Source organism: Tepidimonas alkaliphilus, assembly GCF_007556595.1.
Lineage (GTDB): Bacteria > Pseudomonadota > Gammaproteobacteria > Burkholderiales > Burkholderiaceae_C > Tepidimonas > Tepidimonas alkaliphila.
Genome location: NZ_VJNB01000006.1, coordinates 1 through 55,536, shown reverse-complemented (window position 1 = coordinate 55,536; position 55,536 = coordinate 1). Strand labels below are relative to the sequence as shown.

The 55,536-nt window shown below is 70.0% G+C and carries 53 protein-coding genes (1 of these 53 only partly in view); 39 read left to right on the top strand and 14 right to left on the bottom strand.

Features of this window, described 5'->3' with window-relative positions; all coding sequences use genetic code 11:
- The 14 genes from Talka_RS06895 to Talka_RS06830 all read left to right on the top strand — a co-directional run.
- Positions 1-1,049: the 3' portion of a glutamine synthetase family protein gene (locus Talka_RS06895; protein ID WP_143890386.1), read on the top strand. 322 nt of this gene lie to the left of the window's left edge; 1,049 of the gene's 1,371 nt are visible here — the last part of the coding sequence; the start codon falls outside the window, past its left edge; it ends in the stop codon at positions 1,047-1,049.
- Between the two features lie 53 nt (positions 1,050-1,102).
- Positions 1,103-2,503, top strand: coding sequence for an aspartate aminotransferase family protein (locus Talka_RS06890; RefSeq protein ID WP_143890385.1), 1,401 nt, complete (start codon positions 1,103-1,105; stop codon positions 2,501-2,503).
- A 131-nt stretch (positions 2,504-2,634) separates the two neighbouring features.
- Positions 2,635-3,801: an extracellular solute-binding protein gene (locus tag Talka_RS06885; RefSeq protein WP_143890384.1), complete on the top strand. Its 1,167-nt coding sequence runs from the start codon at positions 2,635-2,637 to the stop codon at positions 3,799-3,801.
- 149 nt (positions 3,802-3,950) lie between these two features.
- Positions 3,951-5,066 (top strand): ABC transporter ATP-binding protein, encoded by a 1,116-nt coding sequence (locus Talka_RS06880; protein WP_143890383.1) that lies wholly within the window; start codon positions 3,951-3,953, stop codon positions 5,064-5,066.
- Between the two features lie 26 nt (positions 5,067-5,092).
- A complete protein-coding gene (locus tag Talka_RS06875; protein WP_143890382.1) occupies positions 5,093-6,031 on the top strand; it encodes an ABC transporter permease in 939 nt (312 codons plus the stop codon).
- A 16-nt stretch (positions 6,032-6,047) separates the two neighbouring features.
- Positions 6,048-6,884 carry an ABC transporter permease gene (locus tag Talka_RS06870; protein WP_143890381.1) on the top strand — a complete coding sequence of 279 codons (837 nt, stop codon included), beginning with the start codon at positions 6,048-6,050 and terminating at the stop codon, positions 6,882-6,884.
- Between the two features lie 49 nt (positions 6,885-6,933).
- Complete coding sequence (locus Talka_RS06865) at positions 6,934-8,613, top strand: protein adenylyltransferase SelO (protein ID WP_143890380.1); 1,680 nt, start codon at positions 6,934-6,936, stop codon at positions 8,611-8,613.
- 98 nt (positions 8,614-8,711) lie between these two features.
- Positions 8,712-9,002 (top strand): nucleotidyltransferase family protein, encoded by a 291-nt coding sequence (locus Talka_RS06860; RefSeq protein ID WP_143890379.1) that lies wholly within the window; start codon positions 8,712-8,714, stop codon positions 9,000-9,002.
- Positions 8,999-9,394 carry a HepT-like ribonuclease domain-containing protein gene (locus Talka_RS06855; RefSeq protein ID WP_143890378.1) on the top strand — a complete coding sequence of 132 codons (396 nt, stop codon included), beginning with the start codon at positions 8,999-9,001 and terminating at the stop codon, positions 9,392-9,394. The genes Talka_RS06860 and Talka_RS06855 overlap by 4 nt, the downstream gene beginning before the upstream one ends.
- Before the next feature lie 206 nt (positions 9,395-9,600).
- Positions 9,601-11,088 (top strand): aldehyde dehydrogenase, encoded by a 1,488-nt coding sequence (locus Talka_RS06850; protein WP_143890377.1) that lies wholly within the window; start codon positions 9,601-9,603, stop codon positions 11,086-11,088.
- A 90-nt stretch (positions 11,089-11,178) separates the two neighbouring features.
- Positions 11,179-12,066 (top strand): lysophospholipid acyltransferase family protein, encoded by an 888-nt coding sequence (locus tag Talka_RS06845; protein WP_143890376.1) that lies wholly within the window; start codon positions 11,179-11,181, stop codon positions 12,064-12,066.
- 36 nt (positions 12,067-12,102) lie between these two features.
- On the top strand, positions 12,103-12,777 hold the full coding sequence (locus Talka_RS06840; RefSeq protein WP_143890375.1) for a Crp/Fnr family transcriptional regulator: 675 nt from the start codon (positions 12,103-12,105) through the stop codon (positions 12,775-12,777).
- A 143-nt stretch (positions 12,778-12,920) separates the two neighbouring features.
- A complete protein-coding gene (locus Talka_RS06835; RefSeq protein WP_143890374.1) occupies positions 12,921-14,588 on the top strand; it encodes a methyl-accepting chemotaxis protein in 1,668 nt (555 codons plus the stop codon).
- 32 nt (positions 14,589-14,620) lie between these two features.
- Positions 14,621-16,438, top strand: coding sequence for a putative bifunctional diguanylate cyclase/phosphodiesterase (locus Talka_RS06830; protein WP_246100616.1), 1,818 nt, complete (start codon positions 14,621-14,623; stop codon positions 16,436-16,438).
- Positions 16,439-16,444: 6 nt separating this feature from the next.
- Here Talka_RS06830 and Talka_RS06825 read toward each other — a convergent pair whose 3' ends face one another.
- On the bottom strand, positions 16,445-16,648 hold the full coding sequence (locus Talka_RS06825) for a YgaP family membrane protein (protein ID WP_143890372.1): 204 nt from the start codon (positions 16,646-16,648) through the stop codon (positions 16,445-16,447).
- Between the two features lie 279 nt (positions 16,649-16,927).
- Between Talka_RS06825 and Talka_RS06820 the strand changes: the two genes are divergently transcribed.
- The 5 genes from Talka_RS06820 to Talka_RS06800 are packed head-to-tail and all read left to right on the top strand — an operon-like array spanning position 16,928 to position 22,041.
- Positions 16,928-17,680, top strand: a complete 753-nt coding sequence (locus Talka_RS06820; RefSeq protein WP_185970090.1) for a hypothetical protein — start codon at positions 16,928-16,930, stop codon at positions 17,678-17,680.
- Entirely contained in the window at positions 17,575-19,572 is a 1,998-nt protein-coding gene (gene mnmG / locus Talka_RS06815; RefSeq protein ID WP_143890371.1) for a tRNA uridine-5-carboxymethylaminomethyl(34) synthesis enzyme MnmG, read from the top strand. The genes Talka_RS06820 and mnmG overlap by 106 nt, the downstream gene beginning before the upstream one ends.
- A complete protein-coding gene (gene rsmG, locus Talka_RS06810; RefSeq protein WP_143890370.1) occupies positions 19,569-20,249 on the top strand; it encodes a 16S rRNA (guanine(527)-N(7))-methyltransferase RsmG in 681 nt (226 codons plus the stop codon). Before mnmG ends, rsmG begins: the two co-directional genes overlap by 4 nt.
- A 38-nt stretch (positions 20,250-20,287) precedes the next feature.
- Positions 20,288-21,058: a ParA family protein gene (locus Talka_RS06805; protein ID WP_143890369.1), complete on the top strand. Its 771-nt coding sequence runs from the start codon at positions 20,288-20,290 to the stop codon at positions 21,056-21,058.
- A 5-nt stretch (positions 21,059-21,063) separates the two neighbouring features.
- Entirely contained in the window at positions 21,064-22,041 is a 978-nt protein-coding gene (locus Talka_RS06800) for a ParB/RepB/Spo0J family partition protein (RefSeq protein ID WP_143890368.1), read from the top strand.
- 701 nt (positions 22,042-22,742) lie between these two features.
- Here the strand turns inward: Talka_RS06800 and Talka_RS06790 are convergent.
- From Talka_RS06790 to Talka_RS06780, 3 genes are all read right to left on the bottom strand, one after another.
- Complete coding sequence (locus Talka_RS06790) at positions 22,743-24,266, bottom strand: FAD-binding oxidoreductase (protein ID WP_143890367.1); 1,524 nt, start codon at positions 24,264-24,266, stop codon at positions 22,743-22,745.
- 66 nt (positions 24,267-24,332) lie between these two features.
- Positions 24,333-24,755 (bottom strand): type II toxin-antitoxin system VapC family toxin, encoded by a 423-nt coding sequence (locus tag Talka_RS06785; RefSeq protein ID WP_143890366.1) that lies wholly within the window; start codon positions 24,753-24,755, stop codon positions 24,333-24,335.
- Entirely contained in the window at positions 24,752-25,003 is a 252-nt protein-coding gene (locus Talka_RS06780; RefSeq protein WP_185970089.1) for a FitA-like ribbon-helix-helix domain-containing protein, read from the bottom strand. The genes Talka_RS06785 and Talka_RS06780 overlap by 4 nt, the downstream gene beginning before the upstream one ends.
- Positions 25,004-25,119: 116 nt before the next feature.
- On the opposite strand from Talka_RS06780, the gene Talka_RS06775 reads away from it, so the two are divergent.
- The 17 genes from Talka_RS06775 to pcaF all read left to right on the top strand — a co-directional run bounded on the left by Talka_RS06775 (position 25,120) and on the right by pcaF (position 42,140).
- A complete protein-coding gene (locus tag Talka_RS06775) occupies positions 25,120-25,686 on the top strand; it encodes a cob(I)yrinic acid a,c-diamide adenosyltransferase (protein ID WP_143890365.1) in 567 nt (188 codons plus the stop codon).
- A 184-nt stretch (positions 25,687-25,870) separates the two neighbouring features.
- Positions 25,871-26,233, top strand: a complete 363-nt coding sequence (flhD, locus tag Talka_RS06770) for a flagellar transcriptional regulator FlhD (RefSeq protein WP_143890364.1) — start codon at positions 25,871-25,873, stop codon at positions 26,231-26,233.
- Between the two features lie 34 nt (positions 26,234-26,267).
- Positions 26,268-26,834 (top strand): flagellar transcriptional regulator FlhC, encoded by a 567-nt coding sequence (flhC, locus tag Talka_RS06765; protein WP_143890363.1) that lies wholly within the window; start codon positions 26,268-26,270, stop codon positions 26,832-26,834.
- 43 nt (positions 26,835-26,877) lie between these two features.
- Positions 26,878-27,873, top strand: a complete 996-nt coding sequence (gene paaX / locus Talka_RS06760; protein ID WP_185970088.1) for a phenylacetic acid degradation operon negative regulatory protein PaaX — start codon at positions 26,878-26,880, stop codon at positions 27,871-27,873.
- 176 nt (positions 27,874-28,049) lie between these two features.
- Positions 28,050-28,526 (top strand): hydroxyphenylacetyl-CoA thioesterase PaaI, encoded by a 477-nt coding sequence (gene paaI / locus Talka_RS06755; protein ID WP_143890362.1) that lies wholly within the window; start codon positions 28,050-28,052, stop codon positions 28,524-28,526.
- A gap of 52 nt (positions 28,527-28,578) precedes the next feature.
- Positions 28,579-29,904, top strand: coding sequence for a phenylacetate--CoA ligase PaaK (gene paaK / locus Talka_RS06750; RefSeq protein ID WP_143890361.1), 1,326 nt, complete (start codon positions 28,579-28,581; stop codon positions 29,902-29,904).
- Between the two features lie 20 nt (positions 29,905-29,924).
- Positions 29,925-30,935 (top strand): 1,2-phenylacetyl-CoA epoxidase subunit PaaA, encoded by a 1,011-nt coding sequence (paaA, locus tag Talka_RS06745; RefSeq protein WP_143890360.1) that lies wholly within the window; start codon positions 29,925-29,927, stop codon positions 30,933-30,935.
- A gap of 31 nt (positions 30,936-30,966) precedes the next feature.
- Positions 30,967-31,287 (top strand): 1,2-phenylacetyl-CoA epoxidase subunit PaaB, encoded by a 321-nt coding sequence (gene paaB / locus Talka_RS06740; protein ID WP_143890359.1) that lies wholly within the window; start codon positions 30,967-30,969, stop codon positions 31,285-31,287.
- Positions 31,287-32,090 (top strand): 1,2-phenylacetyl-CoA epoxidase subunit PaaC, encoded by an 804-nt coding sequence (gene paaC, locus Talka_RS06735; RefSeq protein WP_143890358.1) that lies wholly within the window; start codon positions 31,287-31,289, stop codon positions 32,088-32,090. Before paaB ends, paaC begins: the two co-directional genes overlap by 1 nt.
- A 23-nt stretch (positions 32,091-32,113) precedes the next feature.
- Entirely contained in the window at positions 32,114-32,662 is a 549-nt protein-coding gene (gene paaD / locus Talka_RS06730; RefSeq protein WP_143890357.1) for a 1,2-phenylacetyl-CoA epoxidase subunit PaaD, read from the top strand.
- A gap of 27 nt (positions 32,663-32,689) precedes the next feature.
- Positions 32,690-33,787, top strand: a complete 1,098-nt coding sequence (paaE, locus tag Talka_RS06725; RefSeq protein WP_143890356.1) for a 1,2-phenylacetyl-CoA epoxidase subunit PaaE — start codon at positions 32,690-32,692, stop codon at positions 33,785-33,787.
- A gap of 114 nt (positions 33,788-33,901) precedes the next feature.
- The gene (locus Talka_RS06720) at positions 33,902-35,047 is read left to right on the top strand and encodes an ABC transporter substrate-binding protein (protein WP_143890355.1); all 1,146 of its coding nucleotides are present in this window, start codon (positions 33,902-33,904) and stop codon (positions 35,045-35,047) included.
- A gap of 13 nt (positions 35,048-35,060) precedes the next feature.
- On the top strand, positions 35,061-36,089 hold the full coding sequence (locus Talka_RS06715; protein WP_143890354.1) for a branched-chain amino acid ABC transporter permease: 1,029 nt from the start codon (positions 35,061-35,063) through the stop codon (positions 36,087-36,089).
- Positions 36,086-37,960, top strand: coding sequence for a branched-chain amino acid ABC transporter ATP-binding protein/permease (locus tag Talka_RS06710; protein WP_143890353.1), 1,875 nt, complete (start codon positions 36,086-36,088; stop codon positions 37,958-37,960). Before Talka_RS06715 ends, Talka_RS06710 begins: the two co-directional genes overlap by 4 nt.
- On the top strand, positions 37,957-38,736 hold the full coding sequence (locus Talka_RS06705; RefSeq protein ID WP_143890352.1) for an ABC transporter ATP-binding protein: 780 nt from the start codon (positions 37,957-37,959) through the stop codon (positions 38,734-38,736). The genes Talka_RS06710 and Talka_RS06705 overlap by 4 nt, the downstream gene beginning before the upstream one ends.
- 73 nt (positions 38,737-38,809) lie before the next feature.
- Positions 38,810-40,858, top strand: coding sequence for a phenylacetic acid degradation bifunctional protein PaaZ (paaZ, locus tag Talka_RS06700; protein WP_185970087.1), 2,049 nt, complete (start codon positions 38,810-38,812; stop codon positions 40,856-40,858).
- Positions 40,859-40,937: 79 nt separating this feature from the next.
- On the top strand, positions 40,938-42,140 hold the full coding sequence (gene pcaF / locus Talka_RS06695; RefSeq protein ID WP_143890351.1) for a 3-oxoadipyl-CoA thiolase: 1,203 nt from the start codon (positions 40,938-40,940) through the stop codon (positions 42,138-42,140).
- A 243-nt stretch (positions 42,141-42,383) separates the two neighbouring features.
- Here pcaF and Talka_RS06690 read toward each other — a convergent pair whose 3' ends face one another.
- From Talka_RS06690 to argP, 10 genes are all read right to left on the bottom strand, one after another.
- Positions 42,384-43,568, bottom strand: coding sequence for a THUMP domain-containing class I SAM-dependent RNA methyltransferase (locus Talka_RS06690; protein ID WP_143890350.1), 1,185 nt, complete (start codon positions 43,566-43,568; stop codon positions 42,384-42,386).
- 16 nt (positions 43,569-43,584) lie between these two features.
- Positions 43,585-45,144 (bottom strand): RNA polymerase factor sigma-54, encoded by a 1,560-nt coding sequence (rpoN, locus tag Talka_RS06685; protein ID WP_143890349.1) that lies wholly within the window; start codon positions 45,142-45,144, stop codon positions 43,585-43,587.
- A 3-nt stretch (positions 45,145-45,147) separates the two neighbouring features.
- Entirely contained in the window at positions 45,148-45,924 is a 777-nt protein-coding gene (gene lptB / locus Talka_RS06680) for an LPS export ABC transporter ATP-binding protein (RefSeq protein ID WP_143890348.1), read from the bottom strand.
- Positions 45,921-46,532 carry a lipopolysaccharide transport periplasmic protein LptA gene (gene lptA, locus Talka_RS06675; RefSeq protein ID WP_246100609.1) on the bottom strand — a complete coding sequence of 204 codons (612 nt, stop codon included), beginning with the start codon at positions 46,530-46,532 and terminating at the stop codon, positions 45,921-45,923. Before lptA ends, lptB begins: the two co-directional genes overlap by 4 nt.
- Before the next feature lie 76 nt (positions 46,533-46,608).
- The gene (locus tag Talka_RS06670) at positions 46,609-47,238 is read right to left on the bottom strand and encodes a thiol:disulfide interchange protein DsbA/DsbL (RefSeq protein ID WP_143890347.1); all 630 of its coding nucleotides are present in this window, start codon (positions 47,236-47,238) and stop codon (positions 46,609-46,611) included.
- A 77-nt stretch (positions 47,239-47,315) separates the two neighbouring features.
- Positions 47,316-47,987, bottom strand: a complete 672-nt coding sequence (locus Talka_RS06665) for an SPOR domain-containing protein (protein WP_143890346.1) — start codon at positions 47,985-47,987, stop codon at positions 47,316-47,318.
- Between the two features lie 23 nt (positions 47,988-48,010).
- Positions 48,011-49,684, bottom strand: coding sequence for an arginine--tRNA ligase (gene argS / locus Talka_RS06660; RefSeq protein WP_143890345.1), 1,674 nt, complete (start codon positions 49,682-49,684; stop codon positions 48,011-48,013).
- A gap of 41 nt (positions 49,685-49,725) precedes the next feature.
- A complete protein-coding gene (gene speB, locus Talka_RS06655; protein WP_143890344.1) occupies positions 49,726-50,721 on the bottom strand; it encodes an agmatinase in 996 nt (331 codons plus the stop codon).
- A gap of 45 nt (positions 50,722-50,766) precedes the next feature.
- Positions 50,767-51,153, bottom strand: coding sequence for a DUF2237 family protein (locus tag Talka_RS06650; RefSeq protein ID WP_143890343.1), 387 nt, complete (start codon positions 51,151-51,153; stop codon positions 50,767-50,769).
- Between the two features lie 166 nt (positions 51,154-51,319).
- Entirely contained in the window at positions 51,320-52,255 is a 936-nt protein-coding gene (gene argP / locus Talka_RS06645) for an HTH-type transcriptional regulator ArgP (RefSeq protein ID WP_143890342.1), read from the bottom strand.
- A gap of 153 nt (positions 52,256-52,408) precedes the next feature.
- Here argP and Talka_RS06640 point away from each other — a divergent pair, with 153 nt between their 5' ends.
- The 3 genes from Talka_RS06640 to Talka_RS06630 form a co-directional block, all read left to right on the top strand.
- The gene (locus Talka_RS06640; RefSeq protein ID WP_143890341.1) at positions 52,409-53,083 is read left to right on the top strand and encodes a LysE/ArgO family amino acid transporter; all 675 of its coding nucleotides are present in this window, start codon (positions 52,409-52,411) and stop codon (positions 53,081-53,083) included.
- A gap of 65 nt (positions 53,084-53,148) precedes the next feature.
- Positions 53,149-54,834 carry a flavin monoamine oxidase family protein gene (locus tag Talka_RS06635; protein WP_143890340.1) on the top strand — a complete coding sequence of 562 codons (1,686 nt, stop codon included), beginning with the start codon at positions 53,149-53,151 and terminating at the stop codon, positions 54,832-54,834.
- Between the two features lie 10 nt (positions 54,835-54,844).
- On the top strand, positions 54,845-55,536 hold a 692-nt coding region (locus tag Talka_RS06630; protein ID WP_143890339.1), incomplete at its 3' end, for a nitrilase-related carbon-nitrogen hydrolase.

The window sequence follows — 55,536 nt, the reverse complement described above, 5'->3', positions numbered from 1 at the left end:
ACGACTGCTTTGACCACAGCGGCAAGCTGATCCCGTATGCGCCGCGCAGCGTGCTGCGCCACGTCTGCGGGCTGTTCGACGCGCTGGGGCTGCAGCCGGTGGTGGCGCCGGAGCTGGAGTTCTACCTCACGGCGCGCAACACCGACCCCAACACGCTGCTGCACCCGCCCATTGGCCGCAGCGGTCGCGCCGAGACCTCGCGCCAGGCGTACTCGATCGATGCGGTCAACGAATTTGACCCGCTGTTTGAAGAGCTCTACGACTGTTGCGAAAAGATGGAGCTCAACGTCGACACCCTGATCCACGAGGTCGGCGCCGGGCAGATGGAGATCAACTTCTTCCACGCTCACCCGCTGGAGCTGGCGGACGAAGTCTTCCTGTTCAAGCGCACGGTGCGCGAGGTGGCGCTGCGCCACGACATGTACGCCACCTTCATGGCCAAGCCGATCGCCGGCGAGCCCGGCAGCGCGATGCACATTCACCAGAGCCTGGTGGACAAGGCAAGCGGCCGCAACGTCTTCAGCAACGAGGACGGCAGCCCTTCCGAGGTGTTCTACCACTACATCGGCGGGCTGCAGCGCTACATCCCGGCGGCGATGGCGCTGGTGGCGCCCTACGTCAACAGCTACCGCCGGCTGGCGCGCCACACCGCCGCGCCGATCAACATCGAGTGGGGGCACGACAACCGCACGGTCGGCATCCGCTCGCCGATCGCGCCGCCGCAGGCGCGCCGGCTGGAAAACCGCGTCATCGGGGCGGATGCCAACCCCTACATCGCGATGGCGATGACGCTGGCCTGCGGCTACCTCGGCATCGTGCACAAGATCAAGCCCAAGCCGGAGATGCGCGGCGACGCGTACCTGTCGCCGTATGCGCTGCCGCGCAGCCTGGGCGAGGCGCTGGACTGGCTGCGCCGCGAGCCGGACCTGCACCATGTGCTGGGCGAGGAGTTCATCACGATCTACACCGAGATCAAGGAACTGGAGTTCGAGGAGTTCATGAAGGTGATCTCGCCGTGGGAGCGCGAGCACCTGCTGCTGCACGTCTGACCCCGCGCGCGGCCGCCGCAGTCGGCGACCGCCCCGCCCAAAGGAGACCCGCGATGACCGCCGTGGCCGAACCCGACCTCAAGCACGAGCTGCGCGCGCTGGATGCGGCGCACTTCTTGCACCCATTCACCGACCACGCGGCGCTGGCCGCCAAGGGGGTGCGCGTCATCACCCGCGCCGAGGGCATCTGGATCTGGGACGCCGACGGCCACCGCATTCTGGACGGCATGAGCGGGCTGTGGTGCGTCAATGCCGGCTACGGCCGCCGCGAACTGGCCGAGGCCGCCTACCACCAGATGCGGACGCTGCCGTTCTACAACACGTTTTTCCAGACCACCACCGAGCCGCCGGTGCGGCTGGCGCGGCGCCTGACCGAGCTGGCCCCGCCGGTGGACGGGCGGCGCTTCACGCACGTGTTCTTCACCAGCAGCGGCTCGGAGGCCAACGACACCCACGTGCGGCTGGTGCGCCGCTACTGGGACCTGATGGGCCAGCCGCAGCGCAAGGTCATCATCAGCCGCTGGAACGCCTACCACGGCTCGACGGTGGCCGCCGCGTCGCTGGGCGGCATGCGCGCCATGCACGAGCAGGGCGACCTGCCGATCCCCGGCATCGTGCACATCGAGCAGCCCTACTACTGGCAGCACCGCCAGCCCGGCGAGACGCCCGAGGCGTTTGGCGTGCGCGCGGCGCGCTGGCTGGAGGAAAAAATCCTCGAGGTCGGCCCGGACAAGGTGGCGGCCTTCATCGCCGAGCCGGTGCAGGGCGCCGGCGGCGTCATCATCCCGCCTTCGACCTACTGGCCCGAGGTGCAGCGCATCGTCGAGCGCTACGGCATCCTGCTGATCAGCGACGAGGTGATCTGCGCCTTCGGACGGCTCGGCCACTGGTTCGCCTACGAGCGCTTCGGCATCAAGCCCGACCTGGTGACGTTTGCCAAGGCGGTCACCAGCGGCTACGTGCCGCTGGGCGGCGTGCTGGTGGGCGAGCGCGTCGCGCGCGTGCTGGTGGAAGGCGGCGAGTTCACACACGGCTACACCTACAGCGGCCACCCGGTGGCCTGCGCGGTGGCGCTGGCCAACCTCGACCTGATGCAGCGCGAGCGCCTGCCCGAGCGCGTGCGCGACGACACCGGGCCGTACCTGGCCGAGCGCTTCGCGACGCTGGCCGACCACCCGCTGGTGGGCGTGGCGGAAAGCTGCGGCATGGTGGCCGGGTTGATCCTGACGCGCGACAAGGCGACGCTGGAACCTTTCCCCGAGGACTGGGAAGTCGGCCTGTTGTGCCGGCAGCACTGCTTCGACACCGGCGTGGTGATGCGCGCGGTGGGCGCGCGCATGATCATTGCGCCGCCGCTGGTGATGACGCGCGCCGACATCGACGTCATGATCGACCTCATTCGCCGCGCGCTGGACGCCACGTGGGCGGATTTGCAACGCCAGGGCCGCGTCTAGGGCAAACCCTGTCCTACAATGCCTTGCGAGATCATGATCGGGCGTCGGGTGGGCATCGGTCCGCACCGGCCTGTTGGGCTGGGGCGCGCGCTCCGGCCTGTTGTGCGTTGCTTTTCGACAGGAGTGTGGACATGAAACAACGTCTGCTCGCGCTCGCCCTGGCCGCGGCGTTCGTCGCCGGCTGTGGCAAGAAGGAAGAACCGGTGGCCCAGCCCGCCCCGGCGCCGGCCCCCGCGGTCGCCCAGGCCCCGGCCGGCCCGGTGCTCGACGACGAGAAGGTGCTCAACATCTACAACTGGCCGGACTACATCCCGGACGGCATGCTGGAGGCGTTCGAGAAAGAAACTGGCATCAAGGTCAACTACGACACGTTTGAGACCAACGAGGCGCTGCACGCCAAGCTGGTGGCCGGCAACACCGGCTACGACATCGTCGTGCCGGGCAGCGTGTTCGCCAAGCCGCAGATCGAGGCGGGCCTGTTCCAGCCGCTGGACAAGAGCAAAATTCCCAACTACAGCAACCTCGATCCGGCGGTGATGAAGGTGCTGGAGCGCGTCGATCCGGGCAACCAATACCTGGTGCCGTGGGGCTGGAGCTTCACCACCGTTGGCATCAACAAGCAGAAGGTCGAGAAGGCCCTGGGTGGCATGCCGATGCCCGACAACGCCTGGGACCTGGTGTTCGACCCGAAGTACACCGCCAAGCTCAAGAGCTGCGGCATCGCCTACCTCGATTCGCCCACCGAGATCATCCCGGTGGCGCTGCACTACATCGGCAAGGACGCCTACTCCAACGATCCCGAGGACTACAAGGCCGCGGTGGAGATGCTGAAGAAGGTCCGCAAGGACATCCGCATCTTCAGCTCGACGATGATCGACGACATCGCCAGCGGCAAGGCCTGCGCCGTCATCGGCTGGGCGGGCGACATCAACATCGCCGCCAGCCGCGCCGCCGAGACCGGCTCCAAGGACGAGATCGTGGCGCTGCTGCCCTCCACCGGTGCGCTGGCGTTCTTCGACACGATGGCGATCCTGAAGGACGCCAAGCACCCGAACAACGCGCACGCGTTCATCAACTTCTTCCTCAAGCCCGAAAACGCCGCCGCGATGGCCAACGAGATGGGCTACAACACCGGCAACACCAAGGGCCGCGACCAGATGAAGCCGGAGGTGGTCAACAACCCGTCGATCTTCCCGCCGGCCGACTACATGCCCAAGCTGATCCAGCCCAGCAGCTACACCAACGAGGCGCGCGAGGCGATGGCCTCGGCCTACAACGCGTTCAAGCGCGGCAAGTAAGGCGGCTGACCGCGCCACGCTGCTGATCATGGCGCCACGGGCTGTTCTCCCTTTGTGGGCAGGCAGCCCGTTGTCGTTTGCGGCTCCATCGCTGAATCACCAGCCCCGCCCCAAGCCAGAGGCGCGCTTTCATGGGATTGAGAGACATCATGGCTGAAGCCCCGCGAGTTCCGGTCGATGCGGAGCACTACCTGGTCACCGAAAAGCTGGTCAAAAAATTTGGTCAGGTGGTGGCGGTCGATGAGGTGTCGCTGTCGGTGCGCAAAGGCGAGATCTTCGCGTTGCTCGGCAGCTCCGGTTGTGGCAAATCGACGCTGCTGCGCATGCTGGCGGGCTTTGAGACCCCGACCTCTGGTCGTATCCTCTTGGGCGGGCAGGACGTGGCGGGCCTGCCGCCTTATGAGCGACCGGTCAACATGATGTTTCAGAGCTACGCGCTGTTTCCGCACCTGGACGTGTGGGAAAACGTCGCCTTCGGCCTCAAGCGCGAGGGCCTGCCGAAGGCCGAGATCGCCAAGCGCGTGGACGACATGCTGGCGCTGGTGCAGCTGTCGGCCTACGCGCGGCGCAAGCCGCACCAGCTCTCTGGCGGCCAGCAGCAGCGCGTGGCGCTGGCGCGCAGCCTGGCCAAGCGGCCCAAGCTGCTGCTGCTGGATGAGCCGCTGGGCGCGCTGGACAAGAAGCTGCGCGAGCAGACGCAGTTCGAGCTGGTCAACATCATCGAGCAGGTCGGCGTGACCTGCGTGATGGTGACGCACGACCAGGAAGAGGCGATGACGATGGCCAGCCGCATCGCCGTCATGAGCAAGGGCCGCGTGCTGCAGGTCGGCACGCCGCAGGAAATGTATGAATTTCCGGCCAACCGGTTCGTGGCGGACTTCATCGGCAGCGTCAACCTGTTCGACGGCACGCTGGCGGTGGACGAACCGGACCACTGCGCGATCGACGCGCCGATCGGCCGCATCCACGTCGGCTACGCCACCACCGGCACGCTGGGCATGCCGATCAGCGTGGCCGTGCGGCCAGAAAAGATCGAGATCGCGAAGCACCGCCCCGACGGCGTGGCCTGCAACCTGTTCCAGGGCCGCGTCAAGGAAATCGCCTACTACGGTTCCTACAACGCCTACATCGTGGTGACGCCGCAGGGGCACAAGGTGCGCATCACCGAGGCCAACACCTCGCGCCACGACCTGTCGGACATCACTTGGGACGACGAGGTTTGGTTCTGGTGGCACGACACCGCCGGCGTCGTGCTGCGCGATTGAGCTGTGCAATCCAGGAGCGTGCCGCCATGGCCGAGTCGAATGCTTCCTCCGCCTTGACGCTGCCGATGCCAGGCCGGCGCTTTGTGATTGCCGTGCCGTTTGCGTGGCTTACGGTGTTTTTTCTGCTGCCGTTTTTGATTCTGCTCTACATCAGCTTCGTTGATATGGGCGACGGCATCGATCCGTTTCGCCCGCTGTGGGACGAAGCCGCCGGCGTGCTGCGCCTCAAATACGAAAACTACTGGACGATTTTCAAGGCCGAATGGGACGGCCCGCTGTTTCGCACGCTCTACGTCGAAGCCTACGTGCGCTCGGTGGTCTATGCCGGCATCACCGCCACGCTGTGCCTGCTGATCGGCTACCCGTTCGCCTACTTCATCGCGCGCAGCCCGGCCTCGGTGCGTCCGGCGCTGCTGCTGATGGTGATGTTGCCGTTTTGGACCTCGTTTTTGCTGCGCGTCTATGCATGGAAAGGTATTTTGGCCGATGCAGGCATTCTCAATCGGTTTTTGATGGCCATCGGCCTGATCGACGAGCCGCTGCACCTGCTCTACACCAACGTGTCGATGCTGGTGGGCATGACCTACGTCTATCTGCCGTTTATGGTGCTGCCGCTCTACGCCACCTTGGTCAAGCTCGACTGGCGGCTGCTGGAGGCCGCCTACGACCTCGGCGCCACGCCGTGGAAGGCGTTTTGGCTGGTGACGGTGCCGCTGTCCAAGGCCGGCATCATCGCCGGCTTCATGCTGGTGTTCATCCCGTCGGTGGGCGAGTTCGTCATCCCGTCGCTGCTGGGCGGCCCGGAAAACCTCATGATCGGCCGCGTCGTCTGGGACGAGATGTTCACCGCCAACAACTGGCCGCGCGCCGCGGCCTTGGCGGTGGTGATGATCGCGCTGATTGTGGTGCCGCTGGCGATCTACTACCGCTACAGCGGCGAGCGCGCCGCCGCCGCGCAGCACTGAACCGGGGGCTTGGGGCATGGGCAACCTCTTCGCGCGCCATTTCGGCAAGGGCTGGCTGCTGCTGGTGTTCGCGTTTTTGTATGCGCCGCTCGTGTTCATGATCGTGTTTTCGTTCAACAGCACGCGGCAGGACGCGGTGTTCACCGGCTTTTCGCTGCGCTGGTACGAGGCGCTGCTGGACGACAGCAAGATCGTCAACGGCTTCTTCGTCTCGCTGAAGGTGGCGCTGACCACCGGCGTGCTGTCGGCGGTGCTGGGCACGTTTGCGGCCTTTGTGCTGGTGCGCTACCAGCGCTTCTGGGGGCGCACGCTGTTTTCCGGCATGGTCAACGCGCCGCTGGTGATGCCGGAGGTCATCATTGGACTTTCGCTGCTGCTGCTGATGGTGGGGGCGCAGAACGTCTTCGGCTGGCCGCAACGCGGCATGCTGACCATCATCCTCGGCCACACGCTGATGGGCATGGCCTACGCGATGGTGGTGGTCCAGTCGCGTCTGCGCGAAATGGATCGCCGCATCGAGGAGGCGGCGATGGACCTGGGCGCGCGGCCGCACCAGGTGTTCTTTCTCGTCACGTTGCCGAATATCGCGCAGGCGGTGCTGGCGGCCTTCCTGCTGTCGTTCACGCTGTCGTTCGACGACGTGGTGATCTCCGAATTTCTTTCCGGCCCCGGCGTCAACACGCTGCCGCAGGTGATCTTCGGCTATGCGCGCCGCGGCATCAACCCCACCATCTACGCCGCCGCCACGATCCTGATCGTCGTCGTCACCACCGTCATCGTCAGCTACGCGGTGTGGGTGGCGCGCGCCACGCGCCGGCGCGAGCGCGAAATGGCCGCCGCGCTGCAGGGGTAAAGCCGCAACCGGCGTCACGGCGGCGCGCACCCCGCTACGCTGGCGCGCCATGAGCGAGCAGTCTTCGCTGTCGGCGCTGGGAGACGCGGTCGATGCAGTCCCCGCATCGGGCCAGCACACCAGCCCCCGGTTGCGCGCGGATTTTGCCACCGCGTTGCCGGAGCTGGCCATCCCTTGGTCGGCGCGGCGCTGGCCGGCCCCCGCGCTGCTGACGCTGGAGGAGCCGCTGGCGCAGGCACTGGGCTGGTCCCCGGCGTGGCTGCGCGGCCCGCAGGGCGTCGCGTTCCTCACCGGGCAGGCGCTGCCGCCGGGGGCGCGTCCGGTGGCGCAGATCTACGCCGGGCACCAGTTCGGCGGCTGGGTGCCGCGGCTCGGCGACGGGCGCGCGCTGCTGCTCGGCGAAGCCGAGTTGGCCACCCCCGCCGGGCCGCGCCGCGTGGACGTGGCGCTCAAGGGCAGCGGCCCGACGCCGCTTTCGCGCGGCGGCGACGGGCTGGCGGCGCTGGCGCCGATGCTGCGCGAGGCGCTGGTCAGCGCCGCGATGCATGCGCTGGGCATCCCGACCACGCGCGCGCTGGCGGTGCTGGCCACCGGCCAGACGGTCTGGCGCGACGGCGAGCCGCTGCCCGGCGCGCTGCTGGTGCGCGTGGCCGCCAGCCACCTGCGCGTCGGCACCTTCCAGTGGGTGGCGGCGCAGGGCGATGCGGTGCTGCTGCGCCGGCTGCTGGCCTTTGCGCTGCGCCGCCACGACCCGGATCTGGCCGCCGCGCTGCCGCCGGTGCCGGAGGGTGGCGTTCCGGAGGTGCCGGCGGAGGTGGCGCTGGACTGGCTGCGCGCGGTGGTGGCGCGGCAGGCGCGCCTGGTGGCGCAATGGATGGCGGTCGGCTTCATCCACGGCGTCATGAACACCGACAACATGGCCATCGGCGGCGAGACGATCGACTACGGCCCGTGCGCGTTCATGGAGGCGTTCGACCCCGCCACCGTGCACAGCTCGATCGACCACGGCGGGCGCTACGCCTGGGGCAACCAGCCGCGCATCGCGGCGTGGAACCTGGCGCGGCTGGCCGAGACGGTGCTGCCGCTGCTGCACACGGACGAGGAACAGGCGGTGGCGCTGGCCACCGAGGCGGTGCGCGGCTTCACGCCGGCGTGGCGGCGCGCGTGGCGCGCGGCGATGCGCGCCAAGCTTGGCCTGACGCCGCCCGGGGCGGCGCCCGCCGCCGGCCCCTGGGCGTGGCAGGACGACCAGGGGCTGGATGACGCTTGGGCGGCCGACGACGACGCGCTGATCGCCGACTGGCTGGCGCGGCTGCAGGCGCAGGAGGCGGACTGGACGCTCGTGCACCGGCGGCTGGCGGAGGTGGCCGCCGCCGTGGACGACGGCGAGACGGCGCGGCTGGCCGCGGCCCGTGCGGCGCTTTCCCCCCTGCTGCGCGAGCCGGCGGCGCTGGACGGGTGGCTCGTGCGCTGGGTCGCGCGGCTGGCGCGCGGCGGCATTCCGGCGCGGGAGGTCGCCGCCGCGCTGCGCCGCGCCAACCCGGCGGTGATCGCGCGCAACCTGCGGGTGGAGGAGGCGCTGGCCGCCGCGCTGCAGGGCAGCCTGGCGCCGTGGCGCGCGCTGCACGCCGCGCTGCAGCGCCCGTTCGACGAGCCGGCCGACCCCCGCCACGCCGAGCCGGCCCCGCGCGACTGGGCGCGGCGCTACGTCACCTTCTGTGGCACCTGATGGGTGGGTGGTGGCGGACGCCTCCCGCGCGTTGGGTTTCTGTAATATCGTTGGTGTCCCGCCGAAGCCGACTCCGTTCAGATCGGAGAACTCAGGACGTGAAACCCTCCGAAGCCCTCGCAGCCCACCGCGCCGCGATCCGCCGCATCGTCGAGGCCCACCACGCCCGCAACGCGCGCGTGTTCGGCTCCGTGCTGCGGGGGGAGGACGCCGACGGCAGCGATCTCGACTTGCTGGTCGACCCGACGCCGCAGATGACCTTGTTGGATCTCGGGGCGATCCGGCACGAGCTCGGCCAGCTGCTCGGCGTGCCGGTCGACGTGCTGACGCCGGGCGCGCTTCCCTCTGGCTTCCGGATCGCCGTGCTGGCCGAGGCCGAGCCGGTATGACGCCCCGTGCCCGGCCGCGGCTGGCGGAGTATCTGGCCCACATCCTCGAGGCCATCGAGCGCATCGACCGCTATACCGCCGGTCTGGATGAGGCCGGTTTTCTGCGCGAGGCGCTGGTGCAGGATGCGGTGATCCGCAATCTGGAGATCATCGGCGAGGCCAGCCACGGCATCCTGCGGCACCACCCGGAGGTGGCCGCCGCCCATCCGGAGCTGCCGCTTGCAGCGGCGTACCAGATGCGCAACGCGATCGCGCACGGTTACTTCTGCGTCGATCTGGCGATCGTCTGGCGTACCGTCCAGCGGGACCTGCCGGACCTGCGGCGCCGTGTACAGGGGCTGGCCGCCGGGCTGGATCAGGCGGGTGAGGGCGCCGAAGGCGGCTCTCGCTGAGCGCGATGCGGTGGCGCCCGCCGGACCCATCCGGCCGGCCCGCTCCCTTCGGCGCGACGGGGATTGCCCACGCCAACCCAAGCGGTCCCCCGGCCGTGAAAGCCAGTGGCCGGGGCCGGCGCGGCGCGGGGCGGCTACGATGGCGGCGATGGCGGTGCGCCGCGCGGCAGGGGCCGCGCCGCAGTCGCCCGAGCGAGGAGACCCGGATGACGACGACCCCTTCCGAGACCCTGCCGGCCTTCGACGGCCGTGCCCTGATCGACGGCCAGCGCGTGTGGGCGCGCGACGGCCAGACTTACGCCAAGCACTCGCCGGTGGACGGCCGCCTGCTGGCGGACGTGGCGCGCGGCGGCGGCGCCGACATCGACGCGGCGGTGGCGGCGGCGCGCGCCGCGTTCGAGGACGGGCGCTGGGCGCGCCAGGCGCCGGCGGCGCGCAAGCGCGTGCTGGTGCGCTGGGCTGAGCTGATCCTGGCGCATGCCGACGAGCTGGCGCGCATGGAGACGCTGGACATGGGCAAGCCGGTGCGCTACGCGCGCAGCGTGGACGTGCACAGCGCCGCGAACTGCATCCGCTGGTACGGCGAGGCGATCGACAAGGTGTACGACGAGATCGCGCCCACCCCGCGCACCGCGCTGGCGCTGGTGACGCGCGAGCCGGTCGGGGTGGTGGGCGTCATCGTGCCGTGGAACTACCCGATGCTGATGGCGGCGTGGAAGGTCGGCCCGGCGCTGGCGGTCGGCAACAGCGTGGTGCTCAAGCCCAGCGAAAAATCGCCGTTTTCCGCGCTGCGGCTGGCGGAGCTGGCGCTGGAAGCCGGCCTGCCGCCGGGGGTGTTCAACGTCGTGCCGGGCTTCGGGCCGGAGGCGGGCAGCGCCCTGGCGCTGCACATGGACGTGGATGCGATCGCGTTTACCGGCAGCACGCGCGTGGGCAAGCAGATCCACGTCATGGCCGGCCAGAGCAACCTCAAGCGCGCCTGGACCGAGCTTGGCGGCAAGTCGCCCAACCTCGTGTTTGCCGACTGCCCGGACCTGGACCGCGCGGTGCAGGCGGCGGTGGGCAGCGTGTTCTTCAACCAGGGCGAAAGCTGCAACGCGCCGTCGCGGCTGTTCGTCGAGGCCTCCATCAAAGAAGCATTTTTGGAGCGGGCGCTCCAGCTGGTACCGCGCTACCAGCCGGCCGACCCGCGCGACCCGGCCACGGTGATGGGCGCGATCGTGGATCGCCAGCAGCTCGGCACCGTGATGCGCTACATCGAGCTTGGGCAGGCCGAGGGCGCGCGGCTGCTGGCCGGTGGGCAGGCGGTAGAGCCGGTGCCGGGCGGCTGCTACGTGCAGCCGACCATCTTCGACGGCGTGCACAACGGCATGACGATCGCGCGCGAGGAGATCTTCGGCCCGGTGCTGTCGGTGATCTCCTTTACCGACCCGCAGGACGCGATCCGCCAGGCCAACGACAGCATCTACGGCCTGCAGGCGGCGGTGTGGACGCGCGACCTCAACAAGGCGCACGCGGTGGCGCGCGCGCTGCGCGCCGGCACCGTGCACGTCAACCAGTACGACGAGGACGACATCACGGTGCCGTTCGGAGGCTTTCGCCAGAGCGGCATCGGGCGCGACAAGTCGCTGCACGCGCTGGACAAGTACACCGAGCTGAAGACCACCTGGATCCGGCTGGATGATCCTTTTTAAGGTGGGTCAGAGGCCATTGGGCTGAAGGCGCCGGGCGCTTGAGGCGCTGCGCGTTGCGACGGGGCGCGCCGGTATCATTGCTGGCCTGCCATGTCCGCTTCGCCCAGCCCCCCCACGCCTTGGCCCAGCCCTTGGTGGCTGCGCGCGTTGGCGCGTCTGCCGCTGCCGGTGCTGCGCGGCGCGGGCTGGTTGCTCGGGGCGGCGCTGTGGGCGGGCGGCGGGGCGCGGCGGCGCGTGGTGTGGCGCAATTTGGCGCTGTGCTTTCCGGCGCAGCCCTGGTGGCGGCGCGGCGTGTGGACGTGGCGCACGTTCGTGCATTTTGGCCAAGCGGTGCTGGACCGGTTGTGGTTGTGGCATGCCCCGGCTGCGGTGGTGGCGCAGCGCGTGCGGCTGGACGGCGCGCTCGATGCGTTGCGCCAGCCCGGCCCGGTGCTGGTCTTTGCGCCGCACTTCATGGGGCTGGACGCCGCCTGGACGCGGCTGACGCAGGCCATCCAACGTCGCTGGGCCGGGATGTATGCGCCGCAGACCCAAGCGCGCCTGGACGCCTGGGTGCGCGCCGGCAGGCAGCGCTTTGGCGCGCCGATGACGGTGTCGCGCCACACCGGCATGCGCGGCTTGGTGCGGGCGCTGCGGCAAGGCTACGCCGTCTATTTGTTGCCGGATATGGATTTGGGCGCGGAGGCGGCGGTCTTCGTGCCGTTCTTTGGCGTGCCGGCGGCCACCGTGACGTCGCTGGGGCGCTTGGCGGCGCTGGGGTCGGCGCCGGTGGTGCCGGTGATCGCCCGTCTCGATGCGCGCGGCTACACCGTGCGCGTGTTGCCCCCGCTGCAAGGTTTCCCCATTGGTGATGATCGCGCCGACGCCGCGCGCATGAACGAGGAGCTGCAACGCTGGATCATGGCGGATCCAAGTCAGTATCATTGGTTGCATCGGCGTTTTAAAACCCGGCCGCCTGGCGCGCCTTCGCTCTACTGAAGGGGGGCGCCAGATCGGCGGGGCCGAGGGAAAACCATGTCGCCCGCTGCCGGCTGTGCGTTGTGTGTGATGCGCGCCGCGTGCGCGCTGCAGCCGCTTTTGGACGATCTGAGGCTGACGCAAGCGCTGGTGCGCGAACGGCGTCTGACCAGCGGGGACGCCGTGATGGTGCAAGGGCAGGTGGCGCAGCAGCTGGCCACGCTCAAAGTTGGCGCGCTGATGCTGCGGCGCAATCCTGGGGTGGGCGGACCGCGCACGGTGGCGGTGCTGGGCGCTGGATACGTGCTGAGCTTGCGCGCCTTGCTCGCGCAGCGTCCCGGGGCCCATGCCGTGGCCATGGTGCCCTCGCGCGTCTGTGAGGTGCCGCTGGCGCCTCTGCGCACCTTGCTGCAGCGCTCGGCTCCCGCAGCGCGCTGGCTGGCGTTGCAGCAGCTGCGCGTGACCGAAACCCTGGCCGATTGGGCGGCGGTGGCGCGCTTGCCCGATGCCCTTTCGCGCGTGGCCGCTGCCGTGCAATTGTTGCAGCGGGAGCTGGGCACGCGCGAGGTGACGCTGCCGCCGCGCGACGATTGGGCCCAGCTGTGCGGTTGCGCGCCGGAAACCACATCGCGGATGTTGGCGCGGTTGGAGCAAGAAGGCCGACTGCGGCGCACGGGCCGAGGTCGCGTGGTCTGGCTGGGGGCGTCGCTGATGTCAAGGTCGCCGGGCTGATCCAACGCAGGATGCGTGATTTTTGTCATTTCAGGTGTCCGCGGCGTCGGTTTTTGCCCACGAGGCCTTGACGGCAACCGTGCCGACCGTCAGCCTAGGTAGATCGCTTCAGGGCGCTTGCGCGCCCGCGGAGGGAGCTGCCAATGCGCGTCAATTTGCCCGTCACCCAGCGCGAATATCCGTTCGATGGTCGTCACACCTTGCTGTCCACCACGGACCCTCAAGGGCGTATCATTTATGCCAATTCGGCTTTTGTGGCCATCAGTGGCTTCGACGCCGCTGAGCTGACCGGCCAGCCGCACAACCTCGTGCGCCATCCGGACATGCCGCCCGAGGCCTTTGCCGACATGTGGGCCACGATCAAGGGGGGCGAGTCGTGGACCGCGCTGGTGAAAAACCGGCGCAAGGATGGCGACCACTACTGGGTGCGCGCCAACGCCACGCCGATGGTGCGCGATGGGCGGGTGGTTGGCTACCTCTCGGTGCGCACGGCGCCGACGCGCGCCGAGATCGAGGCGGCTGACGCGCTGTACCGGCGCTTCCGCGAGGGCCGTGCGCAGGGGCTGGCCTTCCATAAGGGGTTGATCGTGCGCACGGGGTGGCAGGCCTGGCGCAGCCTGCCGCAGCGGCTGTCCACCGCCGCGCGCATCCGCCTGGCGGTGTGGGGTACGGCGATGCTGCCGGTGCTGGTGGGGGCGGGCATGGCAGCGCTTTCAGGATCGTGGCGGGCCGAGGGTGTGGTGGCCGCCATGGCGCTGCTGGCGGCGCTGCTGGCGGACGTGTTCCTGACGCGGCAGATCGTGGCACCGCTGCGCGCGATCCGGCGCCAGGCGCAGGCGGTGGCCAGCGGCTCGCCGGGCGATAACCTCAACCTCAACCGGGTGGACGACATTGGCATGGTGCTGCGCGCCATCAACCAGGCTGGGCTGAACCTGCGCGCGTTGGTGGACGACGTGGTGCAGCAGGTCGGCGGCATCAGCGCCGTGGCCGAGCAGATCGCGCAGGGCAACGAAGACCTGTCGGCGCGCACCGAAAGCAACGCCGCGAGTCTGGAGCAGACCGCCGCTTCGATGGAACAGCTCACCGCCACCGTCAAGCACAACGCCGACAGCGCGCAGCAGGCGAGTCAACTCGCCACCAGCGCCAGCCAGACCGCCGCCGCCGGCGGCCAGGTGGTGCAGGACGTGGTGCGCACGATGGAGCGCATCACCGCCAGCTCCCAGCGCATCGAGCAGATCGTCGCCGTCATCGACAGCATCGCCTTCCAGACCAACATTCTGGCGCTCAACGCCGCGGTGGAGGCGGCGCGCGCCGGCGAGGCGGGCCGGGGCTTTGCGGTGGTGGCTGGCGAAGTGCGTCAGCTTGCGCAGAGAAGCGCCGAGGCGGCCAAGGAGATCAAGGCGTTGATCCAGGGCAGCGTGGCCGAGGTGCGCGGCGGCGCCGAGCTGGTGGCGCAGGCCGGCGCGCGCATGGACGCCATCGTCGCGCAGGTGCGCCAGGTCACGCAGCTTGTCAATGAGATTTCCGCTGCCAGCGCCGAGCAGGCCAGCGGCGTGGCGCAGGTCGGCGAGGCGGTGGCGCAACTGGATCGCAACACCCAAAGCAACGCCGCCTTGGTGGAACAGATGACCGCGGCGGCGCGCAGCCTGCACCGGCAGGCCAAAGTTTTAGGCGATGCCGTGGCGGTGTGGCGCGGCACGGCGGCCAGGGCCAGCCCGCGCTCCACCGAAGCCCTTGAAGCCAAAGCCGTGGTTGCCGCCAATGAGCAAGAAGTTCAAGCGGCGCGATCCAGGCGTCGGCGCGCAGCGTAAACGCCGCAGCCTAAGGGAGGAACCGACCAGTGATGACGACCAAAGAGCCAACCCTGATAGACGGCAGCTGTGCGGAGTGGGCGGTGCACCCGCGCCTGCGCGAGGCGTTGGCCGAGGGCGGGTTGGGCATGGCAAATCAGGAACTCGGTCAAAAGCTGCTGGCCGCTGCGCCCGATGCCGTGTTGCTGGTCGATGGCCAAGGCACCATTGTGCTGGCCAATGCCGCGGCGCAGGCGCTCACCGGATACGATCCGCAGGCGCTGGTGGGCCGCTCGTTGGATGTGCTGCTACCCCCCGAAGTGGCCGCGCGGCATCGCGTCTGGGTGCAGCAGTTTTTTCGCCATCCCTGCGCCAGACCCATGGGTCGGGTGCCCCACTTGCGACTGCGTCATCGTCGGGGCCATGAGGTCCCGGTGGATGTGGCGCTCAACGTATGTGAGGTGGCGGGCGCGGCCTGTGCCGTGGTGTTTGTGCGCGACGCCACGCAATCGCGCCGCATGGCCGAGCTGTTGCACCATCAGGCGACCCACGATGCGCTTACAGGCCTGTTCAACCGCGCTCAATTGCATGAGTGGCTGGAGCTGACGGCGCGGCAGGCGCAGCGCGCGCAGCGTCGGGGTGCGGTGTTGCTGATCGATTTGGACGACTTCAAGGCCATCAACGACGGCTACGGCCATCATGCCGGTGATCGCGTGTTGATCGAGGTGGCGCGGCGCTTGCGCCGTCATGTGCGGGCGGCGGACGTGGTGGCGCGCTTGGGCGGCGACGAGTTCGTCGTGGTGCTGTCCGACGTCAGCGACCCGCAGGCCGCGCTGGCGGTGGGAGATAAGTTGTTGCGCGCGCTGACCGAGCCCGTGGAGCTGGAGGCGGTCGAAGTTGCGGTGGGGGCGTCGATTGGGGTGGCGCTGTTCCCGGACGATGCGCAGGCGGCTGAAGCGCTGTTGCGCGCCGCCGATTTGGCCATGTATGCCGCCAAAGAGGGTGGGCGGCGCGGCGTGGCGCGCTATGAGCCATCGATGGGGGATGCGTTGGATCAGCGGGTGCGCCTGCAGCAGCGCTTGCAACAAGCGTTGCGACGCGGCGGCTTAACCTTGCATTACCAGCCGCAGATGGAGGTGGCCGATGGCCGAGTGCACGTGGTGGAGGCGCTGTTGCGCTGGCACGATGCCGAGTTAGGGGCGGTGCCGCCGCAGCGCTGCATCGCGGCGGCCGAAGCCAGCGGGCTGATCGTGGCGTTAGGCGACTGGGTGCTGGATGAGGCCTGCCGACAAGCGCGCTGCTGGCGCGATCAAGGCGCTGACCTGCGGGTGGCGGTCAACCTGTCGGCGCAACAATTTCGCTTGCCGGATCTGCCGCAGCGCGTGCAAGCCACGCTGCAGCGCCACGCGCTGGAGGGCGCCGCACTGGAACTGGAAATCACCGAGTCACAAGCCATGAACAACCCGGCGCAAGCTTGCGCTAAGCTGCAGCAGCTGGTTTCGCTGGGTGTGGTGATTGCGCTGGATGATTTTGGCACCGGCCACTCGTCTCTGGCTCAGCTCAAGCGCTTGCCGCTGCACCGCATCAAAATCGACCGCGATTTTGTGCGCGGCGTCACCCACGATGCGATGGACGACGCCGTGGTGCGTGGCGTGGCGCAGTTGGCAAGGCTGCTCCAGTTGCAAACGGTGGCCGAGGGCGTGGAAACCGAAGAACAGCGCGGCCACGTGATCCGGTGCGGGGTAACCTCTATCCAAGGTTGGTGGCTGGCGCCAGCGTTGCCCGCTGAAGAGCTGGGACGGTGGTTGCAAGATCGGGCGGGCGAGCCATGCTTGCCGCGATCCGCAGCGCCCGCAACGCGACCCACCTAGTGTGGCTCAGCCTTCCTGTTTGGGCTCGGTTTTGCAAGTGTTGATGCCAAAGATGGCGTAGGGAGGGCACCAGCCGATCAACCCGGTGGCCAGTGGCAGGATGCCGATCCAGCCCCAAACACCGATCGTGCCGGTCGCGGTGGCAACGATCAACGCCAAACCGATGATGATGCGCAAAACGCGATCAAGGCCTCCAACGTTGCGGGTCATGATGCTCCTCCTTATCGATAACAGCAACGCCACAGTGAGCGCATCGATACGATACCTTGCACTCTACGACGTTTGTTTGACAGTTGGCAAGCCCCCGTTGCCTCGGTTGCCGAGTTTCACGTGAAACACGTCGCGCGCTGGGGCCCTTTCGGCGGCGGAGGCGCCTGACTGAGCTAAACGACCAGCTTTTGAATGAAAGGCCATGTCTGCCGCGACCGAGCTGTCTTGGGATAAGCTTAAAAGACCTCAACGCCGCACTGGCCGAGCAGGGGGACATCGATGGTTCTGCGCCTTCAGGAGATCGACCATCGGATCCGCGAGCTGCGCGAGACAGGGCGCGAGACCGACCGCCAGCTGCGCGAGCTCAAGCGCCAGATCGGCGGGTTGGGTGACAAGTTCGGCTCCTTTGGCGAGGGCGTGGCGCTGCCGACGATGGAGCGGCTGCTGCGGCGGCGCTTTCACATGGACAACGTGGCCCCGCGGCTGCGCGTGCGCCGCGACGATCGCGAGCGCGAATACGACGTGCTGGCCTGGGCCAACGGCAAGGTCAACACGGTGGTGGTGGTGGTGGAGGTCAAAAGCCGCGTCAAGCGCGAGGCGATCGGCCAGCTGATCGAGCAGCTGCAGACGCTGTTTGAGTTCCTGCCGGAACTCAAAGGAAAAGCGCGCATCGGGATTCTGGCCGGCATCGACGGGGATGCCGGGGTGGAAGAAGAAGCCCAAGCGGCAGGTCTCTACACTGCGCGCATCCGTGATGAGATGTTTGAGCTGACCACGCCCAAGCGTTTCAAGCCGCGGCGTTGGCGAGTCGTCGTTGATCGACCCCGGTGCAGGGGCGATCCCTTTCGTGGGAAAATCCAAATCAATGGGAGCAAGGCCGAGTCCTTTTTGGGACTGCGGCCTTCTGTTGCTGGAGCACTCGGCCGATGCTGTATTCGGAAGCGTTCGATGTCATCGTGGTGGGCGGCGGGCACGCCGGCACCGAGGCGGCGCTGGCTGCGGCCCGCATGGGCTGCCGCACGCTGCTGCTGACGCACAACCTCGAGACGCTGGGCCAGATGAGCTGCAACCCCTCGATCGGCGGCATCGGCAAGGGGCATCTGGTCAAAGAAATCGACGCGCTCGGCGGCGCGATGGCGCTGGCCACCGACGAGGCCGGCATCCAGTTCCGCATCCTCAACGCCAGCAAGGGGCCGGCGGTGCGCGCCACGCGCGCGCAGGCCGACCGCAAGCTCTACAAGGCCGCGATCCGGCGCCGGCTGGAAAATCAGCCCAACCTGTGGCTGTTCCAGCAGGCGGTGGACGACCTGATCGTCGAAGGGGATCGTGTCGCGGGGGTGGTGACGCAAATCGGCATTCGCTTTCGGGCCCATGCGGTGGTGCTGACCGCAGGCACCTTTCTGGATGGCAAGATCCACGTCGGTCTGCAGCACCACAGCGGCGGGCGTGCCGGCGACCCGCCGGCGGTGGCGCTGTCGGCGCGGCTCAAGGAGCTGAAGCTGCCGCAGGGGCGCCTGAAGACCGGCACGCCGCCGCGGCTGGACGGCCGCACGATCGACTGGAGCCGCTGCACCGAGCAGCCGGGCGACGGCATGCCGGGCTCCGAGACCGAGGGCCGCCCGGTGCCGGTGTTCAGCTTCATGGGGCGCCCGGAGATGCACCCGCGCCAGCTGCCGTGCTGGATCACGCACACCAACCCGCGCACGCACGAGATCATCCGCTCCGGCTTTGACCGCAGCCCGATGTTCACCGGCAAGATCGAAGGGGTCGGGCCGCGCTACTGCCCGAGCGTCGAGGACAAGGTCAACCGCTTCGCCGACAAGGACAGCCACCAGGTGTTTCTGGAGCCGGAGGGGTTGGACACGCACGAGGTGTACCCCAACGGCATTTCCACCAGCCTGCCGTTCGACGTGCAGCTGGCGATGGTGCGCTCGATCGCCGGGCTGGAGCGGGCGCACATCCTGCGTCCGGGTTACGCCATTGAATACGACTACTTCGATCCGCGGGCGCTGCGCGCCACGTTCGAGACCAAGGCGATCCGCGGCCTGTTTTTCGCCGGGCAGATCAACGGCACCACCGGCTACGAGGAGGCGGCGGCGCAGGGGCTGCACGCCGGCCTCAACGCCGCGCTGCAGGTACTGGGGCGCGAGCCGTGGGTGCCGACGCGCGACCAAGCCTACCTCGGCGTGCTGATCGACGACCTGATCACCAAGGGCGTCACCGAGCCGTACCGCATGTTCACCAGCCGCGCGGAGTATCGGCTGCAGCTGCGCGAGGACAACGCCGATTTGCGACTGACCGAGATCGGGCGCCGCCTTGGCCTGGTGGACGACGCGCGCTGGGACGCCTTCTGCCGCAAGCGCGACGCGATCGAGCGCGAGACGGCGCGGCTGAAGGCCACGTGGGCGCACCCGCGCAACGTGTCGGCGGCGGAGGCCGAGCGCGTGCTGGGCCAGCCGCTGGCGCACGAGCACAGCCTGTTCGACCTGCTGCGCCGCCCGGGGGTGGGGTACGAGGCGCTGATGTCGCTGGAGGGCGGGCGGTTCGCGCCGCCAGCGGACGGTGTTTCACGTGAAACCCTGGGCGAGCTGTATGAGGCGGTGACGGAGCAGGTCGAAATCGCCGCCAAATATGCGGGCTACATTGAGCGCCAGCGCGAGGAGGTGCAACGCGCCGCCGCTTATGAGCACTTGCGTTTGCCCGAAGACCTGGACTACATGCAGGTTCCGGCGCTCAGCATCGAGGTACGGCAAAAGTTACAGCAGCATCGTCCCGAAACGCTTGGCCAGGCCGCCCGCATTTCTGGCGTCACGCCGGCGGCGATCTCGTTGTTGCTGATCCACCTCAAACGGGGGCGTTTCAAGGGCTTTGGCGACGCGCCCGCCGCTGACGCCAAGGATGCGGCCACGCCGCTTGCAGCATGAAGGCGTCCGAGGCCCAACGGCCAGGAGCCCTGGCCGCGGGATTGCACGCGCTCGGGCTGACGCTGGACGAGGCTGCGCAACGTCGTCTTCTCGACTACCTGGCGCTGTTGCAGCGCTGGAACGCGGCGATCAACTTGACCGCGCTGCGCGATCCGGCGCAGATGCTGACCCGCCACCTGCTGGACAGCTTGGCGGTGCTGAGGCCACTGCGGCGGGAGCTGGCAGCGCGCGGATGCGAGAGTGCGGCGCGCATCCTCGACGTCGGCTCCGGCGCCGGACTGCCGGGGGTGGTGCTGGCGATTGCCGAGCCGCGCTGGCAGGTGGTCTGCGTTGACGCGGCGGCCAAGAAGACGGCCTTCGTCACGCAGGCGGCAGCGACGCTGGCGCTGCCGAATCTGCGCGCCGTGCATGCGCGCGTGCAGGAGTTGGACGGGCCGTTCGACGTCGTCACCGCGCGGGCGTTCGCGACGCTGGCCGACTTCGTCACTTGGTCGCGGCCGGCCTTGGCGCCGGAGGGCGTGTGGATGGCGATGAAGGGCCGCGTGCCGCACGACGAAATCGCCGCGTTGCCGAGCTGGGCCGAAGCGTTTCACGTGGAACCGCTGACCGTGCCGGGGCTGAACGCGGAGCGCTGCCTGGTCTGGCTGCGCCGCCGGGGCGACGACAAAACCCCTTAAACTCGCCGCCGGCTGGGCCAACCAAAAAAGGGGAGCGCATGGCGCGCGTGTTTTGCATTGCCAATCAAAAAGGCGGAGTGGGCAAAACCACCACGGCCGTCAACCTGGCCGCCGGCCTGGCGCGGGTCGGTCAGCGGGTGCTGCTGATTGATATGGATCCGCAGGGCAACGCCACCATGGGCTCAGGGTTGGACAAGCGGGTGCTGGCGCCGACGGTTTACCACGTGTTGCTGGGAGAGGTCGCGCTGAACGAAGCCGCCCGTTACTCGGAGCCCGTTGGTTACCACGTGTTGGGGGCCAACCGCGATTTGGCCGGCGCCGAAGTGGAGCTGGTGGGACTGCAGCGCCGCGAACTGCGCTTGCGAGACGCGCTGCAAGCCGTGCAGGACGATTACGACTTTGTGCTGATCGATTGTCCGCCCAGCCTCAGTTTGTTGACACTCAACGGCTTGTGCGCCGCGCACGGCGTGATCGTGCCAATGCAGTGCGAGTATTTTGCGCTGGAAGGCTTGGCTGACCTGGTCAACAGCATCAAGCAGGTGCACGCCAACCTCAACCGCGATTTGCGCTTGATCGGATTGCTGCGCGTGATGTTCGATGCCCGCATCACATTGCAGCAACAGGTCAGTGATCAGCTCAAGGCGCACTTCGGCGACAAGGTCTTCGACACCGTCATCCCGCGCAATGTGCGGCTGGCCGAAGCCCCGAGCTTCGGCCTGCCGGGGGTGGTGTTTGACCCGTCGGCACGCGGCGCCAAGGCGTTTGTGGATTTTGCGCGCGAGATGGTCGCGCGCATCGAACGAATGTGAACTTGATGAAGTTGAACCGAAAACCCAAAGGATTGGGGCGCGGGCTGGATGCGTTGCTCGGGCCGAGCGTAAGCGAGCCTGGCCCGGACGCGCCGCGCGAATTGCCGCTATCAGACTTGGTGCCGGGGCCATACCAGCCGCGCACCCGCATGGACGAAGGCGCGCTGTATGAGCTGGCCGAAAGCATCCGCGCTCAAGGCATCATGCAGCCGGTGCTGGTGCGCCGGCTGCCGGAGGACGTCGGCGAGGCACGACTGCAGGCGTGGCACGCCAGCCCGGCTGGCCAGCCGTTTGCGCCGGCGGCGCCGCGCGGCGCGCGTCCGGTCTACGAGATCATCGCCGGCGAGCGGCGCTTCCGCGCCGCCCGGCTGGCCGGGCTGGAGGCGGTGCCGGTGCTGGTGCGCGACGTCGCCGACGAAGCCGCCGCGGCCATGGCGCTGATCGAAAACATTCAGCGCGAGGACCTCAACCCGCTGGAGCAGGCGCAGGGTTTGCAACGGTTGATCCGTGATTTCGGCTTGACGCATGAGCAAGCCGCGCAGGCGATTGGCCGCTCCCGTAGCGCCGCCACCAACCTGTTGCGCCTGCTGCAACTGGCTGAGCCGGTGCAAGCAATGCTGCTGGCCGGCGACCTTGACATGGGCCACGCGCGCGCCTTGCTCAGTCTGGACAAAGCGACGCAGATCACCGCCGCGCACACGATTGCGGCCAAGGGGCTGTCGGTGCGCGAGGCAGAAGCGTTGGCCCGTCGCTTGGGCGTGCCCGCGGCGCCAAAACCGCGTCAGGCGCGCGAGCCCGACCCCGATGTGCGGCGGCTGCAAGACGAGCTGTCCGACCTTCTGGCCGCGCGTGTCGAGGTGCGTGTCCACAAGCGCCTCAAGCGGGGCGGTCGTTTCGACCAACAGGGGGAGCTTGCGATCGCATTCAGCTCATTGGATGAGCTGGACGGCTTGCTGCAACGCCTGCGAGCGCTGGCCGGCTAGCAAGGTGCGGGGCCGGGCTGTGGTGCGCCGACTCTATCGGGACGTCAAGCCTGCCCGGACATCGGATCGCTGGCCGCTGCCGGCGCTGCTGCTGTGGCTGGCGGCGTGGGCCGGCTACGTGGCCCTGCGCGTCGGCTTGCAGCGGCCGGTGGCCGAGGCGTTCGGGATCGTCGCGCTGCTGGCCAGCGTGTGGGCGATCCGCCGCGGCGCCACGCCGGCGCGCCGCGTCATGATGGCGCTGGGCTTTCCGCTGTCGTGGGTGCTGGCCGCGGGGCTCGTGCCGGTGCCGCCGGCGTGGGCGTGGGCGCTGCTGCTGCTGGCCGCCGCGGCGCTGTACCCGTGGCGGGCGTGGCGCGACGCGCCGCTGTACCCGACCCCGCCGGGCGCGCTGGACGGGCTGCGCGAGGCGGTGTGGCTGCCGCCGCGCGCGCGCGTGCTGGACGCCGGCTGCGGCGCCGGCGACGGCCTGCGCGCGCTGGAGCGCGCCTACCCCGACGCCGAGCTGCACGGCGTGGAGCGCGCCTGGCCGCTGGCGCTGCTGGCGAGGTGGCGTGCGCCGGCCGGCGCGCGCGTGCGCCGCGGCGACTTCTGGGCCGAGGACTGGTCGCGCTACGACCTCGTGTACCTGTTCCAGCGGCCGGAGACGATGCCGCGCGCGGCCGCCAAGGCCGCCGCGGAATTGCGCCCGGGCGCCTGGCTGGTCAGCCTGGAGTTTGAGGCCGCTGCGTGGCAGCCGACGGCGGTGTGGCGCTGCCCGGATGGCCGTCCGCTTTGGCTCTATCAGCAACCGCTGGCGCGGCGAACCCTTCCAGAATCTTGCCCGGATTGAGAATGTTGTGCGGATCCAACGCGCGCTTGATCGCGCGCATCAGCGCCAGCGCCTCCTCGCCGGCCTCGGCGCGCAGGAAGCCCATCTTGTGCAGGCCGACGCCGTGCTCGCCGGTGCAGGTGCCGCCGCCGGCGATCGCCCGCTGCACCAGCGCGGCGTTGAGCGCCTCGGCGCGCGCGCGTTCCCCGGCGTCGTCGGGGTCGATCAGGTAGCCCATGTGGAAGTTGCCGTCGCCGACGTGCCCCACCAGGAAGTAGGGCAGCCCGGCGGCGTCGGCCTCGGCCACCGCGGCGGTGACGTGGTCGGCCAGCTGGCTGATCGGCACGCACACGTCGGTGGTGATGCACCGGCACCCCGGGCGGCTCTGCACGGCGGCGAAGTAGGCGTGGTGGCGCGCCGTCCACAGCCGCGTGCGCGCCTCCGGCGTGCTGGCCCACTCGAACGCCTGCCCGCCGTGCTCGGCGGCCAGCGCCTGCACCGTCTCGGCCTGCTCGCGCACGCCGGTGGGCGAGCCGTGGAACTCCATCAGCAGCATCGGCTCCTCGCGCAGCGAGAGCTGGCTGTGCCGGTTGACCGCGCGCACCGTGCGCGCATCCAGCAGCTCGCAGCGCGCGATCGGCACGCCCATCTGGATGATGGCCATCGTCGTGCGCACGGCCGCCTCCACGCTTGGAAACGAACAGACCGCGGCCGAGACCGCCTCCGGCAGCGGATAGAGGCGCAGCGTGATCTCGGTGAAGACGCCCAGCGTCCCCTCGCTGCCGACGAACAGACGCGTCAGATCGTAGCCGGCGCTGCTCTTGCGCGCGCGCGTGCCGGTGCGCACCACCGCCCCGCTGGCGGTGACGACCTCCAGCGCCAGCACGTTGTCGCGCATGGTGCCGTAGCGCACGGCGTTGGTGCCGCTGGCGCGCGTGGCGGTCATGCCGCCCAGCGTCGCATCCGCCCCCGGGTCGATCGGGAAGAACAGCCCGAGGTGGCGCACCGCCTCGTTGAGCTGCTGGCGCGTCACGCCCGGCTGCACGGTGGCGGTCAGGTCCTCGGCGTGCACCGCCAGCACCCGGTTCATGCGCGTCAGATCCAACGCCAAGCCCCCTTGCACCGCCAGCACTTGACCCTCCAGGGATGACCCTGCGCCAAAGGGAATGACCGGTATTGTCCAATGCGCGGCCAGCCGCATCGCATCGGCCACGTCTTGCGTGGACTGCGCGAACAGCACCGCCGCCGGCGGCGGCACGTGCGTGAAGGCCGACTCGTCGCGGCCGTGCTGCGCGCGCACCGCCAGCGCCGTGGACAGCTGCGCGCCGAAGCGCGCCTGCAGCGCGGCCAGCGCCTCGGGCGGCACCGGGCGCGACTGCACGTCGGGCAGGAGGGGGGCGGTCAGGGGGGCGTTCATCGAGAGGCCTTCCGGTGGACTGCGCAGGCTTGGACGCCGGGGTGGGGCTTGCGGTATCAGGATGGGTCAGTCGGCCGCCCAAGGGTTGACCACGTCGACCTCCAAGTCGGCGAAATGGCGCCGGTTGCGGGTGACGATGGTGGCACGGTGCGCCAGTGCGATGCCGGCGATCAGCGTGTCGCGCAGATCGACCGGGCGACCCTGGCGCCGCCGGCGGGCCGCCAGTTCGGCCGCCAGTGTCGCCGCCCGCGCGTCCAGCGGCAGCACGCGCCAGCGCAGGTCATCCTCCAGCAGCGCCTCCAGCGACGCCAGCAACGCCTGCCGGCGCCGGCCCTCGCTCAGCAGGGCCAGCCCGTAACGCGCCTCGAACACCGTGATCGTGGTCGTCCATACCGTCTCAGGCTCCTGAGCGTCGAGCCACGCCACCACGCGCGCGTCCGGTTCGCGCCGCATCAGGGCCGACAGCACGTTGGTGTCCAGCAGCTTCACTGCGGCGGCTCCATCGGCTGCGCCTCGTGCCCGTGCCACGTCGGCCATTCGTCGTCGAGGCCCAGTCCGGCGAAGCGCGCCGCGATGCGCGAACCCAGCCCCGGCGCTGCCGCCGCGGGCTCCTCCTGCACCGCGCGGCGCAGGATGCGGCGCACCTCCTCTTCCATGCTGCAGCCGTGGCGCGCCGCGCGCGCCTTCAGTGCCTGCTTGACGCCTTCCTCCAGACGTCGCACCACCACCTGCGCCATCGGTCGTCTCCACGCGTGCCAACCATTCGATCGGACGGATGCTATCACGCTAGCAGCACCGTGGCCGTCACCACGCTGGATAATGCCGCGGTCGCATCGCCGAGGAACCTCGCACCATGGGCCACCGCTTGACCCAAATCGCCACCCGCACCGGCGACGCCGGCACCACCGGCCTGGGCAACAACCAACGCGTCAGCAAGAGCAGTTTGCGCATCCATGCGCTGGGGGATGTGGATGAATTGAATTCCCACCTGGGTTTGCTGCTGACCGAGCCGCTGCCCGAAGATGTGCGCGCGCTGCTGATCACGATTCAGCACGAGCTGTTCAACCTCGGCGGGGAGCTGAGCATGCCGGGCCACGCCTTGCTCAAGCCCGAAGCCGTGCTGGCGTTGGATCAGGCGCTGCACGACTACAACCAGCGGCTGCCGCGACTGCAGGAGTTCATTCTGCCCGGCGGCACGCGCGCGGCGGCGCTGGCGCATGTCTGCCGCACGGTGGCGCGCCGCGCCGAGCGCAGCTTGGTCGCCTTGGGGGAAGCCGAAGCGTTGCACGCCACGCCGCGTCAATATCTGAATCGGCTCAGCGACCTGCTGTTTGTGCTGGCGCGCGTGCTCAACCGTCACGGCGGCGGCGACGACGTCTATTGGAACAGCGAGCGCCTGCGCCGCGGCGGGGCGGACTGATACCGTGGCGTTTGTCGGTTTTTTTCTGACATCGGGGTCATCCGCCGTCGGATCGAGCAACAGACACCTTCGGATTCAAGCCAAGCAGAGCGGTTTTCACAATCCTTTTCAACGCAACACCGCTTGCCACTTTGTGCTAGGAAGCCCGAACCAAGTGGCGAGCCCGCTGAGAAGGAGCACCGCCATGAGCGACACCGCCATCCTGCCGCACGACGACGAGCGCGAGCAGTTGCTGGCTGAAATCCGCGAGGTCAACCTCACCTACCTGATGCTGGCGCAGCGTTTGATTCGCGCCGACAAAGCCGAGGCGACGTTTCGCCTGGGTCTGACGCAAGAGGCTGCCGACCTGATCGCAGCCCTCTCGCCGGCGCAACTGCTCAAGCTGGCCAGCACCAACACCTTGCTGTGCCGCTTTCAGGCCGACGACGAGATGGTCTTTGCGCTGTTGGCCAGCCGTCACGCGCCGCAACGTTCCCTGGGCGAGGCAGCGCAACGTCTGCACGGCAGCATCCTGATGGCCAGCCGCCTGGCGCAAGCCGCCGCCTGACGCCCCGTCCCCATCCCCGCCCCGGAGCCCTGCCATGACCGCCGTCACCGCCACTCGCAAGTCCGCCGCCAAAAGCCTGTTGGCCGAAAGCCGCGACGTCGAGCGCGCCGTGCAGCTGATCCAGCTCGGCGCGCGCCTGCAGGTGTTGGAGAGCGAAACCAACCTCTCTTACGAGCGGCTGCTCAAGCTCTACAAAGAGGTCACCGGGCGCTCACCCAGCAAAGGCCAGCTGCCGTTTTCCACTGACTACTTTTTGCAGTGGCAGCCCAACATCCACGCCTCGCTGTTTGAAAACATCCGGCAGTCGTTGCTGAAGGCGGCTGCCATCGACAACATCGACGCCGTCATGAAGGCGTATCGGCTGTATGCCGAGCAGATGCGCGCCTGCGGTCTGCAGCCGTTGCTGTCGTTGACACGAGCCTGGCGGTTGAGCCGTTTTGTGGATGCCGGGATGCTGGCGCGCGCGCGTTGCACGCAGTGCGGCGGCCACTTTGTGGCGGATCCCTACGTCAACCACCGCCACTTCGTTTGCGGCCTGTGCAAGCCGCCGGCGCGCGCTGGCAAGGGCCGCGCGCAAGGCGCGCTGCGCGCCGAAGCTTGAGCCGTGACGAGCTCGGGGGAAGCGCCGGCGCTACGATCGCGCCATGGCTGCCGTCCCTAACGCCGAGGCTCACCCCAACCCGCTGGCTGCGTTGCAGGCGCGCATCGATGCGTTTGCGCAGCAAGACCGCGTGCAGGCCGGCTCGCTGATCGTCACCGTATTCGGCGACGCCGTGTTGCCACGCGGCGCGCGGCTGTGGCTTGGCAGTCTGATCGAGTTGCTGGCGCCGCTCGGGATCAACGAGCGCCTGGTGCGCACCGCGGTCTATCGGCTGGTGCAGGAAGGGTGGCTGGCCACCCGCGCGCACGGGCGGCGCACCGACTACCTGTTGACGGAGGCGGGGCTGGCGCGCGTGGATGAAGCGGCGCGCCAGATTTACGCCGCGCGCGCGCCGAGCTGGGATCTGCACTGGCGGCTGCTGGTGGTCACCGAGGCGCTGCCGGCGCGCGTGCGCGAGCGGCTGCGCCGATCGCTGTTCTGGCAGGGCTGGGGCGAGCTGCCTGGGGCGATCTACCTGCACCCGAGCGCCGACCTCGACGCAACCTTGGACGCGCTGGGCGCCGACGGGCTGGGCGCTTGGGTCGGCGCGCTGCTGCCGCTGCGCGCGCAGCGGCTGCCGTTGCGCGGGGTGGCGCCCAACCGCTCATTGGTGCAGCAGGCCTGGAATCTGGCCGCGCTGGCGCAACACTATGCGGATTTCGTGGAGCGCTACGCTCCGATCGAGGCCGCGTTGCGCGGTCATGCGGTGCCGCCGCCACTGGCCTTTCTGGGCCGCACGCTGCTGATCCACGACTGGCGTCGCCTGCTGCTGCGCGACCCGCAGCTGCCCGCTGAGCTGCTGCCGCGCGAGTGGCCGGGCGAGCGGGCGCGTCAGGTATGCCGTCGCCTTTATCGGCTGTTGCTGGAGCCCGCCGAGCAGCACCTGGATCGCTGCGTGCGGCTGGCCGACGGCCAGGCGCCGACGGCGGCGGCATGGCTGTGGCAGCGCTTTGAGCCGCTTGACGACACCTGTTCGCTGGGCGAGCCGCCTGGCGTTTGAGCATCCACGCAAGCGGGACGCTGGGCGCGGCGATGCAGCGCGGGCGCGTGGCCTGACCACACCGCTGGTCGGGCCGGTGGCAGGATCGTGCGCTGTTGCGGGAAAACCCCTATGGGCGGAACCACGCGATCGATTGATACTGAAGTTGTCTTCAATGAGGAACTTTTTGTATCACGATGACCGGCGCCACTTCGACTTTGACCGATCCTCAGGTTTTGGCCGAAGCGGCGGCCGCCGCGATGTGGGCACGCGACCGCGCCTGCCAGGCGCTGGGCATGCGGCTGGAGGCCGTCGGCCCGGGCCGCGCGGTGATGTCGATGCCGGTGCGCGCCGACATGGTCAACGGCCACGCGATGTGCCACGGCGGGCTGATCTTCACGCTGGCCGACAGCGCGTTTGCCTACGCCTGCAACAGCCACAACCACAACACCGTGGCCTCGGCGTGCCAGATCGATTTCCTGAGCCCCGCGCGCGAGGGCGAGGTGCTGGAGGCCGAGGCGGTGGAGCGCGCGCTGGCCGGCCGCAGCGGCGTCTATGACATCACGGTGCGCGCGCGCGGCAGCGGGCGGTTGGTGGCGCTGTTTCGCGGCAAGAGCCACCGCATCGGCGGCGAGGTGATCGCTGGCCTGCAGCAGGCGCAACCCCACGCCTGAGTCGCCGCCGCGCGCGCTCTGAAAGCGACCCGAGGATAGAGGAGACCCGACGATGCCCGTCAAAGCCCCGCGCCCCGGCGACCTGGAGCCGATCGAGACCGCCAGCCGCGACGAGATCGCCGCGCTGCAGCTCAAGCGCCTGAAGTGGAGCGTGCGCCACGCCTACGACAACGTGCCGCACTACCGCGCCAAGTTCGACGCCGCCGGCGTGCACCCGGACGACCTGAAGACGCTGGCCGACCTGGCCAAATTTCCCTTTACCACCAAGGCTGACCTACGTGAAACCTATCCGTTCGGGATGTTTGCCGTGCCGCGGCAGCAGGTGGTGCGCATCCACGCCTCCTCCGGTACCACCGGCAAGCCCACCGTGGTCGGTTACACCCAGCGTGACATCGACACCTGGGCGCATCTGGTGGCGCGCTCGATCCGCGCCGCCGGCGGCCGCCCCGGCGACATCGTGCACGTGGCTTACGGCTACGGCCTGTTCACCGGCGGGCTGGGCGCGCATTACGGCGCCGAGCGGCTGGGCTGCACCGTCATTCCGATGTCGGGCGGACAGACCGAGCGCCAGGTGCAGCTGATCATGGACTTCAAGCCCGACATCATCATGGTGACGCCGTCTTATTCCTTGGTGATCGCCGAGGAGTTCGAGCGGCTTGGCATCGCGCCGGAGCAGATTCCGCTCAAGGTCGGCATCTTCGGCGCCGAGCCGTGGGGCGAGGGCATGCGCGCCGAGATCGAACGCAAGCTTGGGCTGGATGCGGTGGACATCTACGGCCTGTCGGAAGTGATGGGCCCCGGCGTGGCCAACGAGTGCATCGAGACCAAGGACGGCCCGGTGATCTGGGAGGATCACTTCTACCCCGAGATCATCGACCCCGACACCGGCGAGGTGCTGCCCGACGGCGAGGAGGGCGAGCTGGTCTTCACCTCGCTGACCAAAGAGGCCATGCCCGTCATCCGCTACCGCACGCGCGACCGCACGCGGCTGCTGCCGCCCACCGCGCGCAGCTTTCGCCGCATCGGCCGCATCACGGGACGCACCGACGACATGATCATCCTGCGCGGCGTCAATGTCTTCCCGACGCAAATCGAGGAGCAGATCCTGCGCGACGCGCAGCTGTCGGGCAACTACCTGCTGGTGCTGACGCGCGAGGGGCACCTGGATCAGCTCGAGGTGCGCTGCGAGCTGCAGCGCCACCTGAGCGGGCGCCTGTCGGAGGCCGAGCGCGCGCTCATCGCCCACGAGCTACAGCACCGCATCAAGACCTTCATCGGCGTGAGCACCCGCGTGACGGTGCTGGACGCCGACACGCTGCCGCGCACCCAGACCGGCAAGGCGCGGCGCGTGCTGGACGAGCGGCCCCGTCCGCTGTGACCCCCTCGAGGAGATCCGCCATGTACACGCAAGCGCTCAGCCTCCCCGATCCGGCCGCGACGAAGGTGCAGCCGATCCAGCCCGACGAGCCCGCTGACAAGCTCGCCGCTTTCCAGGCGCGCATCGACGCCGACGGTCGCATCGAGCCACAGGACTGGATGCCCGAGGCCTACCGCCGCACGCTGATCCGCCAGATCAGCCAGCACGCGCACAGCGAGGTGGTCGGCATGCTGCCGGAGGGCAACTGGATCACCCGCGCGCCCAGCCTCAAGCGCAAGGCCATCCTGCTGGCCAAGGTGCAGGACGAGGGCGGCCACGGGCTGTATCTGTATTCCGCTGCCGAAACGCTGGGCGTCAGCCGCGCCGAGCTGATCGAGCAGCTGCACTCCGGGCGTGCCAAATACAGCTCGATCTTCAACTACCCGACCCTGACCTGGGCTGACGTCGGCGTCATCGGCTGGCTCGTCGATGGCGCGGCGATCATGAACCAGATCCCGCTGTGCCGCTGCAGCTACGGGCCGTACGCGCGCGCGATGATCCGCATTTGCAAGGAGGAGAGCTTCCACCAGCGCCAGGGCTACGAGCTGCTGCTGACGATGATGCGCGGCACCGACGAGCAGCGCCGCATGGTGCAGGACGCCGTCAACCGCTGGTGGTGGAAATGCCTGGCGATGTTCGGCCCGCCCGACAGCGCCAGCGTGCACAGCGAGCAGAGCATGCGCTGGGGCATCAAGCGCATCAGCAACGACGAGCTGCGCCAGAAGTTTGTCGATGCCACCGTGCCGCAGGCCGAGGTGCTGGGCGTGACACTGCCCGACCCGAAGCTGAAGTGGAACCCCCAGCGCGGCCACTACGACTTCGGCGAGATCGACTGGGACGAGTTCTGGCGCACCGTCAACGGCCACGGGCCGTGCAACAAGGAGCGCCTTGGCACGCGCATCAAGGCGCACCGCGACGGCGCCTGGGTGCGCGAGGCGGCGCTGGCGCACGCGCGCAAGCGCCAGGCGCGCGCGCTGAAGGCGGCGGCCTGACCCCGCCGCCGCAGGAGAGGAGAACCCGACGATGAGCGACCCCCAAACCCCCGCCAACCCAACCCCGGCGCTGAAGGACTGGCCCCTATGGGAAGTGTTCGTGCGCAGCAAGCAGGGCCTGGAGCACAAGCACTGCGGCAGCCTGCACGCGGCGGATGCCACGCACGCGCTGCAGATGGCGCGCGACATTTACACCCGCCGCCAGGAGGGCGTCAGCATCTGGGTCGTGCCCTCCGCGGCGATCGTGGCCAGCCGCCCGGACGACAAGGGCGAGTTCTTCGAGCCGGCGGCCGACAAGATCTACCGCCACCCGACCTTCTACGAGATCCCGGACGAAGTGGGGCACATGTGATGGACGCCGTGGCCACCGAGACCGACGTGCGGATCGACTACCTGCTGCACCTGGGCGACAACGCGCTGGTGCTGGCGCAGCGTAACTGCCAGTGGTGCGGCGTCGGCCCGGTGCTGGAGGAAGACCTGGCGCTGGCCAACCAGAGCCTGGATCTGATCGGCCAGGCGCGCCTGTTGTATCAAGAGGTGGCGCGGCTGGAGGGCGGCGAGGCCACCGAGGACACCTACGCCTACTGGCGCGACGCGCACCAGTTCCGCAACTACGTGCTGCTGGAGCTGCCGGCCAGCCTGCCGCGCGTCGGCTACGCGCAGGGCGACATGGACTGGGGCGTGACGCTGGCGCGCAATTTTCTCTACAGCGCGCTGATGGTGCCGCTGTGGGACGCGCTGCAGGCCAGCCGCCACGAGCCGCTGGCGGCGATCGCCGCCAAGTCGCTGAAGGAGGCGCGCTACCACCTGCGCCACGCCAGCGAATGGGTGGTGCGCCTGGGCGACGGCACCGAGGAGTCGCACGCGCGCATGCAGGCCGCCTTCGACCACCTGATGCCGTACACGCAGGAGTTCTGGACGGCGAGCGACTTCGAGCGCGCGGCGGTGCAGGCCGGCGTCGGCGTGGACGTGGCGGGCCTGCGCGACGCCTGGCGCGCCACCGTGGCGGCGACGCTGCAGGAAGCGACGCTGCGCCTGCCGAGCGACGAGGGCTACGTGCCGCAGGGCAAGACCGGGCTGCACTCCGAGCACCTGAGCCACCTGCTGGCGGAGATGCAGTCGGTGGCGCGCGCCCATCCCGGCGCGCAGTGGTGAGCCGCCGCGACGGAGCCGACGCCATGACCGCCGCCCTGCCCACCGTCGACGAGGCGCTGCTTGAGCGCGTGCGCGCCGCGCTGGAGGCGCTCACCGACCCGGAGATCCCGGTGGTGACGCTGGCCGACATGGGCATCCTGCGCGACGTGCGCGCCGCCGCCGACGATCCGGCGCAGGTCGAGGTGATCCTCACGCCCACCTACAGCGGCTGCCCGGCGATGGCGCAGATCGAGGACGACGTGCGAGCGACGCTGCAGCGCCTGGGCGTTCCGGGGCGCGTCGTCACGCAGCTGGCCCCCGCCTGGACCACCGACTGGATGAGCGAGGCCGCGCGCGCCGAGCTGCGCGCCTACGGCATCGCGCCGCCGGGCCGCTGCGCCGCGCCGGCCGTCGGCGGCGCGCAGGTGCTGCGCTTCGTGCCGCGCGCCGCCGCCGACGAGGAGGCGGTGGCCTGCCCGCGCTGCGGCTCCACCCACACCCGTGAGGTGTCGCGCTTCGGCTCCACCGCCTGCAAGGCGCTGTGGCAGTGCCTGGACTGCCGCGAGCCGTTCGACCACTTCAAGCCCCATTGACCTCCCCGAGAACAGCAAGGCGCCCCGATGAGCGTGCCCCGATTCCACCCCCTAAAAATCCAGCGCGTCAGCCCTGAAGCCGGCGGCGCGGTGGCGATCACCTTCGTCGTGCCCGAGGAACTGCGCGAGACCTTCCGCTTCGAGCCCGGGCAGTACCTGACGCTGCGCGCGCGGCTCGACGGCGAGGAGCTGCGGCGCAACTACTCGATCTGCAGCCCGCGCTCGCGCTACGAGCGCTGGGGCGAGCTGGAAATCGGCATCAAGCCGGTGGCCGGCGGGCGCTTCTCCAACTGGGCCGTGCAGTCGCTGCACCCCGGGCAGGTGCTGGAGGTGATGCCGCCGCAGGGCCGTTTTACCGTGCAGCGGCCGCGCGCGCTGCACCGGGTGGGGTTTGCCGCAGGATCCGGCATCACGCCAATTCTGTCGATCGTGGCCAGCACGCTGGAGGAGCAGCCGCACAGCAAATTCACGCTGGTGTATGGCAACCGTCGCACCGCCAGCATCATGTTCAACGAGGCGCTGCAGGATCTTAAAGACCGCTACCTCGACCGCTTCACCATGATCCATGTGCTGTCGCGTCAAGCGCAGGAGGTGGATCTGCTGCAGGGCCGGCTGGACGAGGCCAAGGTGCGCGCCATCATGGACGCGCTGCTGCCGCCGGCCAGCATGGACGAGGTGTTCATCTGTGGGCCGCAGGCCATGATCCAGGCCACTGAGCGCGCGCTGCGGGCCGCCGGGGTGCCGGAAGGCCGCATCCACAGCGAGCGCTTCACCACCGACGCGGCGCAGGCTGCCAAGGTGCAGGCTGATGTGGACGCCGCCGGGGCGCGCCGCGCGGCGCACGCCGCCGCCCAGGCCATCGTCGTGCTGGACGGCAAGCAGCACGAGGTGCCGATCGTTGCCGGCGAAACGGTGTTGGACGCAGCCTTGGAAGCGGGGTTGGACTTGCCCTACTCCTGCAAAGGCGGCGTCTGCAGCACCTGCCGCGCCAAGGTGCTGCGCGGCCAAGTGGTGATGGAGCGCAATTTTGGCTTGACCGAAAAGGAGGTGGCCGAAGGATTCGTGCTGACTTGCCAGGCGCGCCCCTGCACGCCTACATTGACGCTGAGTTTTGACGAGCGCTAAGCAGCGGCCGGGCGTTTGGCATTCTGCCCGGATGCGCCGCTCCCCAAGCGCGGGCGGGTCGGCCGCGAAGGCCGCCAGCCTGCACGTTGAACCACCCTCGCCGAGGAGACTGCCATGAAACTGCGCCATTTACTGCTGACCCTGGCCGCGGCTGCTCCCATGGGGGCAGCCTGGGCCGATATCCAGGTAGGCGTGACGCTGTCGGCCACCGGCCCGGCGGCGTCGCTGGGCATCCCAGAGAAAAACACCATCAGCCTGTTGCCGCAAACCATTGCTGGCGAGAAGGTCAACTACATCGTGCTTGACGACGCCAGCGACACTACAGCGGCGGTGACCAACACGCGCAAGCTGATCAGCGAAAACAAAGTCGATGTGGTCATCGGCTCCACCACCACGCCCAACTCGCTGGCGATGATCGACGTGGTGGCCGAGGCGCGCGTGCCGATGATCTCGCTGGCGGCCTCGGCGCGCATCGTCGAGCCGGTCGACGACAAGCGCCGCTGGGTGTTCAAGACGCCGCAGAACGACATCCTGATGGCGATGGCCATCGCCACCCACATGGCCGACAACGGCGTGCGCAACGTCGCCTTCATCGGCTTTGCCGACGCCTATGGCGAGGGCTGGTACCAGGAGTTCGCCAAGGCCGCCGGGGTGAAGAAGCTCAACATCGTCGCCAACGAGCGCTACAACCGCACCGACACCTCCGTCACTGGCCAGGTGCTCAAAATCATCGCGGCGCGGCCCGACGCGGTGCTGATCGCCGGCTCCGGCACGCCGGCGGCGCTGCCGCAAAAAACGCTGAAAGAGCGCGGCTACGCCGGCAAGATCTACCAGACGCACGGCGTGGCCAACAACGACTTCCTGCGCGTCTGCGGCAAGGACTGCGAGGGCACGCTGCTGCCCGCCGGCCCGATGCTGGTGGCCGACCAGCTCCCCAACGACCATCCGGTCAAGAAGTCCGCGCAGGCTTACGTGAAGGCCTACGAGGACGCCTACGGCAAGGGCAGTGTCACCACCTTCGGCGGCCACGCCTGGGACGCCGGGCTGCTGCTGCAGGCCGCCGTGCCGCAGGCGCTCAAAAAAGCCAAGCCCGGCACGCCCGAGTTTCGCGCCGCGCTGCGCGACGCGCTGGAAAGCGTCAAAAACGTCGCCGGGGCGCACGGCATCTTCAACATGTCGCCCACCGACCACAACGGGCTGGATCAGCGCGCGCGTGTCATGGTGCGCATCGAAAACGGCACCTGGAAATACGCGCCGTAAAGCGTGAGGCCGCATGGATTGGCAGATTGCCCTTTTTCTGGCGCAGGACGGCATCGTCAACGGGGCCATCTACGCCTTGATGGCACTTGCCTTGGTGCTGGTGTTTTCGGTCACGCGCGTCATCTTTGTGCCGCAGGGGGAGCTGGTGGCCTACGCGGCGCTGGCGATGGCGGCGCTGCAGGCCGGCGCCACGCCGGGCATCCTGTGGCTGCTGCTGGCGATGGCTGCGGCGGTGCTGGCGCTGGAGCTGTGGCGCCAGCGCCGCGGCGCCACCGTGGACTGGTGGTCCACGCTGCTGTGGTGCGTTGCGCTGCCGGGGCTGGCGGCGCTGGCGTTGCTGGTGTGGCGGCCGGCGTCGCTGCTCGGGCAGGCGCTGGCGGTGCTGCTGCTGGTCACGCCGCTGGGGCCGCTGACGTACCGGCTGGCGTTTCGGCCGCTGGCGCACGCCACCGTGCTGGTGTTGCTGATCGTGGCGGTGGCGCTGCACGGCGTGCTGATGGGGCTGGGCCTGTGGTTCTTCGGCGCGGAGGGCGCGCGCACCCCGCCGTTCTCGGAGGCGCGGCTGGATCTGGGCGGGCTGCCGGTCGGCGGGCAGGCGTTGGTGGTGATCGGCGTCACGGTGGCGTTGGTGCTGGCCATGTTTGCCTTCTTTGAGCGCACGCTGCTCGGCAAGGCGCTGCGCGCCACCGCCATCAACCGCGTCGGCGCGCGCCTGATGGGCATCCCGACCGAGCTGTCGGGCGATTTGAGCTTTGCGCTGGCGGCGCTGATCGGGGCGGTCTCCGGGCTGCTGATTGCGCCCATCACGACGGTTTATTACGACACCGGCTTTTTGGTCGGGCTCAAGGGGTTCGTCGCCGCGATCATCGGCGGGCTGGCCAGCTACCCGCTGGCGCTGCTGGGCGCGCTGCTGGTCGGGCAACTGGAGGCGTTCGCCTCGTTCTGGGCCAGCGCGTTCAAAGAAGTGCTGGTGTTTACGCTGATCATTCCGGTGTTGCTGTGGCGCTCGCTGCGCAGCCACCACGTGGAGGACGAGGAATGAGCGCACCGGCTTCCTCCCCTTCGATGACCGCACCGGCCGCCGCCCCGGGCGCACTGACCACGCGCACGCTGACGCTGCTGGCGGTGGCGGCGCTGGCCGCCGCGTGGGGCTGGCTGCCGCCGTTTACGGTGACGCTGCTGAACTACATCGGGCTGCACGCGCTGGTGGCGCTGGGCCTGGTGATGCTGACCGGCGTCGGCGGCATGACGTCGTTTGGCCAGGCCGCCTTTGTGGGGCTGGGGGCCTACGCCACCGCTTGGGTGTGCACCGCGCCGGCGGTGGCCGAGGCGCTGCAAGGGCTGCCGCCGGCGCTGCTGCCATGGCTCGGGCTGGCGCTGGGGCTTGTGCTGACGGCGCTGGTGGCCGGCGTGCTGGGCGCCGTCACGCTGCGCCTCGGCGGGCACTACCTGCCGCTGGCCACGATCGCCTGGGGGCTGAGCCTCTACTTTCTGTTTGGCAACCTCGGCTTTCTCGGCGGCCACACCGGCCTGACCGGCATCAGGCCTCTGGAGCTGTTCGGGCTGTCGCTGGCCGATCCGCGTCACCTGGGGGTGCTGATCTGGGCGGTGGTGCTGCTGGCGCTGTGGGCGCTGCACAATCTGCTGGATTCGCGCACGGGCCGCGCGATCCGGGCGCTCAAGAGCGGGCGCGTGATGGCCGAGTCGATGGGCGTGGACACCGGGCGGCTGCGCGCGCAGGTGTTTCTGCTGGCGGCGCTGCTGGCGGCGGTCTCGGGCTGGCTCTACGCGCACCTGCAGCGCTTCGTCAACCCGACGCCGTTCAACATCAACATCGGCATCGAGTACCTGTTCATGGCGGTGGTCGGCGGCAGCGGCCACCTGTGGGGCGCGGTGCTGGGCGCCACGCTGATCGCGCTGCTGAAGGAGCAGCTGCAGGACTGGCTGCCGCGGCTGCTGGGCACCAGCGGCAACTTCGAGATCGTCGTCTTCGGCCTGCTGATGATGGTGGTGCTGCAGCGCCATGCGGAGGGGCTGTGGCCGACGCTGGCGCGCTGGGCGCGCCGCGCCGGCGTACGCCCCGCCCCGGCCCGGCTGCCGGCGGCGGCGCCCCTGCCGACGCGGCCGCTGCCGCCGCCCGGCACGGTGCTGGTGGAGGCGCGCGACGTCACCAAGCGCTTCGGCGGCCTGGTGGCCAACAGCAAGGTGTTGCTGGAGGTGCGCGCCGGCGAGGTGCACGCGCTGATCGGCCCCAACGGCGCCGGCAAGAGCACGTTCTTCAACATGATCTCCGGCGTCGACGACCCCACCGAGGGCGAGGTGCGGCTGCTGGGCGAGCCGATGACCGGGCAGCCGTCGCGGGCGTTTGCGCGCCGCGGGCTGGCGCGCACCTTCCAGCACGTGCGGCTGCTGGGCCAGCGCAGCGTGCTGGACAACGTGGCGCTGGGCGCGCACCTGCGCGGGCGGCGCGGCTGGCTGGCCAGCATGCTGCGGCTGGATCGGCACGAGGAAGCCGCGCTGCTGGCCGAGGCCATGCGCCAGATCGAGCGCTGCGGGCTGGCCGAGCACGCGCACGCGCCCGCCGGGTCGCTGGCTTTGGGCCAACAGCGCATCGTCGAGATTGCCCGGGCGCTGGCGGCCCAGCCGGCGCTGCTGCTGCTGGACGAGCCGGCTGCGGGTCTGCGCCATCTGGAAAAGCAGGCGCTGGCGCGGCTGCTGGATCAGCTGCGCCGCGAGGGTCTGGGCATCCTGATCGTGGAGCACGACATGGAGTTCGTGATGAACCTGGCCGACCGCATCACGGTGCTGGACTTCGGCACCGTGATCGCGCGCGGCACCCCGGCCGAGGTGCAGCGCGACCCGCGCGTGCTGGCGGCCTACCTCGGCGACGATGGTCTGGGAGGCGCGGCATGAGCCCCGCCGGACGCCCGCCGCTGCTGCGCCTGCGCGGCTTTTCCGTCTCTTACGGGCCGGTGGAGGCGCTGCACCAGGTCGATCTGGACGTGCACGAGGGCGAGATCGTCACCGTCATCGGCCCCAACGGCGCCGGCAAGACCACGCTGCTCAACGCCGCGATGGGCCTGCTGCCGTCGCGCGGCGAGCTCGCGGTGGCCGGCGAGGTGGTGCCGCGTCCGAGCGTGGAGCGCATGGTGGCGCGCCAGGTGGCGCTGGTGCCGGAAAAGCGCGAGCTGTTCGGCGAGATGTCGGTGGAGGACAACCTGCTGCTGGGCGGCTTTGCGCGCTGGCGCCGCGGCGACCGCACGCAGCGCGCGCGCATGGAGGAGGTGTTTGCGATTTTTCCGCGCCTGCGCGAGCGCCGCGCCCAGATGGCTGCGACCCTGTCCGGCGGCGAGCGCCAGATGCTGGCGATCGGCCGCGCGCTGATGGCCAGGCCCCGCCTGCTGATGCTGGACGAGCCGTCGCTGGGCCTGGCGCCGCTGATCGTGCGCGAGGTGCTGCAGACCGTGGCGCGGCTGCGTGAGGTCGGCGTGTCGGTGCTGCTGATCGAGCAAAACGCCCGCGCCGCGCTGCAGATCGCCGACCGCGGCTACGTGCTAGAGATGGGCGCCATCGCCCTGCACGGGGCGGCCGAGGACCTGCTGCACGACCGCCGCATCGTCGAGACCTACCTGGGCCTGGGCGGCCGCCGCGGCGCCGAGCCGGCCGCCCCGTCCGCCGCCGTCGCCTGACGACCCGCCCGTCGCCGCGCCCGGGCCGGCGCGGTGCTCCCTGCCTTATTGACCCACCGAGAACCTGATCCCGATGAACGACATCCCCGTCCTGCAGAGCTACATCGCTGGCCGCTGGTTCGGCCACACCCCGGCGCAGACGCTGCGCAGCGCCGTCAATGGCCGAGCGGTGGCGGCCACGCACGCCGAGCCGATCGACTTCGCCGAGGCGCTGGCGCACGCGCGCCGCGCGCAGGCGGCGCTGCTGCGGTTGGACTTCCAGCAGCGCGCCGCGCGCCTGAAGGCGCTGGCTCAACACCTGATGGAGCGCAAGGAGGCACTTTACGCCGTTTCTGCCCACACCGGCGCGACGCGCCAGGACAGCTGGATCGACATCGAGGGCGGCATCGGCACACTGTTTTCGTATGCCAGCATAGGGCGCAACGAGCTGCCGAGCGGCAACCTGTTGCACGAAGGGCCGGTGGTGCCGCTCGGCAAGCAGGGGCGCTTCGCCGGCACGCACATCCTGGTGCCGCGCGCGGGTGTGGCGGTGCACATCAACGCCTTCAACTTCCCCGTCTGGGGGCTGCTGGAGAAGTTCGCGCCGACCTTCCTGGCCGGCCTGCCATGCATCGGCAAGCCCGCCACCGCCACCAGCTACCTGACTGAGGCGCTGGTGCGCCTGATCGTCGAGAGCAACCTGCTGCCCGAGGGCAGCCTGCAGCTCGTCATCGGCGGCACCGGCGACCTGCTGGATCGGCTGGAGGGGCAGGACGTGGTCACCTTCACCGGAAGCGCCGACACCGCGGCGCGGCTGCGCGCGCACCCCAACCTGGTGCGCCAGTCGATCCCGTTCAATGCTGAGGCCGACTCGCTCAACAGCGCGATCCTGGCCCCCGACGTCACGCCGGACGACGAGGAGTTCGACCTCTACGTCAAGGAGGTGGTGCGCGAGATGACCGTCAAGGCCGGGCAGAAGTGCACCGCGATCCGCCGCGCGCTGGTGCCGCGCCGCCACCTGGACGCCGTGGCCGAGCGGCTGCGCGCGCGGCTGGCCAAGGTGGTGGTCGGCGACCCGGCGCTGGAGGGCGTGCGCATGGGGGCGCTGGCCTCGCACGCGCAGCAGCGCGACGTGGCCGAGCGCGTGGCCCTGCTGCGCGCCGGGGCCGAGGTGGTGTGGGACGGCGGGCCGGACTTTGCGCCGCTGGGCGACGGCGCCGCCGAAGGGGCGTTTTGCGCGCCGACGCTGCTGCTGGCGCGCGACCCGCACGGCCACGCCGCCGTGCACGAGGTGGAGGCGTTCGGCCCGGTCAGCACCCTGCTGCCCTACGACGACCTGGACGAGGCGCTGGCCCTGGCCGCGCGCGGGCGCGGCAGCCTGGTGGCCACGCTCGTGACGCGCGAACCGCAGGTGGCCGCGCGCGCGATCCCGGTGGCGGCGGCGTGGCACGGCCGGCTGCTGGTGCTGGACCGCGAGGCGGCGGTGGAATCCACCGGCCACGGCTCGCCGCTGCCGCCGCTGAAGCATGGCGGCCCGGGCCGCGCCGGCGGCGGCGAGGAGCTGGGCGGCCTGCGCGCCGTCAAGCACTACCTGCAGCGCGCCGCGGTGCAGGGCTCGCCGACCATGCTGACGGCGGTCACCGGTGAATACGTGCGTGGCGGTGCGCGCATCGAGACCGAGGTGCACCCGTTCCGCCGTTATTTTGAGGACCTGCGCATCGGCGAGAGCCTGCTGACGCACCGCCGCACCGTCACCGAGGCCGACATCGTCGCCTTCGGCGGCATCTCCGGCGACTACTTCTACATGCACTTCGACGAGATCGCCGCCAAGGATTCGCCGTTTGGGCGGCGCATCGCGCACGGCTACTTCGTGCTGTCGGCGGCGGCGGGGTTGTTTGTCTCGCCGGCGCCGGGGCCGGTGCTGGCCAACTACGGGCTGGAGACGCTGCGCTTCGTCAAGCCGGTGGCCATCGGCGACACCATCCAGGCGCGCCTGACCTGCAAGCGCAAGATCGACCGCGCCAAGACCGACGCCCAGGGCCGCGGCCAGGGCGTGGTGGCGTGGGACGTGGAGGTCACCAACCAGCACGGCGAGCTGGTGGCCAGCTACGAGATCCTGACGCTGGTGGCCAAGCGCGCCTGAGCCTCGCATCGGGTGGGAGGTCGCGCCGTGAGGCGCCTCCCGCCGGCTTCCCTCTTCGATCCCCTTCCGACTGCCTGCCATGACCCACGCCTTCATCTGCGACGCCATCCGCACACCCTTTGGCCGCTACGGCGGCGCCCTGTCCAGCGTGCGCACCGACGACCTGGCCGCCAAACCCATCGAGGCGCTGATGGCGCGCCACCCGCGCCTCGACTGGGGCGCGCTGGACGACGTGATCCTTGGCTGCGCCAACCAGGCCGGCGAGGACAACCGCAACGTTGCGCGCATGGCCGCGCTGCTGGCGGGCCTGCCGGTGGAGGTGCCCGGCGCCACCATCAACCGGCTGTGCGGCTCGGGGCTGGATGCGGTCGGCTGCGCCGCGCGCGCCATTCGCGCCGGCGAGGCCGAGCTGATGATCGCCGGCGGCGTGGAGAGCATGAGCCGCGCGCCGTTTGTGATGCCCAAGGCCGAGACGGCCTTTGCCCGCACCAACGCGGTTTATGACACCACGATCGGCTGGCGCTTCGTCAACCCGCGCATGCAGGCGCTCTACGGCACCGACTCGATGCCGGAGACGGCGGAAAACGTCGCCGCGGAGTTTGCCATCGCGCGCGAAGATCAGGACCGCTTCGCGCTGGCCTCCCAGCGCAAGGCGCTGGCGGCGCAGCAGGCCGGCGTGCTGGCGCAGGAGATCGTGCCGGTGAGCATCCCCTCCCGCAAGGGTGAGCCGACCGTGGTGGCGCACGACGAGCACCCGCGCGAGACGACGCTGGAGGCGCTGGCCAAGCTCAAGGGTGTGGTGCGGCCCGACGGCACCGTTACCGCCGGCAACGCCAGCGGCGTCAACGACGGCGCCTGCGCGCTGATCGTGGCCAGCGAAGCCGCCGCCGCGCGCCACGGCCTGACCCCGCGCGCGCGCGTGGTCGGCATGGCGGTGGCGGGCGTGCCGCCGCGCATCATGGGCATCGGCCCGGCGCCGGCCACGCGCAAGGTGCTGGCGCGCACGGGCCTCACGCTCGAGCAGATGGACGTCATCGAACTCAACGAGGCGTTCGCCGCCCAGGCGCTGGCGGTGCTGCGGCTGTTGGGCCTGCCGGACGACGACGCGCGCGTCAACCCCAACGGCGGCGCGATTGCGCTGGGCCATCCGCTGGGCGCCAGCGGCGCGCGGCTGGTGACGACCGCCGTGGCCGAGCTGCACCGCCGCGGCGGGCGCTACGCGCTGTGCACGATGTGCATCGGCGTCGGCCAGGGCATCGCGCTGGTGCTGGAGCGGGTCTGACGACCGCGCTTGTTGATCAGGGCCTAAAACCAGCGCCAAAAAAAGACCCCCGACGCGGAGTCGGGGGTTCAAGCCTTTTGCTGTCACACACAAAGGCACCCGCTCAGGGAGGAAAAGCGGGGAGCCGCGTAGGGCTCACCTGAGAATTTATCACAAGCCCGGGCCAACTGGCGCAATCAGCCCTCAAAGTTGGCAAAAAACATCACAATCATGCAGATAGCCTAAGGCTATGGTATGTTTTTATCATTTTCGGGGGAGGAGGTCAAAACGCCACAACCGGCATTCGATCGGGCCGTTGAACAGCGGCATGCGCTGCGACGCTTGCAGCCGCAGTCGTCGCGGCAGCTCGGTGTCAGGCGACAGGATCCACGCTGTCCAGCCGGCCCAATGCGTCTTCCAGTGTGTTGCCAGTTGCGCCCAGAACGCTTCGGCGCCAAGCGCGCCGGCCACGCCGGCGGCGCCGATGCGCTCGCCATACGGCGGGTTGAGCGCCAGCACGCCTGGGGTGGGTGTCGGCGGGCGGCGCTGCAGCGCGTCGCCGCCGCGTAATTCCAAGGCGCTCAGCACCCCGGCGCGGGCTGCGTTGCGCCGCGCAAAATCGACCATTCGGAAAGAGACATCGCTGCCAAAAATCCGGGCGCCGCGCGGCGGCGGCCAAGGGCGCTCGACGGCGCGCGCCTCCTCGCGCAGCGCCGCCCAGCGCGCCGCGTCGTGGGGCCGCAGCGCCTCGAAGGCGAAGCGCCGCGCGCGCCCCGGCGCCAGCCGCAGCAGGCGCTGCGCCGCCTCGATGGCCAGCGTGCCGCTGCCGCAGAACGGATCCACGAGCGGCGGCGGCTCCTCGGCCTCGGCGTCCCAGCCGGTGGCGGCCAGCACCGCCGCGGCCAGCGTCTCCTTCAGCGGCGCGTCGCCTTGGTCTGCGCGCCAGCCGCGCTTGAACAACGGCTCGCCGCTGGTGTCCAGCAGCAGCGCCAGCCGCCGCTCCTGCAGGTGCAGGTGCAGCCGCACATCCGGCTGCGCGGTATCGACGCTCGGGCGCGCGCCGCAGCGCTGGCGCAGCCGATCGCACACCGCGTCCTTGACGCGCAGCGCTGCGAACTGCACGCTGCGCAACGGGCTCCTTTGCGCGGTGACCTCCACCTTGATCGTCTGCCGCGGGCCAAACCAGTCTTCCCACGCCACGCCGGCGGCCGCTGCATACACATCATTTTCGTCGCGGTAGGGTCCTTCCCAGAGCCGCAGCAGCACGCGCTGCGCGATGCGGCTGTGCAGATTGAGCCGCAGCACGGCGTCCCAGTTGCCCTGCAGCGCCACGCCGCTGCGCTGCACCGTCAGCTGCTCCCGCGGGCAGACGCCCAAGGCGGCGATCTCGTCGGCCAACAACGCGGCGGCGCCGCCAGGGGCGGGCAGGTAGAGATGCAGGTCGTCCATGGCTGGGGCGGGGCGCTCAGCGCGCGCGGCGCAGGGTGGCGGTGGGGATGCGCAGCGCCTCGCGGTATTTGGCCACCGTGCGCCGCGCGCACTCGATGCCGTGTTCCTTGAGCCGCTCGGCGATTTGCGCGTCGCTGAGCGGCTGGCGCGGATCCTCCTCGGCGATCAGCTGCCGAATCAGCGCGCGCACCGCGGTGCTGGAGGCGTTGCCGCCGCCGTCGGTGGCCAGCGCCGAGCCGAAGAAGTATTTCAGCTCATAGGTGCCGCGCGGCGTGGCCATGTATTTGCCGTGGGTGACGCGGCTGATGGTCGATTCGTGCAAGCCCAGCTCCTCGGCGATGTCGCGCAGCACCAGCGGCTGCATGCCGATGTCGCCGTGCAGGAAGAAGCTGCGTTGGCGCTGCACGATGGCGCGCGCCACGCGCAGCAAAGTTTCGCCGCGTTGCTGCAGGTTTTTGATGAACCAGCGCGCCTCCTGCAGTCGCTGCTGCAGGTCGCCGCCGCGGTGGTGGCGCAGCGCCTGGGCGTAGGCGTCGCAGATGCGCAGCCGCGGCTGCACGGCGGGGTTGAGCTGCACGTCGAACTCCGTGCCGCGCACGCGAACCAGCACGTCGGGCACGATGACCAGCCGTTCGGTGTCGGCGAAGCGCCGCCCCGGCTTGGGATCGAGCCGCGTCAGCAACGCCAGCCCCGCGCGCAGCAACGCTGGCTCCAGGCCGGTGGCCGCTTGCAGCCGCTTGAGGTCGCGCCGCGCGATCCACTCCAAGGGCTGGGCGCATAAGGCCAGCGCGACGCGCGCCGCGGGCGAGTCGCGCTGCTCCAGCACCTGCAGCCGTAGGCATTCGGCCAGGTCGCGCGCGCCGACGCCGGCGGGCTCCATCGCCTGCAGCCAGCCCAAGGCGCGGCGCAGCAAGGCCAGCAGCTCCTCGGCGCGTTCAGGGTCGGCGCCGGCTGCGTCCCGAGCCAGCAGCGCTTGCGCCAGCGCCTCCAGCGGCTCGCTGAGGTAGCCGTCGTCATCCAGCGACTCGATCAAAAAGTGCAGCGCCGCTTGCTCCTCTTCGTTGAGGTGCAGCGCCAGTGCCTGCGCGTGCAGATGATCTTGCAGTCGCGGTGGACGGCTGGCCAAGTCGCCCGCGCTCGGCGGATCCTCGTCGTCGAGCCAACGTCCGTCGCGTTCCAGGCCGGGGCTTTCCCAGTGCCAATCGGGGCCGAGGGCGGTGTCGGGGTCGAGGTCGCGCCACCCTCCGGCATCCTCGTCGAGTTGAGCCTCCCAATCTTCCTGCGCCAAAGGGGCGCTGGCTTCGAACAGGCTGACCGTGTCGGGCTGGGCTGCCTCGCTGTCGAATGGGTCGTTGGCTTCGCTGGCCGTTGAAGACTTCCACTCGGATTCGTCGGGTTCTCGATCCTCGGCGGCGTCGTCGGCGCGTTCGAGAAAAGGGTTATCGGCCAGCATCTGCTCGACTTCCTGGGCCAGCTCCAGCGCCGACAGCTGCAGCAAGCGCAACGATTGCTGCAACTGCGGCGTCAGCGTCAGCTGCTGGGTTAGGCGCAGCCCGAGACTGGTCTTGAGCCCCATGGCTTACAGGCGGAAGTGCTCGCCGAGATAGACGCGACGCACTTCGGCGTCGTCAACGATTTGCGCCGGCGTGCCGTGCGCCAGCACCCGCCCCTCACTGATGATGTAGGCGTGGTCGCAGATGCCCAGCGTTTCGCGCACGTTGTGGTCGGTGATCAGCACCCCGATGCCGCGGCTTTTCAGAAAGCCGATGATGCGCTGGATGTCAATCACCGCGATCGGATCGACCCCGGCGAACGGTTCGTCGAGCAGAATAAAGCGCGGTCGCGCCGCCAGCGCGCGCGCGATTTCGACGCGGCGGCGCTCCCCGCCGGACAGCGCCGGCGCAGGCATGTCACGCAGGTGATCGATATGCAATTCGGCCAGTAAAGCGTCGAGTCGCTGGCGCAGCTCGTTTTCGGGCAGTGGGCGACCCAGCTCATCGCGTTGCAGCTCCAGCACCGCGCGCACGTTCTGCGCCACCGTCAGCTTGCGGAAAATCGACGCCTCCTGCGGCAGGTAGCCCAGCCCCATGCGCGCGCGGCGGTGCACCGGCAGGTGGCCAACGGGCTGCTCATCGATCCAGAGCTCGCCAGCGTCGGCGCGCACCAGCCCGACGATCATGTAGAACGAGGTGGTCTTGCCGGCGCCGTTGGGGCCCAGCAGCCCGACCACTTCGCCGCCGCGCACCTGCAGCGACACGTCGTGCACGACGGTGCGGGCGCGGTAGCGCTTGCGCAATCCTTGCGCGCGCAGACAACCGGCGGCGCTGGCGGGGCATGAGGCTGGCGGCGCGCTCACGGGCGGCGCTCCGGGCGCAGGCTGGGCTGCAGGGCCGGCGGCGGCACGTCCGGCGTCGGCTGCTGCGCGGTGGGGTCGGCGGCGCGCGGGGTCAGCGTCGCGCGCACCCGCCCGCCGGAGGCCCCGCCCGGCGCGCCATCGACGCTCAACGTTTGCGCGCGGTTGTCGTAGACGATGACGGCGCCGGCGCTGCGGTCAGCCAGCACCGTGCCGCGCAGGCGGCGCAGCTCGGCGTCGCCTCTCAGGGTGACGCGGTCGGCTTGGCCGTCGTATTCGATGCGCTGCGCCTCGCCCTCGATCCATTCATCGACGCCGTCGCGCTTCTGTCGATAAAACGCGCGCTGGCCCGGCGCGCCGACGGCCACGCCGAACTGGTGGCCCTGCTCGTCCTGACGCACCTCCACCTGCTGGGCGCGGATGCGGATCGTGCCTTTGCTGATCTGCACGTTGCCGGTGAACAGGCTGATGCGGCGCGCCTCGTCGTAGCGCAGCGCGTCGGCCTCGACGTGCATCGGCGCTTGCCGATCGGCTTGTTCAGCACGGGCGACCAGCGCCGCGCCGAGGGCCAGCAGCACAAGCCAGTGGCGGGGGAAAGGCAAGGCGGGCACGGTTTTTGCTCCAATCGATCGACAGGCGACCGATTGTGCCACGCCGGCAAGCGCGCGGCGGGCGATTGCGCGCGCTCTAGGCTTGCCGCACGCGCGCGATCAGGGCGTCGGCCACCACCAGCGTGCGCTCGGCCTGGCCGGGCACCAGAAAACGCCCCGCAATGCCCAGCGACGGCGTGGCATCCACTTCGTAAGCGTCTTGCAGCTGAATGGCTCGCTTGACCTTGCCGCTGACGCCAAATGACTGCCAGGTTTGCGTGAACGCGGCGCGATCGACCCCCTGCTTGGCGGCCCAGGCTGCGGCTGCCTCCAGCCCGTTGAAGCGCTCGCGCTCCTCGTGCATGGCTTTGAAGGCGCGTTCGTGCAGATCCGCCAGGCGTCCCATGGCTTCGAGGGTGTAATACAGGCGCTGCAGCGGCTCAAACGCCGGGCTAAACCCTACCGGGATGCGCCGCACCACGATTTCCTTGGGCTGCTTGCGCATCCAGGCCGTCATCAGCGGCTCAAAGCGGTAGCAGTGGATGCAACTGTAAGAGAAAAACTCCAGCACTTCGATCTGCCCGGGCCCGGTGTCCACCGGGGCGGGCTTGCTCAGACGTCGGTAATCGGCGCCTTCGCGTAGCGCCAACTGCGCGTGCAGGCTCAGCGGCGCCAAGCCCAGCGCGGCGCTGGTCAACAGCAGGTGGTGAAATTCGCGTCGTTGCATGGTGATCGATCGGTTGCAGCGATTGAACTCGGCTCTCTTTGGAACGGGATCTCCCAAGGAGGGTTCCGCCGCCGGGCCTAGCGCTGCACGCGCACCAGGGCGGTGTCGAACTGCTTGCCGCGCAAGCGCTCCTGCATCACCTCCGCCTCGACTTTGCTGTTGAACGGCCCCAGGCGCACGCGCCAGACGCGCTGGCCGCCCTGTTCGCGCTCGCTGACTTTGGCGTCAAAACCCTGCAGCGCCAAGCGCGCGCGCTGGGCTTCGGCTTCTTCGGGGTTGCGAAACGCTCCGGCTTGCACGTAATAAATGAAGGGATCGGCAGCGGTGGAGACGGACTCGCCCGGCGACGTCGCGGCGGCGGTGCGTTGCCGGATCAGCTCAGCGATCGGATCGCGGCTGGCTTCAGGGCTGGGCGCGGGCGCGCCGCCGCTGGACAGCGGCTCCGCGGGGCTGGCCGCCGAGGGTTGATCGGCGCCGCCGCCAGACATCGCTTCGCTGCCGCCGGTCGGCTTGGCGCTGCTCAGCCCCGCGTTGGGGTTCCAGCCGCGCAGCCGCTCGGCCTCGGTGTCGGGCTGGATCGGCTTGCGCTGCACGCCGCGATCCACCAGAGGAATCGGCACCTTCGTCACATACACCGCCACCGCCAGCGCCGCCCCGACGCCGACCAACAAGCCGATGAAAAACCCGAGCAGCGTGCCGCCGCGCGCACGGCTGGGGGCATGGTCAAGGCGGAAAGCGGCGATGGGCATGGCGTGCCATCCTTACAGGCTGGTCACATCTTATCCGGGGCGCTGACGCCCAGCAGCGCCAGACCGCTGCGCAAGACGCGCGCAGTGGCGGCCACCAGCGCCAATCGCGCCAGGCGCGCCCGTTCGTCATCCACAAGAATGCGCTCGGCGTCGTAATAGCGGTGGTAGGCAGCGGCAAGCTCGCGCAGGTAAAACGCCACGTCGTGCGGCGCGAAGTCGGCGGCGGCAGCCTCCATCACCTGCGGCCAGCGCGCCAGCTCCAGCATCAATGTCTGGGCCGCTTCGCTGTCCAGCGGGGCGAGGTCGGCCTGCGCCAGCGCCGCCTCCTCGCCGCCCCACTGCGCCAGCACCGAGCGGATGCGCGCATGCGCATACTGCACGTAATACACGGGGTTGTCGTTGTTTTGCTGGATCGCCAGATCGACGTCGAAGGTGTATTCGGTGTCGGGCTTGCGGCTGAGCAAAAAGAAGCGCACCGCGTCCCTGCTGGTCCACTCAATCAGGTCGCGCAGCGTGACGTAGCTGCCGGCGCGCTTGCTGATCTTGACCTCCTGCCCGCCGCGCACCACGCGCACCATGGTGTGCAAGACATACTCGGGGTAGCCCGGCGGAATGCCAATGCCCAGCGCCTGCAGCCCGGCGCGCACGCGCGCGATCGTGCCGTGGTGGTCGGTGCCCTGGATGTTGATCGCCTTCGTGAAGCCGCGCTCCCACTTCGTCACGTGGTAGGCCACGTCCGGCACGAAGTAGGTGTAGCTGCCGTCGGACTTGCGCATCACCCGATCCTTGTCGTCGCCCCACTTCGTGGTGCGCAGCCACAGCGCGCCGTCGGCCTCGTAGGTGTGGCCGGCCTCGATCAGGCGGCGCACCGTCTGTTCCACGCGCCCCGTTTGGTAGAGGCTTGACTCAAGGTAAAACGCATCGAACCGCACGCCAAAGGCTTGCAGGTCGAGGTCTTGCTCGCGCCGCAGGTAGGCCACGGCGAAGTCGCGGATGCCGTCCCAGTCCTCGACGTCGCCGCTGGCGGTGACGGCGCGGTCGGCGGCCTGCACGGTCTTGCGCGCCAGGAAGTCGTCGGCGATGTCCTGAATGTAGTCGCCGTTGTAGGCGTCAGCTGGCCAGCCGGGGTCGCCGGGCTTCAGGCCGCGCGCGCGCGCCTGCACCGAGCGCGTCAGGTTCTCGATTTGCGCGCCGGCGTCGTTGTAGTAGAACTCGCGGTGCACCTGCCAGCCCTGCGTTGCCAGCAGGTTGCAGATGGCATCCCCCAGCGCCGCCTGCCGCCCGTGGCCGACGTGCAGCGGGCCGGTCGGATTGGCGGAGACGAACTCGACGATGACGCGCTGGCCGGTGGGGGGCTTGCGGCCCCAGCGCTCGCCCTCGGTCAGGATCTCGCGCACCGTCTGCTGCTTGGCGGCGGGCTTCAAGCGCAGGTTGATGAAGCCCGGACCGGCGATTTCCAGCGCCGCCACCCAGCGCGCGAACGCCTCGGTGGCCTGCAGCCGCTCCACCAGCGTCTGCGCCAGCGCGCGCGGGTTGGTGGCCAGCGGCTTGGCCAGCTGCAGCGCGGCGGTGATGGCCAGGTCGCCGTGCGCGGCGACCTTGGGTTTTTCGAAGGCGGCGCGCTCGCCCGCGCCGGCGTGCAGGGCCTCCAACGTGGCGGCCAGCGCCGCCCGCAGTTCACGATGGACTTGCAGCATGGGGCGGGATTGTAGGCTGGCCCTGCCGATGCCCACTTTTTTTAAGGCGCAGCGCCAGCGGCAGCGCGCCGCTGCGCGGCCAGCACGCACAGCAGGTCGCAGGCCACGTGCGCGGCGGCCAGCGCCGTGATGTCGGCGTGATCGTATGGGGGGCTGACCTCCACCACGTCCATGCCGACGAGGTTCAGCGGCACGAGTCCCCGCACGATCTGCAGCGCCTGCGCGCTGGTCAGGCCCCCGGCCACCGGGGTGCCGGTGCCGGGCGCGAAGGCCGGGTCCAGGCAGTCGATGTCGAACGTCACGTAGGCCGGCCGCGGCCCCACGATCGCCAGAATCTGCTGCAGCGCCCAGTCGGCGCCGCGCGCGTGCACCGTCGGCGCATCCAGGACGTTGAAGCCCATGAAGTCGTCGTTCCAGGTGCGGATGCCGACCTGCACCGAGTGCGCCGGGTCGATCAACCCCTCGCGCACGGCCTTGTAGAACATCGTGCCGTGGTTGAGCGAGTCCGGCGCGTCGTCCGGCCAGGTGTCGCAGTGGGCGTCGAAGTGGATGAGCGCCAGCGGCGCGCCGAAGCGCTCGGCGTGCGCCTGCAGCAGCGGGTAGGTGACGTAATGGTCGCCGCCGAGGGTCAGCATGCGCGCGCCGCTGGCCAGGATGCGCCGCGCGTGGTCGCGGATCGCGCCGGGGACGGTGTGCGGCTGGTGCGCGTCCAGCCAGCAGTCGCCGGCGTCGATCACCGCCAGCGTCTCGAACGGATCGAACCCCCACGGGAAGGGCTTGAGCTCCGCGAGCTGCACGCTGGCGGCGCGGATCGCCGCCGGCCCGAGCCGCGCCCCGGGCCGGTAGGTGGTGGCCAGATCGAGCGGGATGCCGCTGACGACGACGTCGGCGCCCTCCAGCGTCCTCGTGTAGGTGCGGCGCATGAAGCTGAGCACGCCGGCGTAGGTCATCTCCGGCCAGGAGCCGAGCAGGCCCGGGCGGCGGATGGCGCCGTCGCCGGCCGGCGGCGCCTCGGGCGGGGTGGGGCGGGTGTCCATCGGCGCGATGCTACCGCGCCGCCCGGCGCGCCGATGGGGCCACCGTCACGTGCCGGCGGGGTGCCAGGCGTGCGCCTGCAGGTCGGCCAGGTTCACCACCTGCAGCGCCGCCTCGTGCGTGGCCTCCAGGATCACCGGCGGGGCCACGCCGGCCTCCAGCGCCTCCTTCCAACGCAGCGCGCACAGGCACCAGCGGTCGCCGGGCTTCAGGCCCGCGAAGCGCCACTCGGGCCGCGGCGTGACGAGGTCGTTGCCGCGCTGCCGCGAAAACGCCAGAAACTCCGCCGTCACCTTGGCGCAAATAACGTGCCGACCGACGTCGTGCGGCCCGGTGTGGCAGCAGCCGTCTCGGTAAAAGCCGGTCAGCGGATCGTACGAGCAGGCCCGCAGCGGGCCGCCCAGAACGTTGCGCGCAGAAGCTGGGGTGTTCATCGCCTTGTTTGAACCATGGAATCGACGAGGGCTGCCAATAAAGGCTGGCGCTGCGCCCGAGGCTGATTGTGAAGGCGCTGCATCAAGCGAGCAGCGCGGTGAGCGCAATGCCCGCACCGCTTGTTGGGCCAGCGCGGCGGGCGCGATCTGCGCGGAGGGGCAGCGTTCAAACAGAAGAAGGGCGCGCAGCGGGGGGCTCCGTTGGGATGGGGCGCAGCGCCGCGCGCGCCGCATCTCGAATCGCGCGCGTCAGCCGCTGCGCGGTGGGCGGCTCGCGCTCCCAGTGCTGCCAGTAGAGAGCCACGTCCACCACCGCGCCGGGCAGCACCTCGGTCAGCTCGGGTCGGTCGGCGCGCGCCTGCAGGTGCATGTCCGGCACCATGCCCCAGCCCAGCCCCAGCTCGATGGCGCGCTCGAAGGCGTCCACCGCCGGCATGAAGTGGCGCGGGTAGCGCGCGCCGCGCAGCCCGAAGTGCTGCGCCAGCCAGACGTCCTGCAGCGCGTCCTTGCGGTTGAAGATCACCGCCGGCAGCGCCAGCAGCCGGTGCGGCGTCACGCGCCCCTGCGGCGTGCGCGCGCGCGCCGCCAACGCCGGCGTGGCCACGCAGCGGTAGCGCATCACGCCCAGCGGCTCGGCCACGCAGCCGCGCATGGCGTCGGCGCGCGTGGTCACGCAGCCGATCACGCTGCCGTTCTTGAGCAGCTCGTGCGTGTGGTCCTGGTCGTCGATGGTCAGGTCCAGCAGCAGCCGCTGGCGCGCCAGCAGCGGCGCCACCCCGGGCAGAAACCACGCCGCCGCGGAGTCGGCGTTGATCGCCACCGGCACGCTCTGCCAGCGCTGCCCGGCGCCGCCGGCCAGCCGCTCCAGCAGGTCGGCCTCCATCAGCTGCACCTGCTTGACGTGCGCCAGCAGCGCCTGCCCGGCCGGCGTGGCGCGCACCGTCTTGCCGCGCACCACCAGCCGCTGGCCGAGCTGCGCCTCCAGCGCCTTGACGCGCAGCGACACCGCGGCCACCGTCAGCGCCAGCGCCTGCGCGGCGGCGGTGAAGCTGCCGTGCTCGACCACGGCGGCCAGGGCTTCGAGCTGACGGGCGTCCAGCATGGCACCAGTTTAGCCAAACTTGATGCGCTCGAGTTATCGTCAAAACCATTTAAACCATGGGCGGCTGCGGCGACACTGCGCGCAAGCCAGGCAGGCCGCGCGGCGCCGGCCCGCCACGACGCACATCGACGACGACCCTCGGGAGCACACACGATGACCACCTTCACTGCCACCCTGCCGGGGCTGGCCGCCCCGGGCTTCACCGCCGGTCTGGTGATGAGCCTGTCGCTCATCATGGCCATTGGCCCGCAGAACGCGCACGTCATCCGCACCGGCCTGCAGCGCCAGCACCTGTGGCTGACGGTGCTGACCTGCGCGCTGGCGGACATCGTGCTGATCACGCTGGGCGTGGCGGGGCTCGCCCAGCTTGGCGGGCTGTCGGACAAGCTGCACGGCGCGCTGATCGGCGCGGGTGTGCTGTTCCTGCTGGTGTATGGCTGGCAGGCGGCGCGGCGCTTCTGGCGGCCGCCGGCTGCCGCGCCGGTGGCGGACGGGGGCGCGCCTTCCTTGCAGCCGGGTGCCCCGGCTCCGGTGACGCGCCGCCAGGCCGTGCTGCAGGCGCTGGCGTTCTCGTGGCTCAACCCGCACGCGTGGCTGGACACGGCGGTGCTGATCGGCACCGCGTCGCTGGCTTGGGGGCCGCAGCAGCCGGTGTTCGGGCTGGGCGCGGCGGCCGGCTCGGTGTTGTGGTTCGTGCTGCTGGGCGGCGCGGCGTTCTGGCTGGGGCGGCGGCTCAACTCGCTGCGCGTCTGGCGCGCGCTGGACGGGTTGGTGGCGCTGTTGATGTGGGGCACCGCGGCGGCGCTGGTCGCCAGCTTGCTGCGCTAAGCCGCAGCGCGCCCCCAGCCGCGTTGCCATCTTATTCCCCAACCCGCAAAGAGGAGACCCGACCGATGGCCGTGACGTTGAAGCCGCCCGCGCGCCGCCCTGCCGATGCGCCGATCACCATGTTCGGCCCCGACTTTCCGTTTGCTTACGACGAGTGGCTGGCGCATCCGGCGGGGCTCGGCACGCTGCCCGCCAGCCGCCTCGGCACCGAGGTGGCCATCGTCGGCGCCGGCATGGCGGGCCTCACTGCCGCCTACGAGCTGATGAAGCTGGGCCTGAAGCCTGTGGTTTACGAGGCGTCGCGCATGGGCGGACGGCTGCGCTCGCAGCCGTTCGAGGGCGGCAGCGGCGCGATCGCGGAACTGGGCGGCATGCGCTTTCCGCTGTCGTCCACGGGCTTTTACCACTACGTCCGCATGCTGGGCCTGCGCAGCCGCCCGTTTCCCAACCCGCTGACGCCGGCGGCCAACTGCACCGTCATCGACCTGGAGGGCCAGACCCACTGGGCGCGCACGCTGGAGGATCTGCCGCCGCTGTTTCGCGAGGTGGCGCAGGCGTGGGACGACGCTTTGGAGGAAGGCGCGGGCTTTGCCGAGCTGCAGACGGCCATGCGCCAGCGCGACGTCGAGCGCGTCAAGGCGCTGTGGAACGCGCTGGTGCCGCGCTGGGACGACCGCACGTTTTACGACTTCGTCGCGCAATCGAGCGCCTTCCAGCGCCTGAGCTTCCACCACCGCGAGGTGTTCGGCCAGGTGGGCTTTGGCACCGGCGGGTGGGATTCGGATTTTCCGAACTCGATGCTGGAAATCCTTCGCGTGGTGCTGACCGGCTGCGACGAGAACCAGCACCTGATCGTCGGCGGTGCGCAGCAGGTGCCGCTCGGCCTGTGGCATCACGCGCCCCAGCGCCTGGTGCACTGGCCGCAGGGCACGACGCTGGCCAAGCTGCACCACGGCGCGCCCAGGCCGGCCGTCAAGGCCATCCAGCGCGCCGGCAACGGTCAGCTGGAAGTCACCGACGCCTGGGGCGGCACGCGCCGCTACGACGCGGTGCTGGTCACCTGCCAGAGCTGGCTGCTGACGACGCAGATCGCGTGCGAGGAGTCGCTGTTCTCGCAGAAGTTGTGGATGGCGCTGGACCGCACGCGCTACATGCAGTCGTCCAAGACCTTCGTGATGGTCGATCGCCCGTTCTGGAACGACCTGCGCGAGAGCGGCTGGCCGGTGATGGGCATGACGCTGACCGACCGCCTCACGCGCGGCACCTATTTGTTTGACAACGGGCCGGACCAGCCCGGGGTGATCTGCCTGTCCTACGCGTGGATGAGCGATGCGCTGAAAATGCTGCCGTACGACAGCGCCAAGCGCGTGCAGCTGGCGCTGGAGGCGCTGCGCAAGATCTACCCCGACGTGGACATCGCCAGCCACATCATCGGCGACCCGATCACCATCTCGTGGGAGGCCGACCCTTACTTCCTCGGCGCCTTCAAGGGCGCGCTGCCGGGCCACTACCGCTACAACCACCGCATGTATGGCCACTTCATGCAGGACGCGCTGCCCGAGCGCGAGCGCGGCATCTTCCTCGCCGGCGACGACATTTCCTTCACCCCTGCGTGGGTGGAGGGCGCGGTGCAGACGGCGCTGAACGCCGTCTGGGGCATCGTGCGCCACCTGGGCGGCGCAAGCCACCCGGACAATCCCGGCCCGGGCGACTGGTATCCGCACATCGGCCCGGTGGCGCTGCCGGATTGAGGGCCGCCCAGTGCGCATCGCTCTCTGGCAAACCCCGCACCCGGCCGCCGGCGACGTGGCCGCGGCGCTGCGCCGGCTGGAGGAGGCGGCCGCGCACGCGGCGGCGCAGGGCGCGCAGTGGCTCGTGACGCCCGAGATGGCGCTCACGGGCTACCTGATCGCACCTGAGCAGCTGGCCGCGCTGGCCGAGCCCGCCGACGGGCCGCTGGCGCAGGCGGTGGCCGCCATCGCGCAGCGCCATGGCCTCGGCATCGCCTACGGCTGGCCCGAGCGCCACCCCGACGGCGCCAAGCCCTACAACGCCGTGCAGGCCATCGGCCCCGAAGGCCAGCGGCTGGCCGTTCACCGCAAGGTGCACCTGTTCGGCGCGGGGGACCGGGCGCGCTTCACGGCGGGCGAGGCGCTGGCCGCGCCGTTCGAGTGGGGCGGCTGGCGCATCGGCCTGCTGATCTGCTTTGATGTGGAACAGCCCGCGGCGGTGCGGGCGCTGGCGTGGCAAGGCGCGCGGCTGATCCTGGCCCCCACCGCCAACATGCTGCCGTACGACGATGCGCCGTGCCTGACGCTGCCGCGCCTGGCCGCCGAGTCGCGCGTGGCCATCGCCTACGCCAACGCCTGCGGCGCGGAAGGCGACACGCGCTACGGCGGGCTGAGCCGTCTGGTGGGGGCGGATGGGCGGGTGGTGGCCACGCGCGACTCGGC

What these genes read in the sequence shown, in the direction of transcription:
- Talka_RS06650 (WP_143890343.1), bottom strand. Translation starts at nt 51,153, where the DNA reads ATGAACACCCCAGCTTCTGCGCGCAACGTTCTGGGCGGCCCGCTGCGG.
- paaB (WP_143890359.1), top strand. Translation starts at nt 30,967, where the DNA reads ATGAGCGACCCCCAAACCCCCGCCAACCCAACCCCGGCGCTGAAGGAC.
- paaX (WP_185970088.1), top strand. Translation starts at nt 26,878, where the DNA reads ATGGCTGCCGTCCCTAACGCCGAGGCTCACCCCAACCCGCTGGCTGCG.
- Talka_RS06820 (WP_185970090.1), top strand. Translation starts at nt 16,928, where the DNA reads ATGGTTCTGCGCCTTCAGGAGATCGACCATCGGATCCGCGAGCTGCGC.
- paaK (WP_143890361.1), top strand. Translation starts at nt 28,579, where the DNA reads ATGCCCGTCAAAGCCCCGCGCCCCGGCGACCTGGAGCCGATCGAGACC.
- Talka_RS06665 (WP_143890346.1), bottom strand. Translation starts at nt 47,987, where the DNA reads ATGCCCATCGCCGCTTTCCGCCTTGACCATGCCCCCAGCCGTGCGCGC.
- flhD (WP_143890364.1), top strand. Translation starts at nt 25,871, where the DNA reads ATGAGCGACACCGCCATCCTGCCGCACGACGACGAGCGCGAGCAGTTG.
- Talka_RS06635 (WP_143890340.1), top strand. Translation starts at nt 53,149, where the DNA reads ATGGCCGTGACGTTGAAGCCGCCCGCGCGCCGCCCTGCCGATGCGCCG.
- paaA (WP_143890360.1), top strand. Translation starts at nt 29,925, where the DNA reads ATGTACACGCAAGCGCTCAGCCTCCCCGATCCGGCCGCGACGAAGGTG.
- Talka_RS06870 (WP_143890381.1), top strand. Translation starts at nt 6,048, where the DNA reads ATGGGCAACCTCTTCGCGCGCCATTTCGGCAAGGGCTGGCTGCTGCTG.
- mnmG (WP_143890371.1), top strand. Translation starts at nt 17,575, where the DNA reads ATGCTGTATTCGGAAGCGTTCGATGTCATCGTGGTGGGCGGCGGGCAC.
- Talka_RS06720 (WP_143890355.1), top strand. Translation starts at nt 33,902, where the DNA reads ATGAAACTGCGCCATTTACTGCTGACCCTGGCCGCGGCTGCTCCCATG.
- Talka_RS06855 (WP_143890378.1), top strand. Translation starts at nt 8,999, where the DNA reads ATGACGCCCCGTGCCCGGCCGCGGCTGGCGGAGTATCTGGCCCACATC.
- Talka_RS06845 (WP_143890376.1), top strand. Translation starts at nt 11,179, where the DNA reads ATGTCCGCTTCGCCCAGCCCCCCCACGCCTTGGCCCAGCCCTTGGTGG.
- Talka_RS06840 (WP_143890375.1), top strand. Translation starts at nt 12,103, where the DNA reads ATGTCGCCCGCTGCCGGCTGTGCGTTGTGTGTGATGCGCGCCGCGTGC.
- Talka_RS06805 (WP_143890369.1), top strand. Translation starts at nt 20,288, where the DNA reads ATGGCGCGCGTGTTTTGCATTGCCAATCAAAAAGGCGGAGTGGGCAAA.
- pcaF (WP_143890351.1), top strand. Translation starts at nt 40,938, where the DNA reads ATGACCCACGCCTTCATCTGCGACGCCATCCGCACACCCTTTGGCCGC.
- Talka_RS06780 (WP_185970089.1), bottom strand. Translation starts at nt 25,003, where the DNA reads ATGGCGCAGGTGGTGGTGCGACGTCTGGAGGAAGGCGTCAAGCAGGCA.
- Talka_RS06885 (WP_143890384.1), top strand. Translation starts at nt 2,635, where the DNA reads ATGAAACAACGTCTGCTCGCGCTCGCCCTGGCCGCGGCGTTCGTCGCC.
- Talka_RS06790 (WP_143890367.1), bottom strand. Translation starts at nt 24,266, where the DNA reads ATGAACGCCCCCCTGACCGCCCCCCTCCTGCCCGACGTGCAGTCGCGC.
- paaI (WP_143890362.1), top strand. Translation starts at nt 28,050, where the DNA reads ATGACCGGCGCCACTTCGACTTTGACCGATCCTCAGGTTTTGGCCGAA.
- argP (WP_143890342.1), bottom strand. Translation starts at nt 52,255, where the DNA reads ATGCTGGACGCCCGTCAGCTCGAAGCCCTGGCCGCCGTGGTCGAGCAC.
- Talka_RS06880 (WP_143890383.1), top strand. Translation starts at nt 3,951, where the DNA reads ATGGCTGAAGCCCCGCGAGTTCCGGTCGATGCGGAGCACTACCTGGTC.
- Talka_RS06825 (WP_143890372.1), bottom strand. Translation starts at nt 16,648, where the DNA reads ATGACCCGCAACGTTGGAGGCCTTGATCGCGTTTTGCGCATCATCATC.
- paaZ (WP_185970087.1), top strand. Translation starts at nt 38,810, where the DNA reads ATGAACGACATCCCCGTCCTGCAGAGCTACATCGCTGGCCGCTGGTTC.
- Talka_RS06715 (WP_143890354.1), top strand. Translation starts at nt 35,061, where the DNA reads ATGGATTGGCAGATTGCCCTTTTTCTGGCGCAGGACGGCATCGTCAAC.
- Talka_RS06640 (WP_143890341.1), top strand. Translation starts at nt 52,409, where the DNA reads ATGACCACCTTCACTGCCACCCTGCCGGGGCTGGCCGCCCCGGGCTTC.
- Talka_RS06875 (WP_143890382.1), top strand. Translation starts at nt 5,093, where the DNA reads ATGGCCGAGTCGAATGCTTCCTCCGCCTTGACGCTGCCGATGCCAGGC.
- paaC (WP_143890358.1), top strand. Translation starts at nt 31,287, where the DNA reads ATGGACGCCGTGGCCACCGAGACCGACGTGCGGATCGACTACCTGCTG.
- Talka_RS06690 (WP_143890350.1), bottom strand. Translation starts at nt 43,568, where the DNA reads ATGGACGACCTGCATCTCTACCTGCCCGCCCCTGGCGGCGCCGCCGCG.
- Talka_RS06890 (WP_143890385.1), top strand. Translation starts at nt 1,103, where the DNA reads ATGACCGCCGTGGCCGAACCCGACCTCAAGCACGAGCTGCGCGCGCTG.
- Talka_RS06850 (WP_143890377.1), top strand. Translation starts at nt 9,601, where the DNA reads ATGACGACGACCCCTTCCGAGACCCTGCCGGCCTTCGACGGCCGTGCC.
- rsmG (WP_143890370.1), top strand. Translation starts at nt 19,569, where the DNA reads ATGAAGGCGTCCGAGGCCCAACGGCCAGGAGCCCTGGCCGCGGGATTG.
- flhC (WP_143890363.1), top strand. Translation starts at nt 26,268, where the DNA reads ATGACCGCCGTCACCGCCACTCGCAAGTCCGCCGCCAAAAGCCTGTTG.
- Talka_RS06705 (WP_143890352.1), top strand. Translation starts at nt 37,957, where the DNA reads ATGAGCCCCGCCGGACGCCCGCCGCTGCTGCGCCTGCGCGGCTTTTCC.
- Talka_RS06835 (WP_143890374.1), top strand. Translation starts at nt 12,921, where the DNA reads ATGCGCGTCAATTTGCCCGTCACCCAGCGCGAATATCCGTTCGATGGT.
- Talka_RS06865 (WP_143890380.1), top strand. Translation starts at nt 6,934, where the DNA reads ATGAGCGAGCAGTCTTCGCTGTCGGCGCTGGGAGACGCGGTCGATGCA.
- Talka_RS06670 (WP_143890347.1), bottom strand. Translation starts at nt 47,238, where the DNA reads ATGCAACGACGCGAATTTCACCACCTGCTGTTGACCAGCGCCGCGCTG.
- Talka_RS06710 (WP_143890353.1), top strand. Translation starts at nt 36,086, where the DNA reads ATGAGCGCACCGGCTTCCTCCCCTTCGATGACCGCACCGGCCGCCGCC.
- paaE (WP_143890356.1), top strand. Translation starts at nt 32,690, where the DNA reads ATGAGCGTGCCCCGATTCCACCCCCTAAAAATCCAGCGCGTCAGCCCT.
- Talka_RS06800 (WP_143890368.1), top strand. Translation starts at nt 21,064, where the DNA reads ATGAAGTTGAACCGAAAACCCAAAGGATTGGGGCGCGGGCTGGATGCG.
- Talka_RS06830 (WP_246100616.1), top strand. Translation starts at nt 14,621, where the DNA reads ATGACGACCAAAGAGCCAACCCTGATAGACGGCAGCTGTGCGGAGTGG.
- speB (WP_143890344.1), bottom strand. Translation starts at nt 50,721, where the DNA reads ATGGACACCCGCCCCACCCCGCCCGAGGCGCCGCCGGCCGGCGACGGC.
- paaD (WP_143890357.1), top strand. Translation starts at nt 32,114, where the DNA reads ATGACCGCCGCCCTGCCCACCGTCGACGAGGCGCTGCTTGAGCGCGTG.
- argS (WP_143890345.1), bottom strand. Translation starts at nt 49,684, where the DNA reads ATGCTGCAAGTCCATCGTGAACTGCGGGCGGCGCTGGCCGCCACGTTG.
- rpoN (WP_143890349.1), bottom strand. Translation starts at nt 45,144, where the DNA reads ATGGGGCTCAAGACCAGTCTCGGGCTGCGCCTAACCCAGCAGCTGACG.
- Talka_RS06775 (WP_143890365.1), top strand. Translation starts at nt 25,120, where the DNA reads ATGGGCCACCGCTTGACCCAAATCGCCACCCGCACCGGCGACGCCGGC.